Origin of the sequence: Bifidobacterium avesanii, assembly GCF_009299475.1 — a bacterium.
GTDB lineage: Bacteria > Actinomycetota > Actinomycetes > Actinomycetales > Bifidobacteriaceae > Bifidobacterium > Bifidobacterium avesanii.
Genome location: NZ_WBSN01000005.1, coordinates 113,437 through 171,107 on the forward strand (window position 1 = coordinate 113,437; position 57,671 = coordinate 171,107).

Sequence of the window (57,671 nt, forward strand, 5' to 3'; positions counted from 1 at the left end):
GATCTTTCGTCTCCGCGTCCGCAGCGCACCGGTCGACGCCGATGACTCGACAAGAAGACCCGATGTCTCTCCCCATCGCATCCGTCACACTTCACTGCCGCCGCTCATGCGCCCAGTGGCCATCGCAACGCGCAATCGTTCCAATCCGCGGGGCCATGCTCCCAGATTGGAACGATCAATGCGTTTTCCGGCATCCCCGACACCCCAAAACACGTCGATCGTTCCAATCCGCGCTTTCGGGAGTGCAGGTTGGAACGATCGACGCAAGCGAAGAGCGGGAACGCCACGACTTGGTCAAAGTTCCGCTCATCAGTCGAGCCGCCAGCCAAGCCGCCAAGCGGGCGGCCCAATAGGTGTCCGCTTGGCGAAGGGAATACGGTCAACGCGGCGGCCACCGATTGAGACGGCATTTAAGCCCCAGCCGTCAGGCTTCGGCCAGCGCCTCAACCGGAGGGGTGCGGACCGCGCGGCGGGCCGGGAACACGCTGGCGAGCAGCGCGGACGCGGCGGCCACCGCCAGAATGATGCCGACCATGCCCCAGTCCACGGTGAGCTGGACCTGACCGAACTGGCTGAACATCACGTAGGAGCCGAGCCATGCGAACAGGTTGCCCACGACCACGCCCGCCACGCCGGAGACGAGCGCGATGAGCAGCGCCTCCACGGCGAGCGAGCGCTTGAGCTGCCCGCGGGTCATGCCGATGGCGCGCAGGGTGGCGGATTCGCGGGTGCGCTCGATCACGGACAGGCTCAGCGTGTTGGCCACGCCGATCAGCGCGATCACCACGGCCACGGCGAGCAGCCCGACCATCACCATGAGCACCATGTCGACCATCCTGTCCCACACGGCGCGCTGGGCGAAGGCGCCGTTCACCTCCACGTTCGGGTTGTCGCCCAGCGCGTCCTGCACCGCGTTCAGCAGGTCGGCGGGCACGGCGTCGCGGCTCACCTTGGCCCAGATCTGGTAGGTCACGCCGCCGTCCCGCTCGCCGCCACCATTCGCGCCGGCCGCACCATTCGCGCCGGCCGCGGCGAGCGAGCGCTCGACCGCGTCGAACGTGCCGGGCGAGACGAGTCCGAACAGCTGGTAGTCGGCGTCCACGCGGCGGAAGTCGCTGATCGCCACCGTGAGCGGCGTGGATGCGGATGCCGCGCGCACCGTGCCGTCGGCCGCGTAGTCGATCGGGAGCACCTTGAGCGTCATACCGTCGGTGATGCCCATGGAGTCGTTGAGGTGCTTCTCGGGCAGGACGACCGTCCCGTCGGCGATCGCGTCGGCCGCGTAGCCGGCGTTCATGACGGCCTTCGCGTCCGTGGCGGAGATGCCGTACAGGCTCATGACATCGCCGAGGTCCGACGGCTGCGGATCGGCGCCGTAGCTCGCGTCGAGCACCTTGACGAGCCGCGCGTCCTCGATGCCGTCCACTGCCTTGAGCTTGTCCAGCATGGTCTGGTCGACCGCGACGCCGGAGCCCGTGGCCGCGGCGACCTGCATGTCCACGCTGTAGCGCATGTCGAGCGACTTGGCGAGGGACAGCTTGGCGCATGCGGCGCCGGTGCCGAGGCAGCTGACGAGTGTGACGCCGATGAGCAGCGCCGCGCCCGTGGCGGCCACGCGGCGGCGGTTCTTCTGGATATTGGCGGCGGCGATCGCGGCGGACGGGCCGCAGTGCGAGACCATCGCGCCCACGCCGCGCAGCAGGGCGGGCATCCAGCGCACGGCGGAAAGGAGCAGCCCCACGAAGAAGAGGATCGCCGCGCCGATCGAGGCGAGCAGCACCATGCTGAAGTTCTCGTCAAGCATGGAGCTCCGGCCGTGCAGGTATTGCCACGTCTGGCGCACGGCGAACGCGGCCACCGCAACGCCGAGCAGCATCAGGAGCAGGCTCAGCGCGAGGCGAAGCGCGCCGGACTTCCGCTCCTGGCTGATCTCCAGCGGCTGCAGCGCCTCCAGCGGCGTGACGGACGTGGCGGCGCGGGCCGAGGACAGGGACGCGAGGATCGTCACGACCACGCCGAACGCGACCGGCACGGCGAACACGGGCCACGTGGGGATCAGCGAGAACGCCACGCCTCCCGCGTTGACGTGCGTCGCGGCGAGCGCGCCGATCAATCCCATCGCGAGCGCGATGCCGAGCGCCGAGGAGACCAGGCCCAGCAGCCCCGCTTCGAAGATCACCGAGGCATACAGCTGTCCGCGCTTCGCGCCGATCGTGCGCAGCAGGGCGAGCGTGCGCCGGCGTTGCGCGACCATGACCTGGAACGTGTTGGCGATCACGAGCGCGGCCACGAACATGGCGAGCACGCCGAACGCGAGCAAGAACTGGGTGGTGACGTCGGTGCCGTCCTCCGCGCTCATGGACTTGAGGCCGTCGTTCTCGTACTGCGTCTTGGAAATCGCCTTGTATCCCTTGGGCAGCAGCGCGCTGACGCGGTCCAGCACGGCCTGGTCGCTGGAGCCGGCGGGCGCCTCGATGTCCAGATACAGGAAGTACACGTTGGCGTCGTTCATGGACGGATAGGAGACCATCAGCCGATCGAGCGCGGCGTCGGTGACCACCGCGGAGCCGCCGTAGTACACATCCGCCCCGTCGTCCGCGAAGCCGGAAATGGTGAGTTGCACGGCCGCCTTGGACCTGCCGGGCGCGGTGGAGGGCACGTAGGGCGTCACGTCGATCCGGTCGCCGATCGTCGCGCCGATCCGGTCGGCGAGGGCTTTGGACACCACGATCTGCCCGTCGTCCGCGGGCCACGAGCCTTCCATCAGCTTTTGGACCATGATGTCCTCCGGCTTGGTCATGGGCATGGCGACGGTGATGGTGTGGCTTTGGCCGTGGGAGAGGTCCACCGAGGCGCTGATGTCCGGACGGGCGCCGGCGACGCCGTCCACCCTGCGGATGGCGTCGAGGTTGAGGTCGCCGAGCGTGGGCGTGGCGGCCGCCTCCTGACCGTTCCCGGCGGATTGGGCGTCCGAGGATTGCGCGTCCGAGGATTGGGATTGGTCGCCGGAATACGTTGCGATGTAGTTCGCCCCGCCGAAATTCGCGGAGACCATCCGGCGGAACGAGGCGTTGAGCGAATTGCCGAACAGGAACGTGCTGGCGATGAACGCCGTGCCGATGATGATGGCGATGCCGGCGGGGATGAGCATTTTGGCGCTGTTGCGCATGAGTTTGAGCGTGACCGACCACATGGCGGTTTCCCTTCTGATTGCTTCGTGCTTTTGATCGTGATCCGGCCGGCTCAGGCGTGGCGGGCCATGGGGCGGACGCCGCCCACGGTTCTGGTGGCGCGGTCGCGCTCGGCCATGAGCAGACGGTTCATGGCGTCGGCGTCGGGCCGGTCCACGTCGGCCACGATCCGCCCGTCCGCGAACACGATCGCGCGGTCGGCGTAGGAGGCGGCCACCGCGTCGTGCGTGACCATGACGATCGTCTGGCCGAGTTCCCTGACGGAGCGCTTGAGGAAGGCGAGCACCTCGGCGCTGGAAACGGAGTCGAGGTTGCCGGTCGGCTCGTCGGCGAACACCAGATCCGGCTTGGTGACGAGCGCGCGGGCGATGGCGACGCGCTGCTGCTGGCCGCCGGACAGCTCGTTGGGACGGTGGTCCAGGCGCTCCCTGAGGCCGAGCGTGGTGACGAGCAGGTCGAACCACGCGCGGTCGGGCTTGGCGCCGGCGAGCGTCAGGGGCATGAGGATGTTCTGCTCGGCGGTGAACATGGGCAGCAGGTTGAAGCTCTGGAAGATGAAGCCGATCCGGTGGCGGCGCAGCAGGGTGAGCTCGTTGTCGTTCATGGCGGTGAGGTCCTTGCCGCCGAACATGATGTGCCCGCGCGTGGCCGAGTCGAGGCCGGCGAGCGTGTGCATGAGCGTGGACTTGCCGGAGCCGGAGGGGCCCATGATCGCGGTGAAACGGCCCTGCTCGAAGCGCACGTTGACGCCGCGCAGCGCGTGCACGGCCGCGTCGCCGGAGCCGTAGTCCTTGACGAGGTCGATCGCCTCGATGGCCACGGGCGCGTTCAAATCGGCCACGTGCGGGGCGGGCGCGGCCTTTGCCTGATCCAGCGGCGTCCGCGGCGGGCGGGGCGGTTCGGACGTCCGCGGCGTGCCGGCCACGGTGATTTGCACGTTGCCGTCCAACGTCGCGCCGTCGTGCATCGCTGCGTCGTTCATCATTGCGTCGTTCATCATTGCGTCCTTCGTCTCGGTTCCGGGGCCTCTCCCCGCTTGCTGGTCCCCAGACTACGGGCGCGCGCCCGGCCCCGTCATGGTGCGCGGGGATGAAAATCACGCCATGCCGCCCTGCGCTCCTCATCCTTGAGGATGATGCCGCCTCACCGCACGGCGAGCTCGTAGGATTCCTTCTCGACGCTCACCGTGGAGGCCCACCACGCCTGCTCGACGCCGGGAAGCGTGCGGATCGACCGGTCGACGGTGCGCCACAGGGAGGCGTCGTCGTCCGCGATCATCTCGATGAGGTAGTCGGCGCCGCCGAGCCCCACGCCGCTCATCACGTAGGTCACCTCGTCGATGTCCACGAGCGCGTCCACGTCCATCACGTGCGGCGGTCGGACGGCGAGGCCCAGGAACGCCTGACGGAAGCCGCCGAGGCGCATGGGGCTCACAGTGGCCATGATGCGCATGAGCCCGTCCTCCTCGAGGCGGCGGATGCGCCCGCGCACGGCGGTGTGGGTCACGCCGAGCCGCTCCCCCACGGTCTGGTAGCTGGCGCGGCCGTCGTCCTGCAGCGCGTTGAACGTCTCCGCGAGTCTGGGGTCCAGCGCGCGCACCGCCGCATCCGCGCCCACGTTGGCCTCGCGCTTGGTCAGCGCGCCGCAATCGGCGGGTTCCACGCCGTGCGCGCGCAGCAGCCGGTTCACCACGCTCACGTTGTGGTCGTCGAGCACGAGGCGGCCGCAGGAGAACACCTGAACGCGCGAGCAGCCGGGCAGCGTGCGCAGGTCGTGCTTGAGGAACCGGTCCATCGCCGCGTTGGAGTACACGACGGCCTCGGCGATGATGTCCGCGTCCCCCAGCGCGCACACCACGTACGTGACCTCGCGCATGGCCTTGAGCCGGGCAAGCGCCTCGTCGCGCCGGCCGTCCACGCGCAGGCCCACGATCACCTGGCAGTAGTTGTCGAAGGCGAGCGGGTTGGCCACGGCGGTCACGCGCATTGCGCCCGATTCCGTGAGCCGCCGGTAGCGTTCGGTGGCGGCGTACACGGAGATGCCCAGCCGCTCGGCGAGCGCGGCGAGCGGCATGCGCCCGTCGCGCTGCAGCGCGGCCACGATGGCGAGATCGGTCGCGTCCACGCCCGTTGGTTCCATGATCGGCACTGCTCGGCCCTCCTTCCTTCCGACGTCTGGCATCCAACGCCCGACGGCCTAGACACGCGCCCATGCGGTCAGCGCCGCGAGCGCCGCGGTGAGTGCGACCGTGGCGGCGAGCAGCCCCCAGTCGGCGCCCCGCATGCGCAGGCCCACGCGCGAGGTGCGCGCGACGCCGTGCATGCCGAGCCCGCGCGAGGCCATGGCCCATCCGACGCCCTGGCTCATGCGGTAGGCGCGGATGAGCACCGCCACGATCACCGGCAGGTAGGCGCGCGCACGGGCGAGCGGCGACTTGCCGGACAGGTCGAGCCCTCGGGCGCGCTGGGCGTCCACGACCGACTGGAAGATGCGGAAGAACACGGGGATGTACCTCAGGGACGTGGCGAGCGTGAGCCCCGCCCGGTACGGCAGCCCCAGCGCGGTGAGCCCGCGGATGAGCCTCGGCTGGCTGGTGGTGAACAGCGTGAGGAAGCACGCGAAGCCGAGCGCCGGGATGCGCAGGCCCATGACCGCCGCCATGACGAGGTTTTCGCGCGTGATCCTGAGCCATCCCCAGCGCCACAGTTCGTGTTCGCCGGACGGGTCGAAGACGGGCCAGAGCACCACGATGAGCGCGATGATGGCGGCGAGCGCCTTCCACACCCATGCGATGCGCTCGGCGGGCACATGGTCGGCGGCGAGCATCGCGTGCTCGGCCGCGAGCGCGGCGAGGATGACGAGCGGGTCGCGCCACACGAGGCACAGCACGAGCAGCGTGAGGCTCATGAGGAATTTGACGCGCGGGTCGGCGCGGTGCAGCCAGCCGTCGCCGGGCACGTACAGGTCAGCGTCCATCGGATCCCTCCCGTTCGGCGGCCAAGCCGCCAGCCTGACCGGCAGCTGGAACTGGACCGGCGTCCCGGCCGGCGAGCCGTCCCCATTCGACCACGCGCCCGGCGTCGAGGCGTAGCACGTGGGTGCAGTGGTCCGCGACGGCGCGCATGTCGTGGCTGATCATGATCACGGTGGTCCCCCGCCGGTTGAGCGCGTCCACCGCGCCGAGCAGCCTCGCGGAGCGTTTGCGGTCGAGCCCGGCGGTCGGCTCGTCGAGCACCAGCACGTCGGTTCCCATGGCGAGCACCGAGGCGAGGGCCACGGCACGACGGTCGCCGTACCCGAGCGTGGCCGGGGACACGTCCGCCAGGTCGCGCAGGTCGAACAGGTCGAGCATGCGTTCCACGGCGGCGTCCACTTCCGGGGCGGGCCGGCCGAGCGCCTTGGCCCCGAACGCGATTTCCTCGCGCGTGGAGGCGCAGAAGATCTGGTGGTCGGGGTTCTGGAACACGTATCCGACGTGCCGGGCAAGCCCTCCGACCGTATGCCCGCGGGTGTCGAGCCCGTCCACGACCACGTTGCCGGCGGTGGGCTTGAGCAGCCCGTTCAGATGCCGGGCGAAGGTGGTCTTGCCCGATCCGTTCGCGCCGACCAGTCCCACGAACGCGCCGCGCGGGATGTCCACACTCACATCGTCGAGCGCGGCCGGGGCGCCGGCGGGCAGGCCGGCGTAGCGGTGCGTCAGATGGTCGGCGGCGACCGCCGGGGGCTCGCCGCCGGGCGAATCGGACAACGGGCTTTCGGGCGTGACGCGCAAGCGTGGCTCCGGCCCGGGCAACGCCACGCCGAGGCCCTCCAGCAGCTCCGGCTCGCGCGCGAACAGGTCCGGCCCGGCGTCGCGCACCACGCGGCCGCGGTCGAGCACGACCACGCGGTCCGCCCACTGCGCCAGATGGTCGGTGTCCTGTTCGGCCATGACGACGGTGAGGCTGCGCCCGGATGCGGCGCGCGCCCGCCGGATGCCGGACAGCGCCTTGAAGACCTCGCGTCGGCCGTCCGGGTCGAGCGCGGCGGTCGGCTCGTCGAGGATGAGGACGTCCGGCTCCCCCGCGAGCGCCGCGGCGATGGCCACGCGCTGCATCTGCCCGCCGGACAGGCTCGTCGGCACGCGGCCGCGGAAGCCGTCAAGGCCCACGAGCCGCAGCACGTCGTCGATGCGCCGGTCCATGAGCGCGGGATCCATGCCGCGCTGTTCGAGCGGAAACGCGATCTCCTCCTCCACGGACGCGCAGAACAGCTGGGATTCGGGGTCCTGCTGCACGTAGCCCACGCGCCGGGACAGGTCCGCCACGGCCGTCTCGCCGGTGCGCATGCCGGCCACGGTCACGCTTCCGGCCATGTCGCCGTCGGCGAGCTCGGGGATGATGCCGGCCAACGCCATAAGCAGCGTTGATTTGCCGGCGCCGGTGGGACCGACCACGCCGACGAACTCGCCGGGCCGGACGGTCAGGTCAACGCCGCGAAGCCCGGGGACCGGCCGGCCGCCGTCGATGATCGGCGCGTACCGCCAGCCAAGCCCCCGGGCTTCGATCAGCGCGTGCGCGGATGGGTTCACTCGCCCGCCTTGACGCCGAGGTTGCCGAGGCGCACCAGCGGCGGGTAGGCCTTGCGCACGGCGGCGAACAGGGCGAAGCCGATCACCAGTCCCACGGCGGCCTGCGCGGAGTTGCCGAGCACCTCGCCCAGGGCCGGGCCCCAGCCGGAGAGGATGCCGCCGGCGATGAAGTAGCCGAACACCTTCCACACGCCGGCCACCACGGACCACAGGATCACGTCGAACGGCTTGAACCTGCGCACGGCAGCGCCCACGATGACGGCCTGCACGCCGTCGATGACGAAGGTGAAGACGGCCCACTGCGGGTAGCCGCTGATGAGGTCGCCGAGCGCCGGGCCGAGGCCGCCGATGATGCCGCCGACCCACGGGCCGAACGCGTAGGAGGCGAAGAAGATCATCGCGTCGGACAGGTTGAGGTAGCCGCGCGTGGGCGTGGGGATCTTGACGAACATGGTGACCACGGTGGTCACGGCGGTCATGATGGCGATCAGCGGAATGGTGGAGGCGGTGAGCGCCTTCTGGGTTTTGGCAGCCATATTTCCCTCTCTTCTTTCAAAACATATGACTTCGACTGCCAATATAGTACAAATTGAAAGTAAACTGCGCTGTTTTCTTTCAAAAGATCAAAATATGGCGTGGAATGGCGAAAGGGGGTTCGCATCCTCCGCCACTCGTCGCCTGCCGTTTGCCGTCCGCCGCTTGCCGCCTCGCCGCTTACCGACACCGGCGAGACGTCCGGCCCGCGAAAGGAATGCCCCGCATCCATCACACGAACCGCAAACGAACATGTCACCGTCCGTGGACAGCCCCGCGGCGACCGGAGACGCACGCGGCCGGCGCAAACGGGCGAAGGCCCCGCGACATGACACGCGGGGCCTTCGCCATGGCTGGATCAATCAATTCGGGAGAATCGGCGGGGACTGCCTCACTTGGCGAGGCCGGAGGCGCGGACCGCCTCGAAGCCGGCCTTGAGGTCGTCGAGGATGTCCTCGATGTTCTCGGTGCCGATGGACAGGCGGATGGTGCCCTGGTGGATGCCCTGGTCCTCGAGCTCCTCGATGGTCTCCTGGGAGTGGGTGGTGGAGGCCGGGTGGATCACGAGGGACTTCACATCAGCCACGTTGGCCAGCAGGCTGAACAGGTGCAGGTTGTCGATGAAGACGCGCGCCGCGTCCTTGCCGCCCTTGATGTCGAACGTGAAGATAGAGCCGGCGCCGTTCGGGAAGTACTTCTCGTACAGCGCGTGGTCGCGGCGGCCCGGGATGGACGGGTGGGACACGGACTCGACCTCCGGCACGGTCTGCAGGTACTCGACGACCTTGAGCGCGTTCTGCACGTGGCGCTCGACGCGCAGGGACAGGGTCTCGGTGCCCTGCAGCAGCAGGAAGGCCGCGAACGGGGACAGGGTGGCGCCGGTGTCGCGCAGCAGGATGGCGCGGATGCGGGTCACGAAGGCCGTGCCGCCGAGGGCCTCGTAGAAGTTGAGGCCATGGTAGGACGGATCCGGCTCGGTGAGGGTCGGGAACTTGCCCGGCACCTCGGCCCAGTTGAACTTGCCGCCCTCGACGACGACGCCGCCCAGCGTGGTGCCGTGGCCGCCGATGAACTTGGTGGCGGACTCCACCACGACGTCCGCGCCGTGCTCGAGCGGGCGGAACAGGTACGGGGTGGCGAAGGTGTTGTCCACGACGACCGGCAGATGGTGCTTATGGGCGATCTCGGAGATGGCCTCGAAGTCCGGCAGGTCGGCGTTCGGGTTGCCGAAGGTCTCGAAGTAGACGAGCTTGGTGTTCTCCTGGATGGCGTCCTCGAAGTTCTGCGGGACCTCCGGATCGACGAAGGTGGTGGTGATGCCGTCGCGCGGCAGGGTGTGCTTGAGCAGGTTGAAGGTGCCGCCGTAGATGTTCTTGGAGGAGACGATGTGGTCGCCGGACTGGGTGATGTTGCGCACCGCGTACTCGACGGCCGCGGCGCCGGAGGCCACCGCGATGCCGGCGGTGCCGCCTTCGAGGGCGGCGATGCGGTCCTCGAACACGCCCTGGGTGGAGTTGGTCAGGCGGCCGTAGATGTTGCCGGGATCGGCGAGGCCAAAGCGGGCCTCGGCGTGGTCGAAGTTGTGGAAGACGTAGCTGGTGGTCGCGTAGATCGGGACCGCGCGGGAATCGGTCGCCGGGTCGGCGTGCTCCTGGCCGACGTGCAGCTGCAGGGTTTCGAAACGGTACTTCTTGTTGGCCTCGGTCATGAGGTGCTCCTTCGTGTTGATGCGGGTACTGCTCTGTTCGCCACCCGCCGGCCGTGAGGCGGTTGGCGAGGTGTTGGTTATGACCCTACGGCGGGCCGCCCGCCCCGCGCAAGCCGAACGCTATCCGTGTTATCTATAGCCCCTTCAAATCCCATACGGCAGTAGGCCTGAGCACCTGTCGACAACCCGCCTTCCCGTCCGAAAAAACGCGCGACACGCCGACGCGAGCGACGGGATTGCGGTGAGCCGCCGGCCGTCCTGAACATGCGACGGAGCCTCGAGCGCTTCCACCGCCGACCGTGAACGACATTCGTCCGCGTGCAGGCGTGACAGAGTCCGCGCCGTGACAAGGACCGTGACAAAGTCCGTCCGCGCACGGTCGCGTGCATCGCACGACGGCGGAATCACGCCGATTTCACTCGGCCGTGACCATGCATGGACGGTCTACGTCACGCGCACGGTCACGCATGGTCGCGGTCCGCGCCGCATGCGCGCCGTCGCACGCCACGCATGCCCCGATCGGCCCAACCTGTGCCCCCTCGCAGCGCAAATTGGACCGATCCGGGGATTGTGAACGCTCACGAAGCATCGAAAAACGCGCGATCGGTCCAAGCTGCCACACATGGGGCGCAGGTTGGAACGATCGCGCGTTCGGGGTTCGGATTCGGCGCGGATGCTCGGCCTACAGGCCGAGGAACAGCTCGTGGATGCGCGTGTCCCCGGTGAGCTCCGGGTGGAACGCCGTGGCGATGATGTTGCCCTGCCGCAGGGCCACCGGATGCCCGTCCACGCTGGTCTCCACGGTGGCGCGGGGGCCGACGGAGACCACGTACGGCCCGCGGATGAACACGAGCGGGAAGTCCGCGATGGACCCGCCGAACGAGCCGGTGCCGCTGAACGAGCCGAGCTGGCGGCCGTACGCGTTGCGGCGCACGGTGGCGTCGAGCGCCCCGAAGTAGACGTTCGGGTCGTTGTCGAGCCGGGCGGCGAGCAGGATCATGCCGGCGCAGGTGCCGAACACGGGCTTGCCGGCGGCGATGTGCCGCACGATCGGATCGAACAGCCCGGTGGAGCGCAGCAGCTTGCCCTGCGTGGTCGACTCGCCGCCGGGCAGGATCACCCGGTCGATCGAGTCGTCGAAGTCGGAGGCCTGGCGCAGCAGCTTCCACGGCGCGCCGAGCCGGTCGAGCATGGCGGCGTGTTCGGCGAACGCGCCCTGCACGGCGAGGATGCCGGTCACGCCGCGGCCCGCGGCCTCGGCGCCGTCCGACTCCTCCTTGTCGATGTATTCGGCTGCGACGACCATGGCTCACTCCCCGCGGGCGGCCATGATGGTCTGGATCTCGTCCTCGTTGATGCCCACCATGGCCTCGCCGAGGTTGGCGGACAGCTTGGCGAGCAGGTCGGCGTCGCGCCAGTTGGCGGTGGCCTGCACGATCGCGGCCGCGCGCTTGGCCGGATCGCCGGACTTGAAGATGCCGGAGCCCACGAACACGCCCTCGGCGCCAAGCTCCATCATGAGGGCCGCGTCGGCCGGGGTGGCCACGCCGCCGGCGGCGAAGTTGACGACGGGCAGGCGGCCGTTGTCGTGCACGTACTTGGCGAGGTCGTAGGGCACGGCGAGCTGCTTGGCCGCCTCATAGACCTCGTCGTCGCGCAGGCCCGCGAGCTCGCGGATCTGCTTGTTCATGGTGCGCATGTGGCGCACGGCCTGGATCACGTCGCCGGTGCCGGGCTCGCCCTTGGTGCGGATCATGGCCGCGCCCTCCGCGATGCGGCGCAGCGCCTCGCCGAGGTTCTTGGCGCCGCACACGAACGGCACGTCGAACTGGTTCTTGTCGATGTGGTACACGTCGTCCGCCGGAGAGAGCACCTCGGACTCGTCGATGTAGTCGATGTCGATGGCCTGCAGGATGCGCGCCTCGGCGATGTGGCCGATGCGCACCTTGGCCATGACGGGGATGGAGACGGCCTCCTGAATGCCGCGGATCATGGCCGGGTCGCTCATGCGCGAGACGCCGCCGGCGGCGCGGATGTCCGCGGGGATGCGCTCGAGCGCCATGACCGCGCAGGCGCCGGCGTCCTCGGCCACGCGCGCCTGCTCGGGGGTGGTGACGTCCATGATCACGCCGCCCTTGAGCATCTGCGCAAGATTCCTGTTGAGTTCCGCCCTGTTTTCAGCCATATCCGTTCCCTTCGTTCGCGGCCGACGCCATGAGGCTGTGAGTTTTCAGTGCATATGCTACGGGTTCGGATCGCGCGCCCGGCCTGCCGGTTCCGCGATGCGCCGTCCCTCCGCCGCCGGCCCCGGACGGCGCCTCGCGCGATTCGCACGCCGATCGCGTCGGCGGGTTTCAGTCCCCTCGCGCCCGGCCCGGATGCGTGCGGTTTTCGCAAGTCGTCCGCCGCACCACGCCACCCTCACACGGATTGTGAAGATTTCGTGACCGTGATGGCCGCGATGGTTCGGCGTGTCGCTAAAGTCGTGACTCATGAGCCAAGACGTGAAGCTGTATTCAAGGGATCCGCGCTACATTCCGCGCGTGGCCGCCGTGCACGACATGTGCGGCTACGGCACCTGTTCGCTCACCGCGGCGATCGCGATCCTCTCGGCGTGCGGCTGCGACGCGTGCCCGGTGCCCACCGCGCTGTTCTCCGCGCACACGCTGTTCCCCGTCTACACGTTCCACGACACCACCCCCATGCTCGACGGCTACCTCGACGCGTGGCGACGGGAGGGCGTGGCGCTCGACGGCGTCTACTCCGGCTTTCTGGGCAACGCCGCGCAGGTGGCCGTGATCGAGCGCCTGTACCGGGACTACCCCGCGGCGCTGCGGCTCGTGGACCCGGTGATGGGCGACGACGGCGAGCTCTACCCCACGTACACGCCCGACTTGTGCCGCGCGATGGGCCGCCTCGCCGCCGGCGCGGACGTGCTCATGCCGAACCTCACCGAGGCGGCCATCCTCACCGGGCGCGACTACCCGGGCCAGAACCTCGACGAGGGCGCGGTGGCCGACTGGCTGGACGCGCTGCTCGGCTTGGGCGCGCGCAACGTGGTGCTCAAGGGCGTGGACCGCGGCGACGGCATGATCCGCAACTACGTGGCCGGGGCGTCCGGCGGCGGGGCGGACGGACGCGTGGAGATCGCGCACCGGCGCATGCCGTTCATGGCCCCCGGCACCGGCGACGTGTTCGCCTCCGCCCTGTGCGGCGGCGTGATGGCGGGGCTCGGGCTCGCGCAGGCGGCGCGCGTGGCCGGCGAGTTCGTGCGCTCGGCCATGGAGCACACGCCCGACCAGCCCGGCCACGAGCTGCGCGGCGTGAGCTTCGAACTGAGCCTCGGCGAACTCGTCGCGGCGCTGCGCCGGCAATCGCCGGCCGACTGACCCGCGAGCCGGGCCGCCGGGGAGCCGCGCAGTCGAATCCGCGCGGTCGAATCCGCACGGCACATTCGTCCACAGGCGCGCGTCCGTCCACCGTTCCGTCCACCGCGGGCGGCGCGACACGCGCGAAACACCCCGACCGGGGGCCACGTCCGCGCACATGCCCCGCTCCGGATTGCGGCGACGGCCCGCCGGATGCTCCACTGGAGGCATGAACACAGCAACGCACATCATCTCCGCACACGTCCTTCCCAAATCATCCGCATCATCCGCATCATCCGCGACGCCGCTCATCGCCCCGATCGACGCCGCGGCGCTCGATCTGGTCCGCGGCCGGCTCACGCCCCGCCAGCTCGGCCGCGCCGGCGAACGCTACGCCGCGCTGTGGCTCGAGGAGCAGGGCTGGCGCATCCTCGACCGCAACTGGCGGTCGCGCTACGGCGAACTGGACCTCATCGCCCTCGATCCGCGCGGCGAGATCGTCTTCGTGGAGGTCAAGACCCGCCGCTCCTCCATGCAGGGCTCCCCGCAGGAGGCCGTGGACCGGCGCAAGCAGTCGGCCCTGCGCCGGGCCGCCATGGAGTGGCTGCTGGACGACGCCCACTACGTGCCGCATCAGGGCACCCGCTTCGACGTGATCGCCGTCCGGGTCGCGTCGTCGGGCCCGCAGACCACCCACATTCCGGGGGCGTTCTGATGGCCATAGGAACCGCAAGCTCCATCGGCCTGCTCGGTCTTCAGGCCTTCCGCATCCAGATGCAGGCGTACATCAGCCCGGGCCTGCCGTACTTCTCCATCATCGGGCTGCCGGACGCCTCCCTGAGCGAGGCCCGCGAGCGCGTCAAATCGGCGTGCATGGCCTGCGGCTTCCGCTGGCCGGAGACCCGCGTGACCGTCAACCTCTCCCCCGCCTCGAAGCCCAAGCACGGCTCCTCGCACGACCTGGCCATCGCGGCCAGCGTGCTCGCCGCGGGACGCATGATCCCGCACGACTGCATGGAACACGCGCTGGCGCTCGGCGAACTCAATCTGGACGGCACGGTGCTGCCGATCAACGGCATCTTGCCCATGCTGCTGTGCGCGCGGGAGAACGGGATCACGCGCGCGTTCGTGCCGTACGCGAACCTGGACGAGGCCGCGCTGGTCGGCGACGTGGAGGTGACCGGCGTGCGGCATCTGGGCGAGCTCATCGAGCGCATGGGCGGCAAGCCCAAATACCGGCTGGACGCCGACCATCTGCCGCGGCACCTCATCGAGCCGGAGCTCAATCCGCAGGTCAACCCGAACGCCGCGGCCGACCGGTCCGGTCTGGACATGTCCCAGGTGATCGGGCAGGCCAACGCGAAATGGGCGCTGGAGGTCGCGGCGGCGGGCAACCACCACATGGTCATGGTCGGCCCTCCCGGCTCGGGCAAGACCATGCTGGCCACGCGGCTGCCGGGCATCATGCCGCCGCTGAGCGAGCGCGAACAGCTCGAGGTCGCGTCCATCCGCTCCCTGTGCGGCACGCTGCCCCTGTACGGCATCCGCGACGTGCCGCCGTTCGAGGCGCCGCACCACACGGCCACCACCGCGTCGCTGATCGGCGGGGGCAGCGGCGTCGCCCAGCCGGGGGCCATCACCCGCGCGCACCGCGGCGTGCTGTTCATGGACGAGGCCCCGGAGTTCCAGCCGCGCACGCTGCAGTCCCTCAGGGAACCGCTGGAGACCGGGTGCGTGGCGGTGGCGCGCATCCGGGGCACCGCGTATTACCCGGCGCGCTTCCTGCTGGTCATGGCCGCGAACCCGTGCCCGTGCGGCTTCTCCCACACCGGCAACGGTTCGCAGTGCCGGTGCACGGAACGCGAGCGGTCCCGCTACTGGAACCGGCTGTCCGGGCCGATTCTGGACCGCATCGACATCCAGATCAACGTGCCGCCGGTCTCCACGCTCACGGCGGACGCGGGCGAGGCGCGCGAGTCGAGCGCCGACATCCGGCGGCGGGTGATCCAGGCGAGGGCCGCCGCGCGCGACCGGTACGCCGAGCAGGGGTGGGCGTCGAACGCCGAGGCGAGCGGGCAGTGGCTGCGGCGCAACACGTCCGCGAGAGCGACCGAGAAGGTGAACGCGGCGCTCGACCGGCAGACCCTGAGCCTGAGGGGCGCGGACCGCGCGCTGCGGCTCGCGTGGACGATCGCGGACCTCGCCGGCCGGACGAGCCCGAACGAGCGGGACGTGGAGACCGGCATCCAGCTGAGGACGCATCTGGCATGAGCGGCGCGAACGGCATGGAGAGCAGCATGGAGCCCATGGGTGACGACGCGCTGGCACGCGCGGCGCTCGCGCATTGCATGGACGGCCCCGACCCCCTCATGTACGCGGCGCACCGGGGCGCGCCGGACGCGATGGCGCTCGTGGATGCGTTGGCCGACCGCCGCGCATCGCGCAGGGACGCCGACCCCGACGACGCGGCGTCGCGCGGCGCGGGCGGGGACTTGGAGGGCATGTTCCTGACGGGCGCCGCGAAGTGGGGGCACCGCGCCACCGCGCAGGATGTGGGGCGGTTCCGCTCGGCCGTGGACCGGTGGATGCGGCGGCTCGACTCGCTGCCGTCGCTGCGGGCCGACGACCTGCGGGCCCTGTTCACCCGCGACGGGTCGATGTGGGTGATCGCCCCGGGGCATCCGTGCTGGCCGGAGCAGCTCGAGGACCTGTCCGTCAAGGCCGATTGGGCGGCGCCGCTGTGCCTGTGGGGGCAGGGCGATCCGGCGGCGCTCACGAGCTGCGAGGCGCCGATCGCCGTGGTCGGTTCGCGCGGCGCCAACGACTACGGGCGCACGGTCGCGCGCGACGTGGCGGCGCACGCGGCGCTGAGGGGCCATCTCATCGTCTCCGGCGGCGCGTACGGGGTGGACGCGGCGGCCCACTGGGGCGCGATCGCCGCGGCCGAACGGTACCCGTCCCGCGCGGGGCGCACGGTCGCCGTGTTCGCGGGCGGGCTCGACCACATCGGCCCGCAGCGCAACCACGAGATGTTCCAGCGCATCCTCGACGCCTCGGGCGCGCTGGTGAGCGAGATGAGCCCGGACACCATTCCGGAGGCGCGGCGGTTCCTGCTGCGCAACCGGATCATCGCGGGGCTCGCGCGCGTGGTGGTCGTGGCGCAGGCAAGGCACCGGTCGGGCGCGCTCAACACGGCGAGCTGGGCCGCGGACCTCAACCGCGAGGTGTACGCGGCGCCCGGCGAGATCATGCAGCCGTCGAACACGGGCTGCAACATGCTCATCCACGAGAACCGCGCGATCATCCTCGTGGACTGCGAGGACGTGACCGAATTGTGCCATCCGGACCATCAGCCGCGCGAGCCGCGCACCGAACCGGAGTTCAGCCCGCAGTTCAATCCGCAGTCCGGTCCGCAGCCCGCGCCGGAGCCCGCGGATGCCTCCGGCGCGCGGAGCGGGCGCGACGGACACGGCGGACATGACGGACGCGGCGGACGCATGCCGCAGGCGCAGGCACCCACGCAGCAGCAGCCGCAGCCCGCGCTGCTCGCCGCGGACGAGGTGCCCGCCGCCACGCCGTCGATCAAACGCCGTCTGGGCCGCGGGAAGACGCCCTCCGGCGCCGCTCCGGACACCCGGCCCAGACAGGCGCCTCCCGAGCCCGACGACGGCCAGCGCATGGTGCTCGCGGCCATCCGTTCCTGCCGCAGACGCGGCGTGCATGCCGGCGAGGACGCGATCGGCGCCGCCCTGCGCGACGCGCTCCCCCGCAATGCGGACCGCACGCCGTTCAACGCCGCGTGGATCGCCCGTCAGCTGGGATCGATGGAGCTGGCCGGACTGGCGGAGCGGGACGGGACCGGCGCGTTCAGGCCCGCCACTGGCACGCGTCCAAGTCCACCCGCCAGCCGTCCGCCCCGGCCGGCTCCCCCGAACCGGGTTTGAACCGCACGCCCTCCTCCTCGAGCAGGGCCCGCTGGCGCTCCGGACCGCCGAACGCGAACCCGGGCGCCAGCGAGCCGTCGCGGAACACCACGCGGTGGCACGGGATCACGCCCGGCTCCGGATTGGCGTGCAGCGCGAACCCCACGAACCGCGCCGACCGCGGGGCACCGGCCAATGCCGCGACCTGCCCGTAGGTGGCCACCGAGCCGGCGGGGATGCGGCGCACCACGTCGTACACGCGCGCGTTGAAGGATGCCTTGTTCTGCGTCATGCCTCCATTATGGTTCCCGCCGCGGTTCGCGCACGCCGCCCTCGTCCGGGCTTGTCCCGAGAATCAGGGGTATGAGTCCGAAGCAGTTGGAAGATATGTATGACGCCGTGATCGTGGGCGCCGGCGCGGCGGGGCTGTCCGCGGCGCTGGGCCTGTTGCGCTCCGATCACATCCGCGAGCTGAAGGGGCAGGGGCTGGACCCGAGGATCCTCGTGATCTCGAAGCTCCAGCCGCTGCGTTCGCACACCGGTTCGGCGGAGGGCGGCATCGCGGCGAGCCTCGGCAACATCGACCATGACGACTGGCACTGGCACTACTACGACACCGTCAAGGGCGGCGACTGGCTGGTCGATCAGGACGCGGCGGCGCTGCTCGCCCGCGAGGCGCCGGCCACGGTGATCCGTCTCGAGCACGACGGCGTGGCGTTCTCGCGCACCGGGGACGGGCACATCGCGCAGCGCCGCTTCGGCGGGCACACGGCGGAATTCGGCGGCGAGCCGGTGAAACGCGCCGCGTACGCCGCGGACCGCATCGGCCACCAGATCCTGCACAGCCTGTGGCAGCAGTGCGTGGCGCAGGGCGTCCAGTTCGCCGAGGAATGGTACGTGACCGACTTGGTGCTGGACGAATCCAAGTCGCGCGCGGCCGGCGTGGTCGCCTACGACACGCATTCCGGCGCCGTGCACGCGGTGCACGCGCGCAACGTGCTCATCGCCACCGGAGGGGCGGGCAGGCTGTTCCGCACCACATCCAATTCCTGGGATCTCACCGGCGACGGCATGGCGCTGGCGCTGGCCGCCGGCCTGCAGCTCGAGGACGTGGAGTTCGTGCAGTTCCATCCCACGGGTCTGGCGCACACGGGCATCCTGCTGTCGGAGGCGGCCCGCGCGGAGGGCGGCGTGCTGAGGAACGCGGACGGCGAGGCGTTCATGGCCCGCTATGCGCCGGGGCACGCGGATCTGGCGGCGCGCGACGTGGTGAGCCGCTCGATCATGGCCGAGGTGGACGCCGGCCGAGGCGTGGCGGACCCGAAGGACCCGGACGGCCCGAAGGACTGCGTGTGGCTGGACATGACCGGCATCGACAGGGACCACATGGAGGCCGTGCTGCCGCAGGTGGTCGAGACGATCCGCGACTACGCGAACATCGATCCGGCCACGCAGTACGTGCCGGTCAAGCCGACCGCCCACTACACCATGGGCGGCGTGCCGATCACCACCGACGGCGAGGTGTACCGCTGGATCCAGTCCGGCGACGACCCGGCGGACGGCCGGCGCGACGTGGTGGAGGGCCTGTACGCGGCCGGCGAATGCTCGTGCGTGAGCGTGCACGGCGCCAACCGTCTGGGCGGCAACTCCCTGCTCGACGCCTGTCTGTTCGGCACCCGGGCCGGCGAGGCCATCGCCGCGCGCGTGGCCGACGCCCCGGTGGCGCAGGTCGAGCTCGAGGGCGGGGACCCGGCCGACGACGAGTACGCGCCGCTGGTGGACGCGGCGGCCAAGGCGCGCGAGGACGAGGCCAAAACGCTGCTCGCCGGAAGCACGGACAACACGGACGATACTGACGACGCAGACGCGACGCCCGACGACAACCCGTACCGTCTGCTCGCCGATCTGGGCGCCGCGATGGAACGCGCGGTGGCCGTGCGATGCACCGCCGAAACGATCGGGACCGCGCTGGCGACGCTGCGCGACGAGCTCGAACCGCGCGCCGACGCGCTGCGCGCGCACGACGGAACGCCCGCCTTCAATCAGGAGATCACGGCCATCTGGGAGGCGCGCCACCTCGTCGCCCTCGCCGAGGCCGTGCTCAAGGCATCCGACTCCCGCACCGAATCGCGCGGCTCGCTGCGCAGGCTCGACTTCCCGCAGCGCGACGACAAGCGCTTCCTCGCGCACTCCATGATCGAACTGTGCGGCGAGGCGAACCCGGACGAGTCGGACGCGTCCCGGCACAGCGTCGGCTGGCAGCCGGTGCACATCGTCGACTACCCGCCCAAGGCCCGCGCCTACTGATTTGCCACGGCCGCAAGCCGCCGTTTCGCCGCTGACGGTGGCTTGTGGCACACTGGATACCCGAGAAAAGCAGCGGGCGACCCCGACGACGGCAGCAAGGAGCGGCGTGATGAGCAATGAGAACGACATGGTCAGCGTGACCCTGCGCGTGCATCGCTTCACACCGCGCGCCGAACGCGAGCGCCGCCACGGCTCGAACCCGTTCGCGCGCAAGTCGTCCCCGTTCGGCGATTCCGGCGCGCGCCGACGCCCGCGCGGCAAGCAGTGGACGCAGGACTACACGCTCACCGTCCGTCCCGAGGACACCGTGCTCGACTGTCTGCTGACCGTCAAGCGCACGTTGGATCCCACGCTCGCCTTCCGCTATTCGTGCGGCCACGGCATGTGCGGCTCGGACGCGGTGGCGATCAACGGCACGCCGACGCTGCTGTGCACGGCCCCCGTGCACGCGTGGATCAGGAACGACGGCTTCCGCCGCACCGGCGAGGAGGGCGAACCCGGGGAAACAGCCGCGGACGGCGGCGTGATCGAGCTGTCCCCGCTGCCCGGCTTCCCCGTGCAGCGCGACCTCATCGCGGACATCGACCCGATGCTCGACCAGATCCGCAAGCTCAAGCCGTACCTTGAGGCCAAGGGCGAGCTCAGGACCACCGCGGACGGCAAGGTCAACGTGTTCGAATACCTGCAAAGCCCCGCGGAGCTGGCCAAATACGAGACGCTCACCAACTGCATCGCGTGCGGCGTGTGCGAGGGTTCCTGCCCGGTGTTCGCCGGCGGCGACGCGTTCATCGGACCCGCGGCGCTCATCGCCGCCTCCCGCTTCGTCAACGATTCGCGCGACGGGAGGACCATGGACCGCTTGGACGCCATCGACACGGAGGACGGCGTGGCCGCGTGCCAGTCGGTGCGCGCCTGCGGACGCCAGTGCCCGCGCGGCATCGACGTCGGCGAGGAGATGTGGCAGATCATCGCGAAGGTGCGCGAACGCTGACGCCCGCCAAGGGGCGACCACCGCGGCACTGACGAACATCGAACCGGTATTGTAGGGGCTATGAACAAGACTTCGTACACCAATCTGGCCAAGGCGTGGGAGCTCGCCGAGGACACGGCCTTCGCCCGGCAGTCGGACCGGCTGCACGCGCTGCGGCTCAACGCCGAGGAGACGGGCTTCCCGCAGGGCTCGGCGTCGCAGGCCGATTTCCTGCGCATGCTCGTGCGTTTGACCGGCGCGCGCTCCATCATCATGGTCGGCACGTGCAACGCGGTCGAGACGTACCAGCTGGTCGCCGGGCTCGCCGGCGGCGGGCAGCTCACCGCGGTGGACTCCTCCCCCGAGGGCACCACGCTCATCCGCCGCATGTTCGCCCAGCTGGACAACGAGACCGACACGACCCTGCGCATGGTCAACGTGGCGGCTAGCCAGTTCCTGCCCAGGCTCAACGCCTCGGACTACGACCTCATCGTGGTGGCCGGTGACGCCGGCAACTACGCGCCCGCCTACCGTCAGGCCGTGCGCCTGCTGCGCGAGGGCGGCGCGCTCGTCTTCACCGACGCGTTCGCCTTCGCCGGCGCGAACGCCAACGGCGGCCTGCTCAACCCCGCCGACCGCAGCGACAAGGCCGTCGAGCTGCGCACCCTGCTGGACACCGTCGCCGCCGACGAGGAGTTCGACACGACCCTCGCGCCCGTCGGCACCGGGCTCATGCTCAGCATCAAGCGGTAGGCGCGGCCACGCTCATATGTTTCCGCGTCATTCCTTGCGGGGCCGAGGGATCCTTTCTGCCCCGCAAGGAATGACGCCCGCAGCCCCGCCCCTCAGGACTTGCGGATGGCGCTCAACGCCACGTCCACGGCCTCGTCGGGATCGTCGGTGATCGCCACGAGGTTCGGGTCGAGCGCGGAGATCATGCCGTGTTCGCGCACGGTGGTGGACAGCCACGCGAACAGGCCCTTCCAGTATTCCGAATCGTAGAGCACCACGGGCATGGTGGCGACCTTGTGGGTCTGGACCATGGTGAGCACCTCGAACATCTCGTCGAGCGTGCCGAAGCCGCCCGGGCAGATGATCACGCCGGACGAGTACTTGAGGAACATGGTCTTGCGCACGAAGAAGTAGCGGAACGTCATGCCCAAGTTCACCCATGCGTTGAGGCCCTGTTCGTGCGGCAGTTCGATGCCGAGGCCCACCGACTTGCCGCCGGCGAGCGCCGCTCCCCTGTTGACCGCCTCCATGATGCCCGGGCCGCCGCCGGTGATCACCGCGACGCCGGCCTTGGCGATGCGCTTGCCCATGTGTCGCGCCGCCTTGTAGGCCGGGTCGGTGCGCGGTGTGCGGGCCGAGCCGAACACGCTGACGGCCGGTCCCAGTTCGGCGAGCGCGCCGAAGCCGTCCACGAACTCGGATTGGATGCGCAGCACGCGCCACGGGTCCATGTGCAGCCAGTCGGCGGACTGGTCGGCGGCGAGCAGGTTGGCGGTGGTGTTGTCCTTGGGCACCATGGAGCCGCGCAGCAGCACCGGGCCGCGGTAGTAGGCCTCGCCCAGCGGGGATGCGCCGGACGCCGGCCCCGCGCCCGTGCCGGCGCCCGCACGGCCGCCAGCCGCCGAGCCGCCGTCCTCCCCCGCGGCGCCCTGCACGGGGCTTGTGGCGCCGGATCCCGCCGCGGACGGCTCGTCGGGCCTCACCAGCGCCGTGGCGAGCTCCTCAAGCTTGTTGTCCGCCGTCGCCGCGCCCTTCGCGGCCCCCTTCTTCTTGCCTTTCTTGGCCATATTCCATTGCTCCTTTCCGCTGTTCATCCATCATCGCACGCACATGCTGATTTCTGCCCCAACGCCTCGGCAAAGAGTCGCTCCAAACGGTATGCATGCAACGCCGTTCCGCCGTTTTCGGGAATGCATCGCACGGTGATGAACGGCATGTTAGGTCAGAAATCGACAGACGGCCCCCATACGGGCTTATTGGCGCTTGGACCGGTCCTCATGGAACCGTTCGCGGAACCGTTCGAGGGTTTCCGGGGTGAACGCGGGCATGCTCATGGTGACCGTGCCGTCGTCCAGCTGTCCCTCGCGCTCCTGCGGGGCAACGGCTGCGGGCGCATGCGCCGCCTTGGGCCCGGCCGCGGCGGCCGCCTCGTAGCGCCGGGACTGCGCGTGCAGCAGCACGCCGGACACCGCGGCGGCGAGCAGCGAGGCGACGAGCACCCCGAAGCGGCTTTCCGCGGACAGTTCGGTGTCCGCATAGGCGAGCGAGGCGATGAGGAACGAGACGGTGAAGCCGATGCCGCAGGCGCAGGCCGCCGGGAACAGGTCGCGCACGGCGAGCCCCTTGGCGAGCTTCAGCCCGAACACGCGCGTGGTGAGCCACGCGGTGAGCATGACGCCGGTGGGTTTGCCCACCACGAGCGCCGCGGTGATGCCCACGACGACCGGCGAGACCATGAGCGCCGGGGTGAGCTCGCTGAAGCGCACGCCGGTGGCGAACAGGGCGAAGATCGGCAGGGCGACGAGCGCGGACAGCGGCTGCAACTTGTGGTGGTAGCGATGGGCGCGCGGCGACTTCTCGCCGAACATCTCGCGCGACGGGGTGAGCAGGCCCACCAGCACGCCTGCCAGCGTGGGGTGCACGCCGGCCTCGAACATCATCACCCACGCCAGCAGACCCACGACCGCGGCAAGCAGCCACGGCACGCGGCGGCGGCGCACGAGCCACGCCCACGCGGCCGCGGCGAGGGCGATGCCGATGAACCAGTACCACGCGTTGAGCGAGGAGAAGAACACGGCGATGAGGATGATGGCCAGCAGGTCGTCCACGGTGGCGAGGGTCATGAGGAACGCGCGGATCGAGCCGGGCAGCGCCTTGGCGAACAGGGCGAGCACCGCGAGCGAGAACGCGATGTCCGTGGCGGTGGGCACGGCCCAGCCCTGCGCGATGGTCGCATAGTCGAACACCTGCCCGGAGGCGATGGTCTGGAAGCCGGGTCCCGGCGGCGCGTACTCGGAGTACAGCCATGTGACGCCGAGGAACAGCACCGGGGGCACGAGCATGCCGCCCACCGCGCACAGCATGGGCACGGCCGCCGCCTTCGGGTTGGCGAGCGAGCCGGTGGTGAGCTCCTGCTTGAGGTCCAGCCCCACCACGAGGAAGAACGCGGTGAGCAGCCCGTCCTGCGCCCAATGGCCGATGGGCAGGTCGATGTTGGTGTGCGGGATGCCGACGTGCGTCTCCGCGATGTGGCCGAACAGGTCCGCGGTGACCGGCAGGTTGGCGAGCACCAGCCCGAGGAAGGCAAATCCGAGCATGATGAGGCCGGAGATGCGGTCCGATGCCGCGATGTGCCTGACCGCGGTCCAGAAGCCACCGCGCCGATTCCGTCGATTCCCCTTGCCCGACATGTTGCCCACCTGCAATTCCGTTCCCACCGTTTGCATGAATTCGGGAACATGTTGATTGTAACGGCCCCTTGCGGACGACCGGCGCCCGATCGCACGCAGCGCCCACGAGCCGGGCAACTCATTCCGGGAGCCGGACGGGAGGCGGCGAGGCGGTCGGCGCCGCGCCGCCGCCGGCACGACGGCCGTACAGCATGACGGCCGGAAATTGGAAAAGCCCTCGCGTCCATGCGGAGGCGAGGGCTTCAAGTGCGCCAGACAGGATTCGAACCTGCGACCTGCTGATCCGTAGTCAGCTGCTCTAATCCGCTGGGCTACTGGCGCATGCTACCGTTTCAAGGAGATAGCTCCCTTCATGAAAGAACCCGGCCCTTTCAGGCCGAGACCTTCACGTGCGCCAGACAGGATTCGAACCTGCGACCTGCTGATCCGTAGTCAGCTGCTCTAATCCGCTGGGCTACTGGCGCATGTTGCCCGTCAAAGCAGTCCTTCCGAAGAAGTGCTTGCTTCAGGCAACTCGAATATGTTACCGCTCTTGCCGGATTTGTCCAAACGTCGGCATGTCGCGCGGAATTCCAACGTTTTCAGACATCCAAACCGGCTTCATCCTCGTCACCGAAATCACGGAAATCATGAAACTCGCCGGCGTCGTCCGTGTCGGCGCCCGTCACGCCGGCATCCTCCGCATCCGCGTCCCCCACGCCGTCGCCGGCAACGTCGTCGCCCTCCCCCGTCGGATCAACCGCCGGGTCGGCCGCCGGCACGCCCAAGGAACCCGCATCGCCGTCCGCGACCAGCTTCGGCTCGCCGCGCCCCATCACCGCGTCCTCGTCCACGACCACGCGCGTCACGCCGTGCATGTCCGGCAGGCGGAACATGGTGTCCTCGAGAGTCTTCTCGATGATCGAGCGCAGCCCGCGCGCGCCGGTCCCCTGGCTGATCGCCGTGTCCGCGATGGCCCGCGCGGCGCCGTCGGTGAAGACCAGATCCACGCCGTCCACGGCGAACAGCTTGCGGTACTGCTTGGTGAGCGCGTTGGACGGCTCGGTGAGGATGGCCGCGAGGTCGTCGGCGGTGAGGTCCCTGAGCACGCTGATCACCGGCAGGCGGCCGATGAACTCGGGCAGCAGGCCGAACTCCGCGAGGTCGTCGGCGTTGGCCTGCGCGAGCAGCTCGTGGTCGTCGATCTCGCGGTCGTGCCACGAGGCGCCGAAGCCGCTTTCGTGCCGGCCCAGCCGCGTGGCCACGATGTCCGCGAGCCCTACGAACGCGCCGCCGCAGATGAACAGGATGTCGCGCGTGTCGAGCTGCACGGTCTCCTGCTCCTTGTGCTTGCGCGTGCCGTCCACGGGCACGGAGGCGACCGTGCCTTCGAGGATCTTCAAAAGCGCCTGCTGCACGCCCTCGCCGGACACATCGCGCGTGATGGACGTGTTCTCGCCGCTCTTGCGCGCGATCTTGTCGATCTCGTCGATGTACACAATCCCGTGGCGGGCGCGGTCCACGTCCCCGTCCGCGGCCGCGAGCAGGCGCTGCAACACGGTCTCCACGTCGTCGCCCACGTAGCCGGCCTCCGTGAGGGTGGTGGCATCGGTGATGACGAACGGCACGTGCATCACGCGGGCGAGCGTCTGGGCGAGGTACGTCTTGCCCACGCCGGTCGGGCCCATGAGCAGGATGTTCGACTTGGCGACCTCCACGTCCGCCAGCGGGTCGGCCGGCGTCCCCTCCCCGCCGGGGGCCGAGGACGGAACCGCCTCCGAGGCCTGCCGGGCGAGCTTCTGCGAGGCGTCCATGAGCTCCATGTTCACGCGCTTGTAGTGGTTGTACACGGCCACGGCGAGCGTGCGCTTGGCGGCCTCCTGCCCCACGATGTAGCGGTTGAGGTAGGTGAAGATCTCATGCGGCCTGGGCAGGTCGAGCGCGTTCCGGCGGGCGTCGTCGGCGCGCGCGTCGGAGATGATTTGGACGCACAGCGCAATGCATTCGTCGCAGATCGCGCAGTTCGGCCCCGTGACGAGCTTCTGCACCTCGCGCTCGGACTTGCCGCAGAATTCGCAGCGCGGCGAATCCTCGTTGTAGCTGATCACCCGCCCCATGGCGTTCTCCTCCCTTGCAGACGCGGTCCCCGATACGCCGCAGCCCGCATTCCCCACAGTACTGCATGAAGCCGCACTGCGCGGGAACGCGGGCTGCGAAGCGCATCGCGTGTCCGGCCGGACGCCGGATCCGGCACGTTACTTGCGGTGCTCGAGCACCTCGTCGACGATGCCGTATTCCTTGGCCTGCGGGGCCGTGAGGATGGTGTCGACCTCGATGTCCTTGCGGATCTTCTCGGGATCCTGGCCAGTGTGCTTGGCGAGCGTGTTCTCGAGCCATTCGCGCAGGCGGATCATTTCCTTGGCCTGCAGCTCGATCTCGGTGGCCTTGCCGAAGTCCTGGCCCATGGCGGGCTGGTGGATGAGCACGCGGGCGTTCGGCAGCATGAGGCGCTTGCCGTGCGCGCCGGCAGCCAGCAGGATCGCGGCGGCGGAGGCGGCCTGGCCGAGGCACACGGTGGCCACGTCCGGCTTGATGTACTGCATGGTGTCGTAGATAGCGGTCATGGCCGTCATGGAGCCGCCGGGCGAGTTGATGTACACCGTCACATCGCGGTTCGGATCCTGCGACTCGAGCACCAGCAACTGGGCCATGATGTCGTCGGCGGAGGTGTCGTCCACCTGCACGCCCATGAAGACGATGCGGTCCTCGAACAGGCGGGTGTACGGGTCCTGGCGCTTGTAGCCGTACGGGGTCTTCTCCTCGAACTGCGGCAGGATGTAGCGGGCCTGCGGGCCGGCCAGACGCTGGGCGCGGGCCACGAAACGGGCTTCTTCGCTTGCCATGATGTGTTTGCTCCTTCCCGTCAGGCGTTCTCGCCGTTGTGCTGCGCGGCGCTCATCGAGCCGGCGTTGGTGACGAGTTTGTCCACGAAGCCGTACTCGAGCGCCTGCTGCGCGGTGTACCAGTGGTCGTATTCGTTGTCGCGGTAGATCTCCTCCACCGTGTGGCCGGTCTGCTCGGCCGTGAGCTCGGCCATGGTGCGCTTCATGTCCATGATGAGCTCGGCGTTGATGCGCACGTCGGTCGTGGTGCCGCCCACGCCGCCGGACGGCTGGTGCATGAGCACGCGGGCGTGCGAGGTGAGGAAGCGCTTGCCCTTGGTGCCGGAGCTCAGCAGGAACTGGCCCATGGAGGCGCACATGCCCAGGCCCACGGTGGCCACGTCCGGCTCGATGAGCTGCATGGTGTCGTAGATGGCCATGCCGGCGGTGATCGAGCCGCCGGGCGAGTTGATGTACAGCCAGATGTCCTTCTTCGGGTCCTCGGCCGCGAGCATGAGCATCTGGGCGCAGATGCGGTTGGCCATCGCGTCGGCCACCTCCTCGCCGAGCCAGATGATGCGGTCCTTCAAAAGACGGTTGAAAATCGGATCCATGGGACCCGCGGGGGCGTCCTCGCCGGCCATCATGGGCAGGGTTGCAAAATCGCTCACCTTGTCTCCTTCATACATTGCACAAACACCGTCCATCCTACCGACTCCAACCGACGCGCGTCCCGGTTTCGCCCGTCTTTCGGCTCCCCGCGCAACGGCCGGCCCGCTCGGCGGCCTACTTGGCCGCCCGCTTGTCCGCCCGCCTGCCCATCCGCCCGACCATGAACGAGGAGACGAGCGCGGAGACGGCCACGGCCAGTCCGACCGGCACGAAGAACGCGATCGGCGCCCCGCTGAGCTCCATGACCAGGCACGTGGCCATGAGCGGGGCCTGCTGGGAGGCGGACAGCAGCGCCGCGGCGCCGATCAGCGCGCAGGCGGCCACCGAATCCGAGGGGAACGCGAACAGCCACATGAGGCCCAGCATCGCGCCCAGCGTGGAGCCGAGGGCGATGCCCGGCTGGAGCACGCCGCCGGAGGCCCCGGAGCGGATCGTGAGCAGCGTGACCACGGCCTTGGCGGCGAACGCGAGCGCCAGCACGCCGAGCATGGCCCACACGTGCGCCCGCGTGGAGGCGGCGCCCGCGTTGACCGCGAGCCCGGCGTCCGTCCCGGCGAGCAGCGTCCATGGCGAGGCGGCAGCGGATTCGGCCGACTGGACCGCGCCGGAGGAGCCGGCCGCGTCGGACAGGAAGGTGCTGAACCCGAGCTGGGCGGCGGCGCGCCCGTTGCCCATCACCTCGGGCACGAAGACCGCGACCGCGGCGGTGGCGAGGCCGGCCAGCGGCATCCGCCACAGGATGGCCCGCCCCTTGGGCTTGTGCGATTCGGCCCACGCGGAGCCCCTGCGGAACAGCGCGCCGGCCACGCCGCACGCCGCGCCGCACAGCAGTGCGAAGAGCATGAGGCTCGGCGTCGACTCCGGCTGCATGGCGGTGATGTCGTAGAACGTGTGGCGGCCCTTGATGGCGGAGGCCGTGAACGCGGCGACGGCGGACATACCGAGGCCGAAGGCGACCTTCTCGATCGTCACGTCCGCCAGCAGGATCTCCACGGCGAAGAACATGCCGGCCAGCGGCGCGTCGTACACGCCGCCCAGGCCCGCGCCCGCGGCGACGGCGACCACCGTGCGCCGGTCGAGGCCGTGCTCCCCGTCGATGCGCAACAGGTCGCAGAAGCGCTGGGCCAGCATCGCGCCGAGTTCGCGCGGGGCGACCTCGCGGCCGATCGACGCGCCGGAGCCCACGATGAAGATCTGCAGCGCCACGTGGACCACGGTCTGCCACACGGGCATGCGGTCGCCCGCCACGGCCCTCTTGACCGACGGCACCTTGGCGGTCCTGCCGCGCAGCAGGTACCACGCGACGCCGGCAATCGCGAGCCCGGCGACCACCGACAGGCCCCTGCGCACGGCGGGCACGGCGAACGGCCCGGGCTGACCCGACCCCTCGACGTAGCCGAGCATCACGCGCTCGACGCCGTACAGCAGCAGTGTGAGCAGGCCCGCGCCCGCGCCGATCAGCGCGCCGAGCACGGCGATCGCCGCCGCGATCCAGCCCAGACGTTTGACGTCAACGTTCCGTTCCATGTTCGTTCCTCCACGCGATCGGGATGATGCCCGGACAAAAGCAGAGCCCGGAACCACTCGGGTCCCGGGCTCGTTGCCTGTACTTACGCGACCGATGCGGGCCGCGTGCTAGACGCGTACGGCCTCACCGGCTCACTCGGCGTCGGCGGCCTTGTCGTCCTTGTTGGCGATCTCGTCGGCCACGGCGGCAGCGGCGGAGGCGGCCTCGACGGACTGCTCCTCCTCTTCCTCGGCGGCCTCGCCCAGGAACTTGGACAGGTCAAGGGCGTTGCCCTCGGTGTCCTTGAAGGTCACGGCCTTCATGCCGGCGACCATGCCCTTGGAGCGGCCGACTTCCTGCACGGCGGAGCCGATCTGGCCGTTCTGGATGATGGCCTGGATGAAGCGGTTCGGGTCCATGCCGTACTGCTGGGCGATGGAGGCGAGGAACTGGAAGACCTCGTTCTGGGAGACCTTCACGTCCATCTTCTCGGCGAGGACGTCGAGCACGATCTGGTCGCGCAGTTCCTTCTCGACGGTCTCCTCGGCTTCCTTCTTCTGCTCGTCGGTGGCCTTGGCCGGGTCGGCGGTCACGTTCTTGAGCTGCTGCTCGATCATCTCCTTCTTCACGCCCTTCGGCAGCGGGATCTCGAGACCCTCCTGCAGCTTGGCGATGAAGGCGTCGCGGGCGTCGGTGGCCTGACGGGCCTCGAGGTCCGCCTCGCACTGCTTGCGCACGTCGGCCTTGAGCTCGTCGAGCGTGTCGAACTCGGAGGCCTCCTGGGCGAAGTCGTCGTTGAGCTCCGGGAGCTCCTCGGCCTTCACGGAGTTGACCTTCACCTTGACCTGGGCCTTCTCGCCCTCGTGGTCGCCGCCCTGCAGGGTGGACTCGAAGGTGGTCTCCTCGCCGGCGGACAGGCCCTCGAGGGCCTCGTCGATGCCGTCGAGCATGGTGCCGGAACCGAGCTCGTAGCTCACGCCCTCCTGGGAGTCGACGGTCTCGCCGTCGATGGAGGCGGTCAGGTCGATGTTGGCGAAGTCGCCCTTGGCGGCCGGGCGGTCCACGCCGACCAGGGTGCCGAAGCGCTGGCGCAGGTTCTCGAGGCGCTTATCCACGTCCTCGTCGGATACGGCGGGCTTGGCGACCTCGATCTCGAGGCCGTTGAGCTCCGGGAGCTCAACGTCGGGACGACGCTCGACGGTGGCCACGAACTTGAGCTTGGTCTCGTCCTTGGCGGAGGCCGGCACGTCCTGCACGTCGATCTCCGGCTGGGCCATCGGGTGGATCTTCTTCTCCTCGAGGGCCTTGGAGTACAGCTCCGGGACCGCGGAGTTCACGGCCTCGCCGGCGACGGCGCCGAAGCCGATGCGCTGGTCGATGATCTTGCCGGGCACGTGGCCCTTGCGGAAGCCGGGGACGTTGACCTGCTTGCCGATCTCCTTGCGGGCGGCGTCGAGGTACGGGTTGAACTCCTCCGGGTCAACGGTGACGGTGAGCTTCACCTTGGTCGGCTCGAGGTTACGAACGCTGATTTTCACGTTTATGCTCCAATATTCTTGAAACCATACAGTTCTGCCAAAAGGCAACCGTTACATAATAGCGCGGGTCACGGACGCTGCGATCAGACCGACCTGCCAGCGCCTTGCGCCCTGCCCGGCGAGGAACTCCGCCACGTCGCGCGACGCCGGTTCGTCGGTCCAGCACAGGTTGCGGATGTACTGCGGCTTGACGATGACGTCGGCCGGGGTGCGCGTGTCCTCGGCGATCTGGTTGATCACCCTGCGCGCCGCCTGCAGGCGGGCGTAGCGCTCGGGGTGGCGGTCCTCCCAGTAGCGCATGGAGCGCGGGGCGTTGCCCTCGTCGGACGCGGGGGGCGGCGGCACGGGCCAGTCGTCGGGCTTGAGGGCCAGCGCCTCGCCGATCGCGTCCTTCCACACGGAGGGCTTGACCTCGCGCTGGATGGGCGCGTACCGCTCGAACATCTTGTCCTGCTCGCTGCCGGTGTGGACGCGCACGCGCTCGTTGAGCGAGCGGATGGCGCGGAATTCGCGGGCGTTGCGCGGCTTTTTGACCGCCGCCTCGATGATCGACGCATCGGCGAGCAGCAGGTTCGGGGAGATGTCGTACCGGCGGGCGATCTCGTCGCGCCGGGTCCACAGGGCGCGGGCGACCGCAAGGCCCCGCCGGTCGCGGGCGAGCACGTTGATGCGCGAGATGTGCCGCCACGGCTGGGGCGAACGCTCCCGCGGGGCCATGCCCTTGGCGAGCAGGTACGCGAACTCCTCGCGCGCCCAGCCGTCCTTGCCCTGCCGCCTGAGCTCGGCGGTCATGCGGTCCTCCAGCTCGATGAGCAGCTCCACGTCCAGCGCCGCGTAGTTGCGCCAGTCGCGCGGCAGTGGACGGTACGACCAGTCGGCGGCGGAATGCTCCTTGGCGAGCGTGAGCCCCAGGAAGTGCTCGGTGACGGCGGCCAGCCCGAAGCGGTGCAGGCCGAGCATGCGCGCGGCCATTTCGGTGTCGAACAGGGCCTTGGGGCGCATGCCCAGATCCGCGAAGCCGGGCAGGTCCTGAAGCGAGTCGTGCAGGATCCACGCCGAGTCGCCCACCGCGAGGTTGAAGTCGTCCCAGCTGCCGCCCTCGGCGGCCACGGCGATGGGGTCGACGAGCGCGATGCCCGCGCCTTCGCGCTTGAACTGCACGAGCCAGTCCTCGTGCCCGTAGCGGAAGCCGGACGCGCGCTCGGCGTCGGCGGCCACGGACCCCGTGCCCTGTGCGAAACGTTGGATCACGCGGCGGAATGCGTCGAGCGTGTCGGTCAGCTCGGGCACTCCCCCGCGCGGTTCGGCCAGCAGACGAGGCTCATCGGCTGCGTTCACGGCGGCGGCTCCTTCACGGACGGTCTTGCGACCGGATCATTCAACGACGATTGAGGATGCGAACCGCGCCCAGGCGGCGACGTGCGCGCCGGCGTCGGCATCCTGCGTCTCCATGGTGGCAGGTGTCCATGACACCCGTATCTCCAGGGAGCAGTCGTCGATGTGGGGTCCGTGATCGGCCGGATAGCGCGCGTTGCTGGCTACGGTGACCGTGCCGTCGAGGCTGCCGGGCAGGGCGAGCGGCTGCAGTACGTCCATCACGCCGTCCCATGCCATGTCCGCGGCGAGCGCGTGGTTGGCGTGGGTGTCGGAGGGGCCGGAATCCATCGGCATGGCCAGCAGGGCGACGCACCGCCAGCGGGAGCGCCACGCGGGGTTGGGACGGCGGTCGTGGAGCACCATGATCCAGCCGGAGCGCCGGCCTTCGCCGCACGCGATCTCCACGCCGATGCCGTAGTCGCACAGGCCGGAGGGCACGGGGATTTCGCGGTAGGACACGCCTTCGACGCGCGGCATGGCCTTGACCGACGCCACCGCCGCAAGCACGTCGGCGGGAACGCCCGCGGGAACATCCGTGGGCACGCCGGCGGACGCCTCCGAGGGCGCATTCGCCGGTGCGTTGGCCGGCGCGTTGGCCGGTACGGCGTCGGCGGCCCGGGGCACGGGCGCCGCATCGCGCCGCATGTCCTCCAAGTCAGCCGGGACGTCCGCACCCGGAAACCGAAAGATGCTGGCCATGATTCAAGGCTACGCGGTGCGCCGGGCGAATCCGCGCATTGCGGGTCGCGCCGGCCGCCCGGCGTGTCGCGCCGGCCAAGTCCGATCACGTATGACTGCGCCTGACCGCGGCAATCGGTCCAACCTGCGCCCTGTGCAACGCGCGTTGGAACGATCGACCGCAAAATGCGCCTCCGGAAGGCCCGAAAAATGCCTGATCGGTCCAAGCTACGTTTCAAGCGGCGCGGGTTGGAACGATCGCGCAGGAATGCGGCATTGCGCAAAGAACGGCAATATCCGATCGTTCCAACCCGCGCATTGGAACGGACGGATTGGAACGATCGGGAGAATGCGCGACGCGCAGTGAGGCGAATACGCTGTGCAAGGCCGGAAAATCATCCGATCGGTCCAACCTGCGCCCCTCGAATCGCACGTTGGACCGATCCGACGAAAATACCGCCCCGAAAAGGGCCGAAAAACGCCCGATCGGTCCAATCCGCGAACCGGAGTGCGCAGGTTGGACCGATTGGGCGATGGCAAGCGCGGCGGACGGGCTTGGCGGACGGGCTCAGTAGACGGTCAGGCCGTAGTCCTTGAACTGGTTGGCGACGCGTTCGCGCAGCTTGGCGGACGGCCCCTTCTGGTTCTCGAGCGGGTACGGGATGCGCAGCTCATGCCACTTCGGGCGGCCGAGCTGGTGGAAGCCGAGCACGTCCACATGCTCCAGCGAGTCGCCGAAGGACTTGCAGATGCGCGCCACCTCGTCGACGTTCTCCTCGGAGTCGGTGAGGCCGGGGACGAGCACGAAGCGCACCCAGATCTTCTTGCCGCGGTCGCGCAGGCGGTGGCCGAACTCGATGGTCGGGGCGAGCGTGCCGCCGGTGACCTTCTTGTAGGTCTCCTCGTTGCCGGACTTGACGTCGAGCAGGCACAGGTCGATGTCGTCGATCATCTCGTCGGTGTAGTTGGCGTTGAGGAAGCCGGAGGTGTCGAGGCAGGTGTGCACGCCCATCTCCTTGGCGGCGTGGAACACACGGGAGACGAACGCGGGCTGCATCATGGACTCGCCGCCGGAGAACGTGATGCCGCCGCCGGTGGCCTTGAACAGGTCCTTGTAGCGGTCGACCTTCTTGATCATGGCGTCGAGGTACACGGGCTGGCCGTCGCGCATCTTCCAGGTGTCGGGGTTCTGGCAGTACTGGCAGCGCAGCGGGCAGCCGCTCATGAAGACGGTCATGCGGGTGCCCGGGCCGTCGACAGACGTGTTGATGTCCCACGAGTGCACGAAGCCCACGTCGCCGGAGCGCAGCGCCTTGATGCGGTCGCGGCGGTCGAGGCCGATCGGGGATTCGAATCCGGAGAGCCCACCCATCAACGTTTGGCTGGCGTACTCCTTGGACTCCTTGAGCATGTGCCGTGTCGTGGTGCGGAATTGGGTGGCTTCAGACATCCTTGTCCTTTCTCCGTGGATGATATGCGGGGTCGAAAAGTATATGAAAAGGGGCGGGACCGATTATAGCCCCGCCCCTTCGTGTTCTACCGTTTACGCGGTTCTAGCACCGAGATCAGTCGGTGACGGAGCCCTGGTGGAACGTACGGGAGATCACGTCGAGCTGCTGCTCCTTGGTGAGCTTGACGAAGTTCACCGCGTAGCCGGAGACGCGCACGGTCAGGTGCGGGTACTTCTCCGGGTGCTCGACGGCGTCCTCCATGGTCTCCTTGCGCAGAACGTTGATGTTCGCGTGGTAGAGGCCGTGGCCGTTGCCGGCGTCGAGGATGCCGACCAGGTTGCCGATGCGCTCCTCCTCGTCGCGACCGAGGCCATCAGGGGTGATGGTGTTGGTCAGCGAGATGCCGTCAAGAGCGTCGTTGTAGTCGATCTTGCCGACGGAGAACATGGACGGCAGCATGCCGTGGGAGTCCATGCCGTTCTCCGGGTTCGCGCCCGGGGCGTACGGGGTGCCCTTCTTGTGGCCGGACGGGAAGGAACCGGTGTTCTTGCCGTACTCGACGTTGGAGGTGATGGTCAGGATGGACTGGGTCGGGACGGCGCCGCGGTACACGGGCAGACGCTTGACCTGGCCCATCACCGTGGAGACAACCCACTTGGCGATGGAGTCGGCGCGATCGTCGTCGTTGCCGTAGATCGGGAACTCGCCCTCGGTGCGGTAGCCGACGACCAGATCGTCGTCAGCGCCCTCGACGTACTCGTACTCGTGGCCCTCAAGGTTCTTGGCGTCCTTGTTGTAGATCGGGTACACCTTGGCGTACTTGCAGGCGGACAGCGAGTCGGCGGCGATGGACAGACCGGACATACCGCAACCAAGGGTACGGTACACTTCCTTGTCGTGCAGGGCCATCTCGATGGACTCGTACGCGTACTTATCGTGCATGTAGTGGATGATGTTCAGCGCCTTGACGTAGGTCTCGGACAGCCACTCGAGAGCCTTCTCGTAGTTGGCCTTGACCTTCTCGTAGTTCAGGGTGCCGTCGGCTTCCGGCTGAACCGGCTCGATGACGCCCTTGTCGATGACCTGCATGCCGGTCATCTCGTCGCGGCCGCCGTTGATGGCGTACAGCAGGGCCTTGGCGGAGTTCACGCGGGCGGCGAAGAACTGCATCTGCTTGCCGACGCGCATCGGGGAGACGCAGCAGGCGATGGCGGCGTCGTCGCCCCAGTGGGCGCGGATCTGCTTGTCGGACTCGTACTGGATGGCCGAGGTGTCGATGGAGATCTTGGCGCAGAAGCGCTTGTAGCCCTCCGGCAGCTTCGGATCCCAGAAGATGGTGATGTTCGGCTCAGGGCCAGGTCCGAGGTGCTCAAGGGTCAGGGTGTTGAGCAGACGGAACGAGGTCTTGGTGACCAGCGGACGGCCGTCGTCGGCGAAGCCGGCGTCGGACCAGGTCGCCCAGTAAGGATCACCGGAGAAGATGTTGTCGTAGTCCTTGGTGCGCAGGAAGCGGACGATGCGCAGCTTCATCACGATGTTGTCGATGATCTCCTGAGCATCGGTCTCGGTGATGGTGCCGTTCTTCAGGTCGCGCTCGAAGTAGCAATCGAAGAAGGCGGAGTTGCGGCCGAAGGACATGGCGGCGCCGTCCTGGGACTTCACGGAGGCGAGGTAGCCCATGTAGGTCCACTGCACGGCCTCGTGAGCGTTCTGGGCCGGGCGGGACAGATCCAGACCGTACTCGGCGCCCAGCTTGATGAGCTGCTTCAGGGCCTTGATCTGCTCGTCGTGCTCTTCGCGGAAGCGGATCCAGTGCTCGATCTCCGGCTCGGTGAAGTCGTTGCGGTACGGGATGGAGTCCTTGTCGCGCTGCTTGAACTTGATCAGGGTGTTCACGCCGTACAGGGCGACACGACGGTAGTCGCCGATGATGCGGCCACGGCCGTAGGCATCCGGCAGACCGGTGAGGATCTTGTTGTGGCGGGCGATCTTGATGTCCTTGGTGTAGACGCCGAAGACGCCGTCGTTGTGGGTCTTGCGGTAGACCGTGAAGATCTTCTTGACCTCAGGATCGACTTCCTTGCCGGCCTCCTTGATGGCCTGCTCGACCATACGCCAGCCGCCGTTCGGCATCATGGCGCGCTTGCAGGGGACGTCGGTCTGCAGGCCGACGATCACGTTGTCGACCTCCGGGGAATCGATGTAGCCAGCCGGGAAGGCGGTGATGCCGGCCGGGGTGTGGGTGTCCACGTCGTAGACGCGCTGCTTGCGCTCGACGGCCAGGTAGTTGTCGTCAAGGTACTTCCAGAGGTGCTTGGTCTTCTCGGTGGCGTTCGCCAGGAAGGACTCGTCGCCCTCGTACGGGGTGTAGTTCTTCTGGATGAAGTCGCGGACGTCGATATCCTTCTGCCAGTTGCCCTCGGTGAAGCCGGCCCAGGCCTTGGCCTCGAGCTCTTCCTGAGAGACTGCGGTTTGCTCAACTGCTGCCATACTCACTCCTTGGTGATCATCGTCAGCGCATCCATGCGCTGTCGTCAATTGACTAGTGTAGCGGGGAAACTGGGCGAAACCTTGGGTTTTGCCGTGATGTATGTCACATTTGTCGGTTTTGTGACAAGCGTCACAGATGCGAGTATTTCCAAGGGTTTTCGCCCGGTCGCCCCAGCCCTCTTTCAGGCGTTTCCATCGTTGGAATCGGGCTCGCCGCCCTCCGGCCGCTCTCCCCTCCAGTCGGCGTCCTGACGCTCCCACCTGCGGTTGCGCTCGCGCACGATGTCCCACGCCTTGAGCGCCTCCTCGCGCGAGACGTACGGTCCCATGCGGCGGGAGATCGGGGAGATCTTGCCGAGCTCCGGCTCGCCCGTCACCGTGTTGAAGTACCACTGCTTGTCTGCCATCGGATTGCCTTGCCTTTCGCTGTCTTCGCTGTCTTCGCTATGAAAACGGCTCCCCTTTTCCGGGGAGCCGCGGGGACGGTCTATTCGCGGAACGCGCTGGTCACGGGCAGACGGCGGTCGCGTCCGAACGCGAGGGCCGTCACCTTGGGGCCGAGCGGGTACTGGCGGCGCTTCCATTCGGCGCGGTCCACGAGCCGCATCACCGTGTCCACGGTCTTCTCGTCGAAGCCGTCGGCCAGCAGGTCCGCGCGGCCGTGCGCGTGCTCGATGTACGCGGCGAGCACCCGGTCGAGCAGCGCGTACTCGGGCAGGGAGTCGGAGTCCTTCTGCCCGGGACGCAGCTCGGCGCTCGGCGCCTTGGTGATCGAGTTGACGGGGATCATCACGCCGTCGGGCAATGCGACGCCCGGCTCCCCGGACTCGTTGCCCACGATCCTCAAGCCCCCGATGCCCATGCCGGCGGCCGCGGCCCTGTTGCGCCAGCGGGCCAGCTCCCACACGCGGGTCTTGAGGAGGTCCTTGATCGGCGCGTAGCCGCCCACCGCGTCGCCGTAGATGGTGGAGTAGCCGCAGGCCAGCTCCGACTTGTTGCCGGTGGCGAGGGCGAGCACGCCTTTGGAGTTCGAGTAGGCCATGACGATCACGCCGCGGATGCGGGCCTGCAGGTTCTCGGCCGCCACGTCGTGCAGGTCGAGCTGGCGCTGGAACGCGACGAACAGCGGCTCGATGGGCTGCACGTCGTAGTGGGCTCCGATGTTGCGGGCCAGATCGGCCGCGTCGTCCTTGGAGCCGTCGGAGGAGTACATGCTCGGCATGGAGATGCCCCACACGTTCGCGCCGCCGCACGCGTCGGCGGCCATGGCGGCCACGAGCGCGGAGTCGATGCCGCCGGACAGGCCCAGGCACACGCCGGTGAAGCGGTTCTTGGCCATGTAGTCCTTGAGGCCCAGCACGCAGGCCGTGTAGACCTCCTCGTCCGGATCGAGGTCCGGGGCGATCGTGGAGGGCAGCGCCCTGCCGTCCGCGCCGAGCGTGAACAGGCTCAGGTCCTCCACGAACTGCGGGGAGCGCTCCACGAGCGCGCCGTCGGCGTCGAGCACGAAGGAGCCGCCGTCGAAGACGAGGTCGTCCTGCCCGCCCACCTGGTTGACGTAGATGATCGGCGCGTTCACCTCGGCGGCGCGCTTGGCGGCGATCTCGCGGCGCACGTGGGTCTTGCCCTCCTCGTACGGGCTGCCGTTGATGGTGACGAGCACGTCGATATGCTCCTTGGCGAGTTCGGCGACCGGGCCGCCGTCCTGCCAGATGTCCTCGCAGATCGCCACGCCGAGTTTGCGGCCGTTCACTTCGAATGCGACGGAGCGCCCGCCGGACGAGAAGATGCGGAATTCGTCGAACACGCCGTAGTTGGGCAGGAAGTGCTTGTCGTAGCCGGACCACACCACGCCGTCGTGCAGCACGACGAGACGGTTCGTCGGCTTGGCGTCGCGCGGGTCCTGCCCGGCCTCGGCGGCGGCGCTGCCCACGGTGCCGACCACCACGTACAGGTCGCCCAGCCCGTCGGCGGCGAGCTCCACCGCGAGCCAGTTGGCCTTGTCCCACGCGGCCTTGCGGAACGTGGCGCGCAGGGCCAGGTCCTCGATCGGGTATCCGGTCAGCGTCATCTCGGGGAACACCACCACCTCGGCTCCGCGCTTGGCGGCGCGGTGGGCGTAGTCGAGAACCTTGTCGGCGTTGCCGTCCAAGTCGCCCACGCAGGTGTCGATCTGGGCCAGTGCAAAACGAATCTCACTCATCGGTGTCTCACTCATAGATGACAGTGTAATTCGCCCCGGTGAACTGGGCGGGGTCCGGCGGCCCCGGAAAGTCGGGGGCTCCCGCAATTCGCCGGCGACACCGTGGGCACGGCGTAGGCACACCGTGGGCACATTGCCGCCGACGCAGCGCAGGCGATGCCGCGGAGGGCATGCGGGCGCGGGTGTGCCGCTCCCGGCTACGCGAGTTCCCGGAGCAGGCGCAGCGCGGCGTTGGCGTAGAAGTTCACGGCCGGCTCGATCGCGCCGTCGAGACCGATGAAGTTGGGGCTGTGCCAGTCGGGGCATCCGAGCTCGCCGTTGGAGCCGATGAACGCGAAGACGACCGGGACGTGGCGGGAGAACTCCTCGAAGTCCTCGCCGGCCATGGACGGGCGGATCGGGCGCAGCTTGGCATAGGCGGGCACGTCGTCGGCGACGGTCTCGCTGAGCTTCGGGTCGCCCACGAGCGGTCGCTGGTTCACGTCCCAGACGATGTCCGCCGTGATGCCGTAGGCGCGCGCGGTGTCCTCCACCTGCTCGCGGAAGCGACTGGCCACGATCCGCTCGTCGGCCTGGTCGAAGAAGCGCACGGTGCCCTGGAAGCCGGCTTCGGCGGGCACCACGTTCCACACGTCGCCGCCGTGCACCTCCGTGATGGAGACCACGACCGCGTGGAACGGCGAGACGTTGCGGCTCACGATGGTCTGCAGGGCGAGGATCATGCTGGCGAGCGCCTCGATCGGGCCGGTGCCCTTGTGCGGGTAGCCGGCGTGCGTGCCGGTGGCGTGCAGGGACACGCGGAACTTCACGCATCCGGCCATCATGGGCTCCACGCCCACCGCCACCTCGCCGGGCTTGTAGTTCGGGTTGTTGTGCGTGCCGGCCATCGCGTCCACGTCGTCGGCCACGCCTGCCTCGATGCAACGGTGGGCGCCCTCCCCCAGCTCCTCGGCGGGCTGGAAGACGATCTTCACGGAGCCGGCGAATCGGTCGCGGTGCTCGGCGAGCCAGAACGCCGCGCCCAGCAGGCCGGCCATGTGGAAGTCATGGCCGCAGGCGTGCATGACGCCCTCGTTCACGGAGGCGTACGGCAGGCCGGTCTCCTCGTGCACCGGCAGGCCGTCGATGTCCGCCCGGAGCCCCACGCGCGGGCCCGGGCCGGCGGTGCCCTCGATGAGGCCGATCACGCCGGTTTCGAGGGGCTTGGGCAGGTCCAGCACGGTGATGCCGTGGTCCCGAAGCTGCCCGGCCAGGTACTTGCTGGTCTCGAATTCCCTGAAGCTGCGCTCGGGGTGCGCGTGCAGGTAGTGGCGGATCTCGACGAGCTGCGGGTCGAGCGGGATGCGGACGGGGGTGAACGGCGCGGAGGACGATGAGGATGCTGTGGATGCAGTGGTCATGGTTGCGATCCTAGTCGTTCCGCGGCTCTTCCCGCCAGAGCACGGACCTGATATGGAAACACGCATGAGCAATTCCCCGACGCACGCTTCCGCATAGGCGCGATGCGAAACGCACGGGAGGGACCGTCAACGCAGGGTTTCGCCTCAGCGGGAAATGCGGAAACGCGCAGGGGGAATCATCGAACGCACGATCCCGTATCCCGGCGATATGAAAACGTACGCGAAGAACGATCCGACGCACGATTTCGTATCGATACGATACGGGACCGTATACGAAGACCCATCAAACGTACGATTTCGTATCAACACGATACGAGACCGTATACGAAGACCCATCAAACGTACGATTTCGTATCAACACGATACGAAAACGCGAATGGGGAATCACAAAACGCACGATCCCGTATCCCAGCGATATGAAAACGAACGCGAGGAACGATCCAACGTACGATTTCGTATCGATACGATACGGGACCGTACATGAAGGCCCGCCAAACGTCCGTTTGCGTATCAATGCGATACGAAAACGCGTATGAGAACCCCCAGTGGCGCATCCCGTAGTGCCACGTCCGATTTCTGACCTAACGCGCCAAGTATAAAGCACGAAATCACCGTTCCTCGCATTGGGATTCCGCCGTTCCCCGAACGGGCACACCGGTTCTTTGCCGCGATGCTAGGTCAGAAATCGCCATGCCGCCCGTACAATGAGCGCATGAGCACCGATCCCCGTCCCATCGCGGCCGCGTTCTTCGACATCGACGGCACGCTGACCAGCTTCACCGCGCACGAGGTCCCCGCCTCTGCGCTCGACGCGCTCGCGGCCCTGCGCAGGGCCGGCGTGCGCATCTTCATCTGCACCGGACGCTCCCCCAGTCAGGCCGTCACCGTGCTGGACACCATTCCGGTCACGTTCGACGGCTACGTGACGTTCAACGGCCAGTACTGCCTACTCGACGAGCGCACGGACGAGGGCGGCACCGCGGGCGACGGCATCCGGCGCTCCCGCGTGATCGCCGAGCATCCGCTGGATACCGGCGACCTCAGGATCATCCTCGACTGGCTCGCCGCGCATCCGCATGTGGTGAGCAACTTCGGCGAGAAGGACTATGTGTACTTCAACCACGTGGACGAGGGGATGCGCGCCACGTGGAAGAGCCTCGGCAAAACCGCCCCGCCGGTGTACGTGGACGACCCGGCCCGGGCCCTGACGCACCCGACGTATCAGGTGAGCCCGTACATCACGCCCGACGAGGAGGCCGAGCTGGTGGCCTCGCTGCCGCACGTCACCGGTGTGCGCTGGCATCCCGCGTTCACCGACCTCATCCCCGCGGACGGCGGCAAGCCGGCGGGCATGCGCGTGTTCGCCGCGCACTTCGGCTTCGCACTGGAGCACACGATCGCGTTCGGCGACGGCGGCAACGACATCGCCATGATCGAGGCGGCCGGCGTGGGCGTCGCGATGGGCAACGCGCGCGACAACGTAAAGGCCGCGGCGGACTACGTCACCGACGACGTGGACCACGGCGGCATCGCCAACGCGCTGCGGCGGTTCGGGGTGATCGGATAGACGCCGTCGGACTCCAATGCGCCGCCGGGCTTGCCGCGAGCCCTCTCCAACAAAGGAGATTCGCGGGAAGCCCGGCGTACGCTCGGACGGCCGCTGCCGCTCAGTGGATCTCGCCCATCGCGCCGGCGGGATCGCCGGACTTGATCCCGCCGGACCCAGCCCCGCCGTCGGAGATGTCCTTCACCGCGGCCTCCACGGCGGCCTCGAGTCCCTTGGCGATCGTTGCGAGCGGCATCGACGGGGTGCCGTTGGGCTTGCCGACGACTTGTCCCGGCTCGTAGGGCACGTGGATGAAGCCGCCCTTGACGCCCGGGAACCTGTGGTCGATCAGGTACAGCAGGTTGTACATGATCGCGTTGCACACGAACGTGCCGGCCGTGTAGGAGACGAATGCGGGCAGGCCGTGGTCGCGGATGCCGCGGATCATGGCCTTGACCGGCACGGAGGCGAAGTAGGCGGCGTCGCCGTCCTCGCGCAGCGGCCGGTCGACGGGCTGATCGCCGTCGTTGTCCGGGATGCTCGCCTCGGCGAGGTTGATCGCCACGCGCTCCACGGTCAGGGCGGAGCGGCCGCCGGCCTGTCCCACGCAGATGACGGCGTCGGGCCGCTCGCGCTCTATGGCCTCCTCGAGCACGGCGGCCGAACGGGCGTAGGCGGTGGGCACCTCGAGCTTGACGATCCTCGCGCCGACGATGGCGGACGGCAGGAGTTTGACGGATTCGAAGGCCGGATTGACCTTCTCGCCGCCGAACGGGTCGAAGCCGGTGATGAGCACTGTGGTCATGTGGTTCCTCGATGGCGGACGGCGGTTGTATGCGGCGCATGCGACACTTGAGCGCATGACTACCGTTATTATGCACACCTCCGAAGGTGACATCAAGATCAACCTGTTCGACGAGCAGGCCCCCGAGACCGTGAAGAACTTCGTGGGCCTGGCCACCGGCTCCAAGGAGTGGACCGACCCGCTCACCGGCGAGAAGAGCCACGAGCCGTTCTACAACGGCCTGACCTTCCACCGCATCATCAAGGACTTCATGATCCAGGGCGGCTGCCCGCTCGGCAACGGCACCGGCGGCCCCGGCTACACCTTCGACGACGAGATCGACCCGTCCCTCACGTTCGACAAGCCGTACCTGCTGGCCATGGCGAACGCCGGCCTGCGCCGCAACCCGTTCACCGGCGAGGTGCACGGCACCAACGGCTCCCAGTTCTTCATCACCACCGTGCCGACCACGTGGCTCAACGGCCACCACACGATCTTCGGCGAGGTCGCCGACGACGAGTCCAAGGCCGTGGTGGACAAGCTCGAGGCGCTGCCGACCGACCGTTCCGACGCGCCGCTCGAGCCCGCGATGATCGAGACCGTCGAGGTGCTCTGACCTTCCCGCTTCCGGCCCCTTCCGGCCTTTCGCCGGTGAAGGGGCCTTTCTGTACCCGCCATGCAAACCGCACGCAACCGCACGCACAACTCGCAAAGGAGCGCATCCATGCCCAACACGTCCCATTCCCAAGTCAACGTGGCCATTCTCGGCGCCGGCCGCATCGCGCACGCCATGGCGGACACGCTGGTGAAGATGGCGGCCGACCCCCGCTACGCCGATCTGGTGGCCCCGTACGCGGTGGCCGCGCGCGACGGCGACCGGGCCCGCGCGTTCGCCGACCAATACGGCTTCCCCGTGTCCCACGGCTCGTACGAGGAGCTCGTGGCCGACCCGAACGTCGATCTGGTGTACATCGCCACGCCGCACAGCCTGCACGCCGAGCAGGCGAAGCTGTGCATCGGGGCGGGCAAGGCCACGCTCGTGGAGAAGTCGTTCACGGCGAACGAGGCGCAGGCGCGCGAGGTGCTCGCCGAAGCCGAGCGGGCCGGCGTGCTGTGCACCGAGGCGATCTGGACGCGCTACATGCCCTCGCGCGCGATGATCGACGAGATCGTCGACGCCGGGCTCATCGGCGAGCTCAGGTCCGTGTCCGCGGACCTGAGCTACGTGACCACCGGCAAGGCGCGCATGACCGATCCGGCGCTGGCGGGCGGCGCGCTGCTCGACGTGGGCGTCTATCCGCTGAACTTCATCGACATGGTGCTGCGCGGGCGCGAACCGGAGCGCATCGTAACCTCCTGCGCACTGTATCCGACGGGCGTGGACGAGCAGAATGCGACCACGCTGTACTACGCGGGCAACGTGATGGCGTCGGCCACGAGCTCCATGTCTTGCGTGGGCGACCGGTTCGGCGTAATCCGCGGCACCGAGGGCTACGTGGTGTGCGAGAACATCAACAACGTGCGGCGCGTCGTCGTGTTCGGACGCGACCACAAGCCGATTGTGAGCCGCGAGGTGCCCGAGCAGCTCACCGGCTACGAGTACGAGGTGGCGGCGGCCGCGCACGCGCTCGTCGACGGGCGCACCGAATGCGCGGAGATGCCACATGCGGACACGCTGCGCATCATGGCGTTCATGGACCGCATCCGCGCCGACTGGGGGCTGCGGTTCCCGTTCGAGTGAGTTTTCGCTCGGCGTGACGCCGCGCGGGCGGTCGCGCTCGGGCACGGTCGGACACGGTCGAGCGCACCCGAGCGCGGCCCAGCGCGATCAAACCCGCTGCCCGCCGCTATCTGCGGCGGTTGCGCAGGGGCCGGCCGGCAACGTAGTTGGCCACGTTCTCCAGCGCGATTTCGATGACCCGCCCCTCGGTGGCCTCAAGGTGCATGCCGCCGGCCACGTGCGGGGTGATGAGGCACCGCTCCTCGCGCCACAGCGGGTGGTCGGCCGGCAGCGGTTCGGGTTCGGTCACGTCGATGCCCGCTCCCCCAAGACGCCCGCTGCGCAGGGCCTCGAGCAGCGCGTCCGGGTCGATGGCGTCGCCGCGCCCGGCGTTGAGCAGGATCGCGCCCGGCTTCATGAGCGCCAGGCGCTCCGCGTTGATGAGGTGATGCGTCTGCGGCGTGGATGGCACGATCGAGACCACCACGTCGGCGGCCGGCAGCAGCGCGTCCAGCTCGTCGAGCCCGTGCATGGCGGCGAAGCCCGGTGCGGACTGCCCGGCGTGGCGGCGAACGCCGATCACGTGCGCGCCCACGCCCGAGGCGAGCCGCGCGAAGTGCGAACCGATGTCGCCCGCGCCGATCACCAGCACGGTCGCGCCCACCGGACTCAGCGCGCGTCCCAGATCACGCCATTCGCCGCGCGACTGCTGGTCGCGGTATTGGGGCAGATGTCGCATGAGCGCCCACATCAACGCGAACAGATGCTCGGACACGCTCTGCCCATAGGCGCCGGATGCGCTGGTCACCATCACGCCGTCCGGCAGCGCGCCTTCGGCCGTGTATTTGTCGACTCCTGCGGACCATGTCTGCACCCATTCGAGGCGCGGGTACTGCGGGGCGTCGCCGGCCGGGAAGTTGCCGATCACCGCGCTCGCCCGAGCGCGCAGCTCCCGCGGCACCACGGCGGTCCACGTCATCGAGCCGCGCTGTTCGGGCACGCCGACGAATTCCTGCGGCACGCCGGCCGCCGCCTCGCGGAACCGTTCGCGTTCCGCTTCGGTCAGCGGCAGGCAGTTGACGATCAGCCGGTCAGCGTTCTCCTTATGCTCCATCATGCGCTCCTTGCATTCCATGAACTTTCCGTTCCCCGCGCCCTTGCCGCAGCCCTTGCGACGACCTTCGGCCGGCTAACCCGCTGTCCGAGGGCAGATTCGTTCCCATGCGGACATCCACTCGCCGTTCCCAGGGCACCGCGAACAATGCGCGACGCCATTATCCAAACCAACAACCGCGGTATTTCGCGGTTTTTCCATCCATCATATGGCGGATGCCGTCCGCAAGGTGCCCTCGGAAGGGCAAGTGGATGTCCGCAACCCCGTAAATCCGCCCTCGGAAGGGCGAGTGGGATTGCCCGTCAGCCCAGCTTGGCCACGAATGCGCCGAGCCGGTCGATGCCCTCGCTCAGCGCCTCGCGCGAGGCCGCGTAGCTCAGGCGCACGTGCGTGTCCGCGGTGGCGGCGCCGAAATCGCGCCCCGGCGTCAGGGCCACATGGGCTTCGTCCAGCGCGCGCTCGCAGAAGGTCCACGCGTCCAGCCCGGTCGACTCCACGGAGAAGTACGCATAGAACGCGCCGTTGGGCTCCACGTCCACCGGCAGGCCGATGCGCTTCAGCCCGTCGACCACCAGCCGGCGACGGCCCAGCAGCTCCTGCCGGCGTTCCTCGCACACGGCGAGGGTCTCGGGCGTGAAGCAGGCGAGCGCCGCGTACTGGGTGGGCGTGTGCGCGCACAGGAAGTAGTTGGTGGCGAGATCGTCCACCTCGTGCAGCATGTATTCGGGCAGCACGGCCCAGCCGAGGCGCCAGCCGGTCATGCCGAAGAACTTGGAGAAGCTGTTGAGCGTGATGGCGTCCGGGTCTGCGGCGAGCACGGTCTTGACCTCGGAGCCGTCCGGTTCGCGGTCGGCGAGGTCCAGATACGTCTCGTCCACGATGCGCCAGGCCGCGCGCTCGCGGGCGAGGTCGCAGATGCCCTTGAGCGTGTCGAACGCGATGGTGGTGCCGGTCGGGTTGGACGGCGAGGTGATCATCACGGCCTTGGTGCGCTCCGACCAGTGCGCGTCCACGCTTTCGGGCGTCAGATGGAAGCGCGTGGCGGCACTGGTGGGCACGTCCACGACCTTGCCGCCGAACGACTTCACGAGTTCGCGGTTGCACGGGTAGGAGGGGTCGGCCACGATGACCTCGTCGCCCGGATCCACGGTGGCTGCCACGGACAGCAGCAGCGCGGTGGAGCCTCCGGCGGTGATGATGATGCGTTTGGGGTCCACGTCCACGCCGTGCCGGTCGTGGTAGAACCCGGCGATGGCCTCCCTCAGCTGCGGCAGGCCGAACGCGGCGGTGTACGGCAGCGGGCGGCCGTCGTACAGCTCCCACATGGCGTCGCGTACGGCCGGCGGGGCGCCGAAGTCCGGCTCCCCCAGGGACAGTTTGACCACATCGACGCCGTCCGCGATCATCTTGTCGGCCTTCTCGCCGAACACCATGGCACGGAACGGTTCGGATTCGACCGCACGGCGCGACATGGCGGGGCGGCGGGACGCGGGCGCGGACTTCGCTGATTCATTCATGCCTCGAGTTGTATCCGCCGCGGGAGACATCGGGGGCCCTTTGCCGCGGCCCGTTCCACCATGCGGCGCGCGCGGTCCGCATCCGGCGCCGTTTGGGCGCTACTTGATGCGTTTGACGCGTTCGCCCCTGACCAAGTAGGCACGCTTGGCCATGTCGATCATCGGCTGGTCGTACAGGGCGTCGGTGTAGAACTCGTCCACCTGCGTATTGGGGCCGAGCACCTGACGCAGGCGGATGCGCTTGTTGTCGCCGAAGTTGAGCCATGTGAGCTCGTTGGTGCGCGTGTCGATTTCGGACGCGATGCACGTGCGCACACCGAGTCTGCGGCATGCCTCTTCCACGATCACGTCGAAGGACGCGGTGAGCACCACGTCGTCGGGACGCGGCGTGTACCACGCCTTCATGCGGTGGATGTTGCGGTCCCAGTACTCCTCCACGAGACCGCGCACGTCGGTGTCCGGAATGGCGTCGAGCGCGTTGAGGTAGCGCCGGCCCACCTTCGCGATGGCGATCTCGAGATGGTCGAGGCTGGCGCGGTTGAGCTTGTAGTCGATGGCGTTGCGCAGCACCGGCGGCATGACGGCGAGGACCTTGGGGTAGCGCCGCGCCGTGAACAGATAGAAGTCGAACAGGCTTTCGCCGCGATACACGGTTCCGTCGAAATCCACCACGCGCACCGTCGTCCTCCTTGGGCCGTTCGTTCTGTCGTCCGTTTTCTTCCAGCAAGCACCATAGCATCGTTCGACTTGGGCGGATCCAAGATACTGTTGACAGCCGCCAAACCGCATGACGACCGTCACAAAACCATCACATTTTCGGGGTTCGGCGCGCACATACTGCTTGCACATGCATACGCACACACTTCCACACGCATACGCGCTCGCACTCGCATGCACACACATACGCCCACGCATGCATCCGCCCACATGCACGCGGGCCGCCTGCATGCAATGCCTCTTCCCTTGCTCATTGGCGTCACGAGAAGCTGCAGTCGCTCCGCGACACTGGCTGTTGTCTCCTCCTCGCCCATTGGCGTCACTTTCGTATACGCGCATACAAAACGCGCAGCGAAACCGCCGCTTCAACGTCACCTCTGTATACGCGTATACAAAACATGCGGTAAAGCCGCTCTCCCAACGCCGTTTTTGTATACACGTATACAGAAAATGCGATATGGGTGCCTCTTCGGAGTCACTTTCGTATACGCGTATACAAAACGTGAGACGGAGCCTGTCTCGCGGCGTCATTTCCGTATACGCGCATGCGCGTTCGACGACGTATTCGAAGCCGCGGGATCCATGTTCGCGTTCGCGCCCATGTTCGCCGCGTCCGGAGCCGTGTTGGAGTCCGCGTCCGCCGCCGCGTCCACGCACGTTGCGGCATTCGCAGTCGCCGCAGTCGCATCCATGTCCGCAGCTGTCGCCGCATCCGCATCCTCCGCAGCCGCGCACATTTCCAACGACGGCTCGGCACCGGCCCCGGCACCATTTCCACGCCCGCCGTCATCCCCGCGCCCGGCATCGGCGTCGTCTCCGAACCTAGCACCGGCACCGCTCCTGCTCTCGGCCCCGGCACCAGCACCGCTCCCGGCCCCGGTGATTTCATCGTAAAGCCGCTCGAGCCGCCGCTCGCGGGTGGCCTTGGCGAGCTCGCACTCCCACACGGTGATGACCCGCCAGCCCATGGCCTCCAACGCCGCATGCTGGGCCTTGTCGCGCTCGCGGTTGCGCAGGAGCTTGGCGGTCCAGAACTCCACGTTGGACTTGGGCATGGAGTGCTTGGCGCAGCCGGGGTGCATGTGCCAGAAGCAGCCGTTGACGAACACGATCGTATGCCAGCGCGGCAGCACCACGTCCGGGCGCCCGGGATAGCGCTTGTCGTTCTTGCGGAAGCGCAGGCCGCGCGCGAACAGGTACCGGCGCACCAGCACCTCGATGGTCGTGTTGGCGCTGCGGATGCGCGACATGGTGTAGCTGCGGGTGCCGCGCGCGTACTTCGACGGCCCGCTCCCCGACTTCGGTTTGGTCACGCGTCCATCCTAGTGAGATTACTTCCGGCGAGCCGCTCAGCGGACATGAGTCGCACGAGCCGCACGATCCGCACGGGCCGCACGGGCGGAACGGATGCGGAACGCGACGACGAGGCACGCCCAGCCGGTCGCGCAGATCGCCACCATGACGCCGAACGTCCACATGCCGCCGACCGCCGTGGCGTGCGCGAATTCCGCAGTGCCCTCGCCGAACCCGCCGGCCACGGCACCCGCCTGTGCCATGGACAGGATGGTGGAGAACAATGCGGTGCCGGCCGCGCCTCCGAACTGCAGGGCGGTGTTGAACATGGCGTTGCCGTCGGGCGTGAACTCGCGCGGGATTTCGGCGAGTGCGCTGGTCATCACGTTGGGGTTGCCCAGCGCGTAGAAGAAGCCGAAGATGAAGTAGAATCCGGCGAGCAGGCCCGGCGTCAGATGCAGGGCGAACGCGCACAGCAGCACCGGCCCGATTGTGGCGATCGCCAGCGCCGAAAGGATCGGCCGGGCCGCGCCGAAGCGGTCGTACAGCCAGCCGCCGACCGGGGCGCACACCGCGCCGATCAGCGCGCCGGGCAGCACGAGCGCGCCGGCGAGGAAGGCGTCGGTGCCGAGCGCAAGCTGCGCCACGTTGGTGATCACATAGCCGAAGCCGATGCCCACGATGGGCAGCAGCAGGTATTCGATCCAGTACAGCAGCACCACCGGGTCGCGCAGGATGCCGAGCCGCAGCAGCGGGGAGAACGAACGGCGGGAGACGAGGCAGAACGCGACGAGCGAGCCGAGCCCCACCATCAGGCTCACCACGGCGGTCACGGCGGAGACGGCGAACGGCCGGCCGGATACGAGCGCGCTCACGGCGACGCCGCCCTGATTGAGCGCGAGGATCATGCCGACGAGCGCGAACACGATGGTCGTCAGCTGGATCGGGTCGAGGTAGGCGTCCTCGGTGGGCGTCTTCTGTTCGATGCATGCCATGCCGATCACGGCGGCGACGATGGTGATCGGGATCGCGGCGATGAAGATCGCGCGCCACGGCAGCACGCTGGTGACCGCGCCGCCCACGGTGGGCCCGATGGCCGGGGCCACGGTGATGACGAGGGAGCCGACGCCCATGAGCCGGCCGATCTTGCTGCGCGGCGACTGTTCGAGGATGATGTTGACCATGAGCGGCGTGGCGATGCCGGAGCCGATGCCCTGGATGATGCGCGCGACGATGAGCATGGGGAACGCGGTGGCGACGATCATGATGAACGAGCCGATGATCGCGAGGATCACGGCGGCGGCGAACAGCGGTTTCAGGCGGAACCGGCGCTTCAGGAACGAGGAGACCGGCATGGTGGCGGCCACGGCGAGCAGATAGATGGTGGTGATCCACTGCACGGTGGCGGTGTCCACGTGGAATTCGCCCATGAGCTGCGGGAAGAGCACGGTCATGACCGTTTCGGTGAGGATGCCGATGAACGCGAGCGAGCCAACCGCCACGATGGCGCCGATGAGCTTGCCGGGGACGCGGTCGTCGCCGGACGCCGGTTGCGCTGACTGCGCGGATTGCATGGACTGTGCCTGTTCGGCCATGGTTCACCTCATCTGATTCGGGGTTACGTGCGGAAAAGTGGAATATGAGGCTTGCCAGCCGGCGCGGGGCCACGGATCAGTGTAGCATCACGCCGCCGCGGCTCCCGTGCCGCCGCCTTGGCCGCCGCTGCCGCCGCTGCCGCCATTGCCCGGCGCCTGATGGAGGATCGAGCGGATGCGCTCCAGCCGGGGGCCGACCTCGCGTTCGTAGCCGCGGTCGTTGGGATGGTAGTATTCGCGGCCCACGAGCTCGTCCGGCATATACTGCTGCGGGGCCACCGCGCCCGGGTAATCGTGAGCGTACCGATAACCCTCGTGGTTGCCCCAGCTCTTCATGAGTTTGGTGGGCGCGTTGCGCAGATGCAGCGGCACCTGCCCGATGTTGCCGGCGTCCACGTCCGCGAGCGCCTGGTTGATGGCCACGTAGCTGGCGTTCGACTTGGGCGCGGTGGCCACGGCGAGCGTCGCCTCCGAAAGGATGATGCGCGCCTCCGGCATGCCGATCATCGCCACGGCCTGCGCGGCGGCTACCGTGACCTGCAGCACCTGCGGCGCGGCCATGCCCACTTCCTCGGCGGCGGCGATCATGATGCGCCGGGCGATGAACCGTGGGTCCTCCCCCGCGCGGAGCATGCGCGCGAGCCAGTGCAGGGCGGCGTCCGGGTCCGACCCGCGCATGGATTTGATGAACGCGGAGATCACGTCGTAATGGTCGTCGCCGTCCTTGTCGTAGCGCACGGCGGCCACGTCCATCACCGTGCCCACCACGTCCGGCGTGATGATGGGCCGCCGCGCGCCCTTCTTGCGCGCCTGGTCGCCGGTGACCGCGCCGGCCGCCGCCTCGAGGATCGTCAGCGTCTTGCGCGCGTCCCCGCCGGCCATGCGGATGATCTCGTCCACGGCTTCGTCGGTGGCCTTCACCTCGCCCTTGAGCCCGCGCGGGTCCGCGAGCGCCCGTTCGACGAGCGTCTTCAGATCCTCCGGCGACAGCGATTCGAGCTTGACCACCACCGAGCGCGACAGCAGCGGCTTGATGATCGAAAAGCTCGGGTTCTCGGTGGTGGCGCCGATGAACGTGACGTCCCGGTTCTCCACGCTGGGCAGCAGCGCGTCCTGCTGCGACTTGGAGAAGCGGTGCACCTCGTCGATGAACAGCACGGTCTCCCTGCCCTCGGACACGAGCCGCTGGCGGGCGCGGGCGAGCACGTCCCTCACGTCCTTGACGCCGGAGGTGACGGCCGACAGTTCCTCGAACACGCGGCCGGACTGCTTGGCCACGATGTACGCGAGCGTGGTCTTGCCCACGCCGGGAGGCCCGAACAGGATGATCGAGCTCGGGGCCGTGAGCGACCCGCGGGACGCCGGATTGGCCAGCCTGCGCAGCGGGGAGCCCTCCCCGAGCACGTGCGACTGGCCCACCACCTCGTCCACGGTGGCGGGCCTCATGCGCACGGCCAGCGGCCGCGTCACGTCCTCGGGGGCGTCCGCCGCCCCAAACAGATCCTGTTCGCTCATGCCGCCATCATAGCGCAAGGGCTCGAACAAGCGTTCGATCATTGGCGTCGTAGACCGCCGCCCCCGTATCCACCGGCAAGTAGAATCGGCAACCATGGCTGAGGACAAGGACAACAGGACGTATGGCTCGCTGGGCGCGCTCGCCCCGAGCTGGGACGGCGAGGACGCGCGCAACATCGACGCGGATGAGATCTACGAGCGCTTCTTCAACTGGGTGACGGACGTCAAGGGCGTGGAGCCGTGGCCGCATCAGGAGGAGGCCATCATGGACATCCTCGCCGGCGACCACGTGATCCTCAACACGCCCACGGGCTCCGGCAAGTCGCTCGTGGCGCTCGGCATGCACTTCGCGGCGCTGTGCACCGGCCGCCGCTCGTACTACACCGCGCCGATCAAGGCGCTCGTCTCAGAGAAGTTCTTCGATCTGGTGGAGGTGTTCGGCCGCGACAACGTGGGCATGATCACCGGCGACAGCCACATCAACGCGGACGCGCCGATCATCTGCTGCACGGCGGAGATCCTCGCCAACCAGGCGCTGCGCGAGGGCGTGCACGCGGACGTGGGGCTCGTGGCCATGGACGAGTTCCACTACTACGGCGACCCGGAGCGCGGATGGGCGTGGCAGGTGCCGCTGCTCACGCTGCCGCAGACCCAGTTCCTGCTCATGAGCGCCACGCTGGGCAACGTGGATGCCATCGCGGACAAGCTCTCGGACCTGAACGACACCCCGGACGTGGACGTGATCGCCAACGCCCCGCGTCCGGTGCCGCTGAGCTACGAGTACACGCTCGACCCGCTCGAGAAGACCGTGGAGCTCGCGTTCCGCAATGGCGAGACGCCGATCTACGTGGTCCACTTCTCGCAGGACGCGGCGCTCGAAACCGCGCAGGCGCTCGCCTCCACCGGCGTGTCCAGCAAGGAGCAGCGCACGGCCATCGCCGAGGCGATCAAGGGCGTGAAGTTCACCACCGCGTTCGGCAAGATCCTCCAGCGGCTGCTGCGCACCGGCGTGGGCATCCACCACGCGGGCATGCTGCCGCGCTACCGCCGGCTGGTGGAGCAGCTCGCCCAGCAAGGCCTGCTGCCGGTGATCTGCGGCACGGACACGCTTGGCGTGGGCATCAACGTGCCCATCCACTCCGTGGTCCTCACGGCCCTGACCAAGTTCGACGGCACCCGCATGCGCAAGCTGCGCGCCCGCGAGTTCCACCAGATCGCCGGCCGCGCGGGCCGCATGGGCTTCGACACCGAGGGACTGGTGGTCGCGGAGGCGCCGGAGTTCGAGATCGAGAACCAGAAGGCCGTCGCCAAGGCCGGCAACGACCCGAAGAAGCTCAAGAAGATCAAGCGCAAGAAGGCGCCGGAGGGCTTCGTGACGTGGAACGAAAACACGTTCGACAAGCTCATCGACGCGGCGCCGGAGACGCTGGTCCCGCACCTCAAAATCACGCACTCCATGGTCCTCAACGAGGTGGCGCAGGGCGGCGACGCGCGCCGGCGCGTGGACGAGCTCATCGACGACTCCGCGCAGACGCCGGAGCAGAAGGAGCATCTGCACCAGCGCACCGACGAGATCTTCCAGACCCTGTTCGACACGGAGGTGATCGAGACCGAGGACCGCGACGACGGCGGCAAGAACTACTACATGACCGTGGACATGCCGGAGGACTTCGCGCTCGACCAGCCCCTGTCCCCCTTCCTGCTCGCCGCGCTGGAGCTGCTCGACCCGGAGTCGCCCACCTACGCGCTGGACGTGATCTCCATGGTGGAGGCCACGCTCGAGGACCCGAAACAGGTGCTGCGCGCGCAGGAACGCGCCGCCCGCGACAAGGCCATGGCGGACATGAAGGCCGACGGCCTCGACTACGACGAGCGCATGGACCGTCTGCAGGAGATCACGTATCCCAAGCCTTTGGAGGAGATGCTCGACGCCGCGTTCGACCAGTACCGCCGCGACGTGCCGTGGGCCAACGACTACTGGCTCTCCCCCAAGTCGGTGGTGCGCGACATGGTCGAAACGGCCTCCGACTTCACCGGCTACATCGCCCGCTACAACATCGCGCGCTCCGAGGGCACGCTGCTGCGCTACCTTTCCGACGCGTACCGTTCGCTCGCCCGCACGGTGCCGCCGGAGAAGCGCGACGAGCAGCTCGACGACATCATCGCGTGGCTGCGCGTGCTCGTGCGCTCCATCGACTCGAGCCTCGTGGACGAGTGGGAGAACGCCGGCGCGGACGGTTCGGCGGACGCCTCCGAGGCCGCCGCGTCGCTGGCCGCGCCCGGTCGCCGCGACGCCGTGGTGGAGGACCGCCGCGGGCTCACGGTGCTGGTCAGGAACGCGCTGTTCCGCCGCGTGCAGCTCATGGACCTGGACGATCCGGACGCGCTCGGCGCGCTCGACAAGGACTGGGGCTACGGCGTGCACGAGTGGGAGGACGTGCTCGACGACTTCTACGACGAGCACGAGTACGTGGACACGGACGCCAAGGCGCGCGGCGGCGAATGGTTCGTGCTGGACGATTCGCTGGAGGCCAAGGAGCACATCTGGAAGGTGCGCCAGATCATCTGCGACTCCGACGGGGACAACGACTGGGCCATCACCGGCTCGGTCGATCTGGACGCCACGCAGGAGTCCGGCGAGGTGGTCTTCGTCGACTACCGCGTCGACCAGCAGTAGGCCCGGCGGGCGGCCGCGCACCGCCCGCTACCCCAGCCGCCGGCGCACTTCGTCCACGTCCACGTCGGCGTCGAAGCCGGGCCAGTCGAGGCCCATGCCCGCGATCGTGGTGCGCAGCAGCTCGGAGACCACCGCCCGCGAATACCAGCGGTTGTCGGCCGGCACCACGTACCAGGGCGCCGCATCCGTGGACGTGCGCTCGAACACCTCGCGCCACGCGGCCATGTAGTCGTCCCAGCGGTCGCGCGCGTCCAGGTCGCTCATGGCGAACTTCCAGTGCTTGGTCGGGTCGTTCAGGCGCCCGAGGAAGTGCCGCCGCTGCTCCTCGCGGCTCACGGCGAGGAAGATCTTGATGATCGCGCACCCGTCATCCGCAAGAGCTTGTTCGAAGTCCGCGATCCGCTCGTAGCGCGGCCGCCATTCCTCCTCCGGCAGCGTGCCCCACACCCGCGGCATGACCACGTCCTCGTAATGCGAGCGGTCGAACACGGCGATCCATCCCGGCTTGGGCAGTTCGCGCTCCACGCGCCACAAAAAGTCGTGCGCGCGCTCCTCGGCGGTGGGCGCGGCGAACCCGTGGTAGTGGATGCCCATCGGATCGCCCTGCCGGAACACGTGCCTGACCAGGCTGCCCTTGCCGGACGCGTCCATGCCCTGCAGCACGATGAGCACGCGCCGGCGCGACCCCTTGAGCCCGCACGCGTACAGCAGCCGCTGGTAGCGGGCGATCTGGTCGGCGCTGATGGCGATGAACCGCTCGCCGTCGGCCTTGTCGCCGTGGAATCCGGGCGTCGTCCCGCCGATCGCGTCGTCGAGCCGCCAGCCCGCGCCGAACCGCAGCCTTTCCGCGGGCGCCTCGCTCCACACGGAACTCAGGAGCGCGCTGGACTTGGCGGCCTGCCCGAGCCGCTCGCCGGCGCTCGCCGTGGAGTCGGAGCCGTGCACGGCGTCCAGTTTGGCCAGTCCCTGTTCGGCCTTGTCCAGTGCCTTGTCGATGGCCTTGCCGGAGACCTTGCCGCCGTTGTTTCGCTTCGTTGCGTCACCCATGGCCACCAGTGTAATGAAAATGCGTGCGCCACGCCGCGGAAACCGCCGATACGATTCGTACAATGGTAGGAACCGGCGATACGTATAGCCGGCGATCTTCTGCAATGGAGTTGAAGTGAGCACAGCAGACAAGCAGCCCAGACGACGTTCCACCCGCGGACACGCGACCAGCAAGGACGTGGCCGCGCTGGCGGGCGTGGCGCAGAGCACCGTTTCCTACGCGCTCACCGGTTCGCGTCCCGTCTCCAAGGAGGCCCGCGCGCGCATCGAGGCCGCCATGAAGCAGCTCAACTACCATCCCAATTCGAGCGCGCGCACCCTGCGCACCTCACGCACGCAGCTCATCGGCCTGATCGAGCAGATCGACGTGGACTCCGACGGCGTGGGCATTCCCCCGTACCTGTCCACCATCGTCTCCGAGGCGCGCAAGCACGACTACGACGTGATCCTCAACACCATGCAGGAGGGCCCGGATACGCTGCGCCGACTGGCCGGACGCGCGGTGTGCGACGGGTTCATCATCATGGACATCAAGCACGCCGACCCCCGCATCCCCGTGGCGCAGGCGATCGGCATGCCCACCGTGCTGTTCGGCATGCCCGACGACGCGTGCGGCCTGGACTACACGTACTTCGACTACGCGGCCGCCGCGGAGGCCATCGTGGACGCGATGGCCGATGCCGGGCACCACCATGTCGTGCTCGTCGGCGAGACGCCCCAGTCCGGATTCGGCAAGTTCCGCATCTACGAGGAATACGTGTCCCGCGCCCGCGAGCGCGCCGCCAAGCGGGGCATGCGGTTCAAGGTGGTCAATCCCCCGACGGGAGGCGTGGCGGGCGTGGAGCGCGTGGCCTCGGCGCTGCTCTCCGACTGCGATGACCGTCTGGCGCTCATCACGCGCGGCCCGCTGGCGACCGACTGGATGAGCCGTCTGCTGGAGAAGAACGGCATCCTGCCGGGTAAGGACGTCTCCCTCGTGGGCGTGGTGGACGACCACACGGCCACGAGCGCCAAGATCACCCTGACCAACGTCTCCCCCCGCCCGCAGGCCGTGTCGCGTCTGGCGGTGGAGATGCTGCTCGCGCGCATCGACGATCCCTCGATCGAACAGCAGGTCAAGCCCGTCTACCCGCAGGCCATCTCCTTCCGCGACAGCAGCGTGGACTGGGAGTGACGCCGACCGGGAGCGGCGCCGCTTTGGCAGAACGACGCAATTGGGGGTTGGCTTCCGATATCGACCGGAAGCCAACCCCCAATTGCGTCGTCCCTAGCGGAGCGGACGCGCCGAACTCACCGCTGGAAGCGCGGGCGCATGGCGTCGAAGATCTCGTCGTCCGTCAGGTGGTTCTCCAGATTGAGGATGGTGAGCACCTTGCGGCTTTCCTTGGAGTAGATGAACTCGCGCTGCCACTGGTAGAAGTGCGGGCCGTCGTCCACGTTGCGCAGGAACGACATGAGGTATTCCATCACCCACGCGCTCTGTGCCACGTCCGCAAGGCACTCGTTGCCGTAGTAGCCGCGCCACACGCCGTGCTCGGCCTCGTCCATGGCCGCGCGCGCCGCACGGTACTCCCCGCGGGCCTCGCCGGCCAGATAGAACGCGTGCGCCCACGCCACATGGTCGCTTGTCTTCGGGTCGAACGTCTCGAACAGGCCGAACGCCTCGAGCATGGCCTCGCATGCCTTCCGGGCGCCGCGCGCGCAGTGCAGCTGGATGCGCGACTGGAGCAGCACCGTGTCGTCGAACAGCCGGCGCACATGCCCCGGTTCCAGTTCGAGCCGGCGATGCTCCAGATCCTCCACGAGCGCCGTGTAGTTGGCGTCTCCCCGCTCGCACAGGCCCAGATACCACTCGACCTGCGCGCGCAGATCGGTGGCGTCCGTGGCCCATGCGAGGTCGCCTTCCCCCGTGTGCCGGTCGCGCACGAACTGGCTGACCAGCATGCGCGACACGTGATTCCAGAACTGCTCGCCGG

The 57,671-nt window shown here is 68.6% G+C and carries 44 protein-coding genes, 2 tRNA genes and 1 pseudogene (1 of these 47 running past the window's edge); 12 read left to right on the forward strand and 35 right to left on the reverse strand.

The window, feature by feature from the left end; translation table 11 throughout:
* Nucleotides 1–424: 424 nt before the first annotated feature.
* The 9 genes from DSM100685_RS04335 to pdxS all read right to left on the reverse strand — a co-directional run bounded on the left by DSM100685_RS04335 (nucleotide 425) and on the right by pdxS (nucleotide 12,188).
* On the reverse strand, nucleotides 425–3,193 hold the full coding sequence (locus tag DSM100685_RS04335; protein WP_152350132.1) for an ABC transporter permease: 2,769 nt from the start codon (nucleotides 3,191–3,193) through the stop codon (nucleotides 425–427).
* 50 nt (nucleotides 3,194–3,243) lie between these two features.
* The gene (locus DSM100685_RS04340; protein ID WP_240811887.1) at nucleotides 3,244–4,176 is read right to left on the reverse strand and encodes an ABC transporter ATP-binding protein; all 933 of its coding nucleotides are present in this window, start codon (nucleotides 4,174–4,176) and stop codon (nucleotides 3,244–3,246) included.
* A 158-nt stretch (nucleotides 4,177–4,334) separates the two neighbouring features.
* Entirely contained in the window at nucleotides 4,335–5,330 is a 996-nt protein-coding gene (locus DSM100685_RS04345) for an Lrp/AsnC family transcriptional regulator (RefSeq protein ID WP_152350175.1), read from the reverse strand.
* A gap of 57 nt (nucleotides 5,331–5,387) precedes the next feature.
* Entirely contained in the window at nucleotides 5,388–6,167 is a 780-nt protein-coding gene (locus DSM100685_RS04350; RefSeq protein WP_152350133.1) for an energy-coupling factor transporter transmembrane component T family protein, read from the reverse strand.
* Nucleotides 6,157–7,761: an ABC transporter ATP-binding protein gene (locus tag DSM100685_RS04355; RefSeq protein ID WP_240811888.1), complete on the reverse strand. Its 1,605-nt coding sequence runs from the start codon at nucleotides 7,759–7,761 to the stop codon at nucleotides 6,157–6,159. The genes DSM100685_RS04350 and DSM100685_RS04355 overlap by 11 nt, the downstream gene beginning before the upstream one ends.
* Nucleotides 7,758–8,297 carry an ECF transporter S component gene (locus DSM100685_RS04360; RefSeq protein WP_152350134.1) on the reverse strand — a complete coding sequence of 180 codons (540 nt, stop codon included), beginning with the start codon at nucleotides 8,295–8,297 and terminating at the stop codon, nucleotides 7,758–7,760. The genes DSM100685_RS04355 and DSM100685_RS04360 overlap by 4 nt, the downstream gene beginning before the upstream one ends.
* A gap of 389 nt (nucleotides 8,298–8,686) precedes the next feature.
* Nucleotides 8,687–10,003 carry an O-acetylhomoserine aminocarboxypropyltransferase/cysteine synthase family protein gene (locus DSM100685_RS04365; RefSeq protein ID WP_152350135.1) on the reverse strand — a complete coding sequence of 439 codons (1,317 nt, stop codon included), beginning with the start codon at nucleotides 10,001–10,003 and terminating at the stop codon, nucleotides 8,687–8,689.
* A gap of 682 nt (nucleotides 10,004–10,685) precedes the next feature.
* Nucleotides 10,686–11,309, reverse strand: a complete 624-nt coding sequence (gene pdxT / locus DSM100685_RS04370; protein ID WP_152350136.1) for a pyridoxal 5'-phosphate synthase glutaminase subunit PdxT — start codon at nucleotides 11,307–11,309, stop codon at nucleotides 10,686–10,688.
* 3 nt (nucleotides 11,310–11,312) lie between these two features.
* Nucleotides 11,313–12,188 (reverse strand): pyridoxal 5'-phosphate synthase lyase subunit PdxS, encoded by an 876-nt coding sequence (pdxS, locus tag DSM100685_RS04375; protein ID WP_152350137.1) that lies wholly within the window; start codon nucleotides 12,186–12,188, stop codon nucleotides 11,313–11,315.
* A 307-nt stretch (nucleotides 12,189–12,495) separates the two neighbouring features.
* Here pdxS and DSM100685_RS04380 point away from each other — a divergent pair, with 307 nt between their 5' ends.
* From DSM100685_RS04380 to DSM100685_RS04395, 4 genes are all read left to right on the forward strand, one after another.
* Nucleotides 12,496–13,392 (forward strand): bifunctional hydroxymethylpyrimidine kinase/phosphomethylpyrimidine kinase, encoded by an 897-nt coding sequence (locus tag DSM100685_RS04380; protein ID WP_152350138.1) that lies wholly within the window; start codon nucleotides 12,496–12,498, stop codon nucleotides 13,390–13,392.
* A gap of 289 nt (nucleotides 13,393–13,681) precedes the next feature.
* Nucleotides 13,682–14,086: a YraN family protein gene (locus DSM100685_RS04385; protein WP_420837373.1), complete on the forward strand. Its 405-nt coding sequence runs from the start codon at nucleotides 13,682–13,684 to the stop codon at nucleotides 14,084–14,086.
* The gene (locus DSM100685_RS04390; protein WP_152350140.1) at nucleotides 14,086–15,642 is read left to right on the forward strand and encodes a YifB family Mg chelatase-like AAA ATPase; all 1,557 of its coding nucleotides are present in this window, start codon (nucleotides 14,086–14,088) and stop codon (nucleotides 15,640–15,642) included. Before DSM100685_RS04385 ends, DSM100685_RS04390 begins: the two co-directional genes overlap by 1 nt.
* Nucleotides 15,639–17,315: a DNA-processing protein DprA gene (locus DSM100685_RS04395; protein ID WP_239512642.1), complete on the forward strand. Its 1,677-nt coding sequence runs from the start codon at nucleotides 15,639–15,641 to the stop codon at nucleotides 17,313–17,315. The genes DSM100685_RS04390 and DSM100685_RS04395 overlap by 4 nt, the downstream gene beginning before the upstream one ends.
* Here DSM100685_RS04395 and DSM100685_RS04400 read toward each other — a convergent pair.
* Nucleotides 17,239–17,586: an MGMT family protein gene (locus DSM100685_RS04400; RefSeq protein WP_163200924.1), complete on the reverse strand. Its 348-nt coding sequence runs from the start codon at nucleotides 17,584–17,586 to the stop codon at nucleotides 17,239–17,241. The two genes, DSM100685_RS04395 and DSM100685_RS04400, sit on opposite strands and share 77 nt — an antisense overlap.
* Nucleotides 17,587–17,657: 71 nt before the next feature.
* Between DSM100685_RS04400 and DSM100685_RS04405 the strand changes: the two genes are divergently transcribed.
* From DSM100685_RS04405 to DSM100685_RS04415, 3 genes are all read left to right on the forward strand, one after another.
* Nucleotides 17,658–19,601, forward strand: coding sequence for an FAD-binding protein (locus DSM100685_RS04405; protein WP_152350141.1), 1,944 nt, complete (start codon nucleotides 17,658–17,660; stop codon nucleotides 19,599–19,601).
* A gap of 109 nt (nucleotides 19,602–19,710) precedes the next feature.
* The gene (locus DSM100685_RS04410) at nucleotides 19,711–20,592 is read left to right on the forward strand and encodes a succinate dehydrogenase/fumarate reductase iron-sulfur subunit (RefSeq protein ID WP_152350142.1); all 882 of its coding nucleotides are present in this window, start codon (nucleotides 19,711–19,713) and stop codon (nucleotides 20,590–20,592) included.
* A gap of 60 nt (nucleotides 20,593–20,652) precedes the next feature.
* Nucleotides 20,653–21,324 carry an O-methyltransferase gene (locus tag DSM100685_RS04415; RefSeq protein WP_152350143.1) on the forward strand — a complete coding sequence of 224 codons (672 nt, stop codon included), beginning with the start codon at nucleotides 20,653–20,655 and terminating at the stop codon, nucleotides 21,322–21,324.
* Nucleotides 21,325–21,416: 92 nt separating this feature from the next.
* Here the strand turns inward: DSM100685_RS04415 and DSM100685_RS04420 are convergent, their stop codons facing one another.
* The 16 genes from DSM100685_RS04420 to DSM100685_RS04495 form a co-directional block, all read right to left on the reverse strand.
* Nucleotides 21,417–22,370: an LOG family protein gene (locus DSM100685_RS04420; protein WP_152350144.1), complete on the reverse strand. Its 954-nt coding sequence runs from the start codon at nucleotides 22,368–22,370 to the stop codon at nucleotides 21,417–21,419.
* A gap of 186 nt (nucleotides 22,371–22,556) precedes the next feature.
* Nucleotides 22,557–23,993 carry a Na+/H+ antiporter NhaA gene (locus DSM100685_RS04425; protein WP_152350179.1) on the reverse strand — a complete coding sequence of 479 codons (1,437 nt, stop codon included), beginning with the start codon at nucleotides 23,991–23,993 and terminating at the stop codon, nucleotides 22,557–22,559.
* A gap of 247 nt (nucleotides 23,994–24,240) precedes the next feature.
* Nucleotides 24,241–24,314 (reverse strand) — tRNA-Arg (locus tag DSM100685_RS04430).
* Nucleotides 24,315–24,383: 69 nt separating this feature from the next.
* Nucleotides 24,384–24,457 (reverse strand) — tRNA-Arg (locus DSM100685_RS04435).
* A 117-nt stretch (nucleotides 24,458–24,574) separates the two neighbouring features.
* On the reverse strand, nucleotides 24,575–26,089 hold the full coding sequence (gene clpX / locus DSM100685_RS04440; RefSeq protein WP_152350145.1) for an ATP-dependent Clp protease ATP-binding subunit ClpX: 1,515 nt from the start codon (nucleotides 26,087–26,089) through the stop codon (nucleotides 24,575–24,577).
* Nucleotides 26,090–26,227: 138 nt separating this feature from the next.
* Nucleotides 26,228–26,875 (reverse strand): ATP-dependent Clp protease proteolytic subunit, encoded by a 648-nt coding sequence (locus DSM100685_RS04445; RefSeq protein ID WP_152350146.1) that lies wholly within the window; start codon nucleotides 26,873–26,875, stop codon nucleotides 26,228–26,230.
* Between the two features lie 20 nt (nucleotides 26,876–26,895).
* Nucleotides 26,896–27,498 (reverse strand): ATP-dependent Clp protease proteolytic subunit, encoded by a 603-nt coding sequence (locus tag DSM100685_RS04450; RefSeq protein ID WP_152350180.1) that lies wholly within the window; start codon nucleotides 27,496–27,498, stop codon nucleotides 26,896–26,898.
* Nucleotides 27,499–27,640: 142 nt separating this feature from the next.
* Nucleotides 27,641–29,053: a chloride channel protein gene (locus tag DSM100685_RS04455; protein ID WP_152350147.1), complete on the reverse strand. Its 1,413-nt coding sequence runs from the start codon at nucleotides 29,051–29,053 to the stop codon at nucleotides 27,641–27,643.
* 132 nt (nucleotides 29,054–29,185) lie between these two features.
* Complete coding sequence (gene tig / locus DSM100685_RS04460) at nucleotides 29,186–30,571, reverse strand: trigger factor (protein ID WP_152350148.1); 1,386 nt, start codon at nucleotides 30,569–30,571, stop codon at nucleotides 29,186–29,188.
* 51 nt (nucleotides 30,572–30,622) lie between these two features.
* Nucleotides 30,623–31,909 (reverse strand): HRDC domain-containing protein, encoded by a 1,287-nt coding sequence (locus tag DSM100685_RS04465; RefSeq protein WP_152350149.1) that lies wholly within the window; start codon nucleotides 31,907–31,909, stop codon nucleotides 30,623–30,625.
* 36 nt (nucleotides 31,910–31,945) lie between these two features.
* Nucleotides 31,946–32,647 carry a DUF3000 family protein gene (locus tag DSM100685_RS04470; RefSeq protein ID WP_152350150.1) on the reverse strand — a complete coding sequence of 234 codons (702 nt, stop codon included), beginning with the start codon at nucleotides 32,645–32,647 and terminating at the stop codon, nucleotides 31,946–31,948.
* A 547-nt stretch (nucleotides 32,648–33,194) separates the two neighbouring features.
* Nucleotides 33,195–34,076, reverse strand: a complete 882-nt coding sequence (pflA, locus tag DSM100685_RS04475; RefSeq protein WP_152350151.1) for a pyruvate formate-lyase-activating protein — start codon at nucleotides 34,074–34,076, stop codon at nucleotides 33,195–33,197.
* A gap of 115 nt (nucleotides 34,077–34,191) precedes the next feature.
* Nucleotides 34,192–36,567, reverse strand: coding sequence for a formate C-acetyltransferase (gene pflB, locus DSM100685_RS04480; protein WP_152350152.1), 2,376 nt, complete (start codon nucleotides 36,565–36,567; stop codon nucleotides 34,192–34,194).
* Between the two features lie 182 nt (nucleotides 36,568–36,749).
* Nucleotides 36,750–36,974, reverse strand: coding sequence for a hypothetical protein (locus DSM100685_RS04485; RefSeq protein WP_152350153.1), 225 nt, complete (start codon nucleotides 36,972–36,974; stop codon nucleotides 36,750–36,752).
* Between the two features lie 80 nt (nucleotides 36,975–37,054).
* Complete coding sequence (locus DSM100685_RS04490; protein ID WP_152350181.1) at nucleotides 37,055–38,770, reverse strand: NAD+ synthase; 1,716 nt, start codon at nucleotides 38,768–38,770, stop codon at nucleotides 37,055–37,057.
* 197 nt (nucleotides 38,771–38,967) lie between these two features.
* Nucleotides 38,968–40,170, reverse strand: a complete 1,203-nt coding sequence (locus DSM100685_RS04495; RefSeq protein WP_152350154.1) for a M20 metallopeptidase family protein — start codon at nucleotides 40,168–40,170, stop codon at nucleotides 38,968–38,970.
* A 712-nt stretch (nucleotides 40,171–40,882) separates the two neighbouring features.
* Here DSM100685_RS04495 and DSM100685_RS04500 point away from each other — a divergent pair.
* The gene (locus DSM100685_RS04500; RefSeq protein ID WP_152350155.1) at nucleotides 40,883–41,737 is read left to right on the forward strand and encodes a Cof-type HAD-IIB family hydrolase; all 855 of its coding nucleotides are present in this window, start codon (nucleotides 40,883–40,885) and stop codon (nucleotides 41,735–41,737) included.
* 100 nt (nucleotides 41,738–41,837) lie between these two features.
* Here DSM100685_RS04500 and pcp read toward each other — a convergent pair whose 3' ends face one another.
* Complete coding sequence (gene pcp, locus DSM100685_RS04505; RefSeq protein ID WP_152350156.1) at nucleotides 41,838–42,521, reverse strand: pyroglutamyl-peptidase I; 684 nt, start codon at nucleotides 42,519–42,521, stop codon at nucleotides 41,838–41,840.
* 55 nt (nucleotides 42,522–42,576) lie between these two features.
* Here pcp and DSM100685_RS04510 point away from each other — a divergent pair, with 55 nt between their 5' ends.
* Nucleotides 42,577–43,116 carry a peptidylprolyl isomerase gene (locus tag DSM100685_RS04510; protein WP_152350157.1) on the forward strand — a complete coding sequence of 180 codons (540 nt, stop codon included), beginning with the start codon at nucleotides 42,577–42,579 and terminating at the stop codon, nucleotides 43,114–43,116.
* A gap of 108 nt (nucleotides 43,117–43,224) precedes the next feature.
* Nucleotides 43,225–44,241, forward strand: coding sequence for a Gfo/Idh/MocA family protein (locus tag DSM100685_RS04515; RefSeq protein WP_152350158.1), 1,017 nt, complete (start codon nucleotides 43,225–43,227; stop codon nucleotides 44,239–44,241).
* Between the two features lie 106 nt (nucleotides 44,242–44,347).
* On the opposite strand, the gene DSM100685_RS04520 is transcribed toward DSM100685_RS04515, so the two are convergent.
* The 6 genes and pseudogenes from DSM100685_RS04520 to DSM100685_RS04545 form a co-directional block, all read right to left on the reverse strand.
* Nucleotides 44,348–45,337, reverse strand: a complete 990-nt coding sequence (locus DSM100685_RS04520; protein WP_239512643.1) for a D-2-hydroxyacid dehydrogenase — start codon at nucleotides 45,335–45,337, stop codon at nucleotides 44,348–44,350.
* A gap of 299 nt (nucleotides 45,338–45,636) precedes the next feature.
* Nucleotides 45,637–46,851 carry an aminotransferase class I/II-fold pyridoxal phosphate-dependent enzyme gene (locus DSM100685_RS04525; protein WP_152350159.1) on the reverse strand — a complete coding sequence of 405 codons (1,215 nt, stop codon included), beginning with the start codon at nucleotides 46,849–46,851 and terminating at the stop codon, nucleotides 45,637–45,639.
* Between the two features lie 99 nt (nucleotides 46,852–46,950).
* Nucleotides 46,951–47,529: a haloacid dehalogenase-like hydrolase gene (locus tag DSM100685_RS04530; protein WP_152350160.1), complete on the reverse strand. Its 579-nt coding sequence runs from the start codon at nucleotides 47,527–47,529 to the stop codon at nucleotides 46,951–46,953.
* A 920-nt stretch (nucleotides 47,530–48,449) separates the two neighbouring features.
* Nucleotides 48,450–48,881, reverse strand: a pseudogene (locus DSM100685_RS10710) (very short patch repair endonuclease); the annotation flags it as partial.
* Nucleotides 48,882–48,917: 36 nt separating this feature from the next.
* On the reverse strand, nucleotides 48,918–50,435 hold the full coding sequence (locus DSM100685_RS04540; RefSeq protein ID WP_152350184.1) for an MFS transporter: 1,518 nt from the start codon (nucleotides 50,433–50,435) through the stop codon (nucleotides 48,918–48,920).
* A 108-nt stretch (nucleotides 50,436–50,543) separates the two neighbouring features.
* Nucleotides 50,544–51,971 carry a replication-associated recombination protein A gene (locus DSM100685_RS04545; RefSeq protein ID WP_152350161.1) on the reverse strand — a complete coding sequence of 476 codons (1,428 nt, stop codon included), beginning with the start codon at nucleotides 51,969–51,971 and terminating at the stop codon, nucleotides 50,544–50,546.
* Nucleotides 51,972–52,065: 94 nt separating this feature from the next.
* Here DSM100685_RS04545 and DSM100685_RS04550 point away from each other — a divergent pair, with 94 nt between their 5' ends.
* Nucleotides 52,066–54,648 carry a DEAD/DEAH box helicase gene (locus tag DSM100685_RS04550; protein WP_152350162.1) on the forward strand — a complete coding sequence of 861 codons (2,583 nt, stop codon included), beginning with the start codon at nucleotides 52,066–52,068 and terminating at the stop codon, nucleotides 54,646–54,648.
* 27 nt (nucleotides 54,649–54,675) lie between these two features.
* Here the strand turns inward: DSM100685_RS04550 and DSM100685_RS04555 are convergent, their stop codons facing one another.
* On the reverse strand, nucleotides 54,676–55,695 hold the full coding sequence (locus DSM100685_RS04555) for a PPK2 family polyphosphate kinase (protein WP_152350163.1): 1,020 nt from the start codon (nucleotides 55,693–55,695) through the stop codon (nucleotides 54,676–54,678).
* Nucleotides 55,696–55,810: 115 nt separating this feature from the next.
* Between DSM100685_RS04555 and DSM100685_RS04560 the strand changes: the two genes are divergently transcribed.
* Nucleotides 55,811–56,869 carry a LacI family DNA-binding transcriptional regulator gene (locus DSM100685_RS04560; protein ID WP_152350164.1) on the forward strand — a complete coding sequence of 353 codons (1,059 nt, stop codon included), beginning with the start codon at nucleotides 55,811–55,813 and terminating at the stop codon, nucleotides 56,867–56,869.
* A gap of 116 nt (nucleotides 56,870–56,985) precedes the next feature.
* Here DSM100685_RS04560 and DSM100685_RS04565 read toward each other — a convergent pair whose 3' ends face one another.
* Nucleotides 56,986–57,671, reverse strand: the 3' portion of a protein-coding gene (locus DSM100685_RS04565; protein WP_152350165.1) for a glycosyl hydrolase 115 family protein. 1,453 nt of this gene lie beyond the right edge of the window; the window shows 686 of its 2,139 coding nt (coding positions 1,454–2,139); the start codon falls outside the window, past its right edge; its stop codon occupies nucleotides 56,986–56,988.

Excerpts from the sequence above, each read along its gene's own strand:
- DSM100685_RS04335 (WP_152350132.1), bottom strand. The coding sequence starts at position 3,193 with ATGTGGTCGGTCACGCTCAAACTCATGCGCAACAGCGCCAAAATGCTC.
- DSM100685_RS04340 (WP_240811887.1), bottom strand. The coding sequence starts at position 4,176 with ATGATGAACGACGCAGCGATGCACGACGGCGCGACGTTGGACGGCAAC.
- DSM100685_RS04345 (WP_152350175.1), bottom strand. The coding sequence starts at position 5,330 with ATGGAACCAACGGGCGTGGACGCGACCGATCTCGCCATCGTGGCCGCG.
- DSM100685_RS04350 (WP_152350133.1), bottom strand. The coding sequence starts at position 6,167 with ATGGACGCTGACCTGTACGTGCCCGGCGACGGCTGGCTGCACCGCGCC.
- DSM100685_RS04360 (WP_152350134.1), bottom strand. The coding sequence starts at position 8,297 with ATGGCTGCCAAAACCCAGAAGGCGCTCACCGCCTCCACCATTCCGCTG.
- DSM100685_RS04365 (WP_152350135.1), bottom strand. The coding sequence starts at position 10,003 with ATGACCGAGGCCAACAAGAAGTACCGTTTCGAAACCCTGCAGCTGCAC.
- pdxT (WP_152350136.1), bottom strand. The coding sequence starts at position 11,309 with ATGGTCGTCGCAGCCGAATACATCGACAAGGAGGAGTCGGACGGCGCC.
- pdxS (WP_152350137.1), bottom strand. The coding sequence starts at position 12,188 with ATGGCTGAAAACAGGGCGGAACTCAACAGGAATCTTGCGCAGATGCTC.
- DSM100685_RS04380 (WP_152350138.1), top strand. The coding sequence starts at position 12,496 with ATGAGCCAAGACGTGAAGCTGTATTCAAGGGATCCGCGCTACATTCCG.
- DSM100685_RS04390 (WP_152350140.1), top strand. The coding sequence starts at position 14,086 with ATGGCCATAGGAACCGCAAGCTCCATCGGCCTGCTCGGTCTTCAGGCC.
- DSM100685_RS04395 (WP_239512642.1), top strand. The coding sequence starts at position 15,639 with ATGAGCGGCGCGAACGGCATGGAGAGCAGCATGGAGCCCATGGGTGAC.
- DSM100685_RS04400 (WP_163200924.1), bottom strand. The coding sequence starts at position 17,586 with ATGACGCAGAACAAGGCATCCTTCAACGCGCGCGTGTACGACGTGGTG.
- DSM100685_RS04405 (WP_152350141.1), top strand. The coding sequence starts at position 17,658 with ATGAGTCCGAAGCAGTTGGAAGATATGTATGACGCCGTGATCGTGGGC.
- DSM100685_RS04410 (WP_152350142.1), top strand. The coding sequence starts at position 19,711 with ATGAGCAATGAGAACGACATGGTCAGCGTGACCCTGCGCGTGCATCGC.
- DSM100685_RS04415 (WP_152350143.1), top strand. The coding sequence starts at position 20,653 with ATGAACAAGACTTCGTACACCAATCTGGCCAAGGCGTGGGAGCTCGCC.
- DSM100685_RS04420 (WP_152350144.1), bottom strand. The coding sequence starts at position 22,370 with ATGGCCAAGAAAGGCAAGAAGAAGGGGGCCGCGAAGGGCGCGGCGACG.
- DSM100685_RS04425 (WP_152350179.1), bottom strand. The coding sequence starts at position 23,993 with ATGTCGGGCAAGGGGAATCGACGGAATCGGCGCGGTGGCTTCTGGACC.
- clpX (WP_152350145.1), bottom strand. The coding sequence starts at position 26,089 with ATGGGGCGGGTGATCAGCTACAACGAGGATTCGCCGCGCTGCGAATTC.
- DSM100685_RS04445 (WP_152350146.1), bottom strand. The coding sequence starts at position 26,875 with ATGGCAAGCGAAGAAGCCCGTTTCGTGGCCCGCGCCCAGCGTCTGGCC.
- DSM100685_RS04450 (WP_152350180.1), bottom strand. The coding sequence starts at position 27,498 with ATGGCCGGCGAGGACGCCCCCGCGGGTCCCATGGATCCGATTTTCAAC.
- DSM100685_RS04455 (WP_152350147.1), bottom strand. The coding sequence starts at position 29,053 with ATGGAACGGAACGTTGACGTCAAACGTCTGGGCTGGATCGCGGCGGCG.
- DSM100685_RS04470 (WP_152350150.1), bottom strand. The coding sequence starts at position 32,647 with ATGGCCAGCATCTTTCGGTTTCCGGGTGCGGACGTCCCGGCTGACTTG.
- pflA (WP_152350151.1), bottom strand. The coding sequence starts at position 34,076 with ATGTCTGAAGCCACCCAATTCCGCACCACGACACGGCACATGCTCAAG.
- pflB (WP_152350152.1), bottom strand. The coding sequence starts at position 36,567 with ATGGCAGCAGTTGAGCAAACCGCAGTCTCTCAGGAAGAGCTCGAGGCC.
- DSM100685_RS04485 (WP_152350153.1), bottom strand. The coding sequence starts at position 36,974 with ATGGCAGACAAGCAGTGGTACTTCAACACGGTGACGGGCGAGCCGGAG.
- DSM100685_RS04490 (WP_152350181.1), bottom strand. The coding sequence starts at position 38,770 with ATGAGTGAGATTCGTTTTGCACTGGCCCAGATCGACACCTGCGTGGGC.
- DSM100685_RS04495 (WP_152350154.1), bottom strand. The coding sequence starts at position 40,170 with ATGACCACTGCATCCACAGCATCCTCATCGTCCTCCGCGCCGTTCACC.
- DSM100685_RS04500 (WP_152350155.1), top strand. The coding sequence starts at position 40,883 with ATGAGCACCGATCCCCGTCCCATCGCGGCCGCGTTCTTCGACATCGAC.
- pcp (WP_152350156.1), bottom strand. The coding sequence starts at position 42,521 with ATGACCACAGTGCTCATCACCGGCTTCGACCCGTTCGGCGGCGAGAAG.
- DSM100685_RS04510 (WP_152350157.1), top strand. The coding sequence starts at position 42,577 with ATGACTACCGTTATTATGCACACCTCCGAAGGTGACATCAAGATCAAC.
- DSM100685_RS04515 (WP_152350158.1), top strand. The coding sequence starts at position 43,225 with ATGCCCAACACGTCCCATTCCCAAGTCAACGTGGCCATTCTCGGCGCC.
- DSM100685_RS04520 (WP_239512643.1), bottom strand. The coding sequence starts at position 45,337 with ATGATGGAGCATAAGGAGAACGCTGACCGGCTGATCGTCAACTGCCTG.
- DSM100685_RS04525 (WP_152350159.1), bottom strand. The coding sequence starts at position 46,851 with ATGAATGAATCAGCGAAGTCCGCGCCCGCGTCCCGCCGCCCCGCCATG.
- DSM100685_RS04540 (WP_152350184.1), bottom strand. The coding sequence starts at position 50,435 with ATGCAATCCGCGCAGTCAGCGCAACCGGCGTCCGGCGACGACCGCGTC.
- DSM100685_RS04545 (WP_152350161.1), bottom strand. The coding sequence starts at position 51,971 with ATGAGCGAACAGGATCTGTTTGGGGCGGCGGACGCCCCCGAGGACGTG.
- DSM100685_RS04550 (WP_152350162.1), top strand. The coding sequence starts at position 52,066 with ATGGCTGAGGACAAGGACAACAGGACGTATGGCTCGCTGGGCGCGCTC.
- DSM100685_RS04555 (WP_152350163.1), bottom strand. The coding sequence starts at position 55,695 with ATGGGTGACGCAACGAAGCGAAACAACGGCGGCAAGGTCTCCGGCAAG.